We start from the raw sequence: 41,086 nt of genomic DNA on the forward strand, positions 1-41,086 counted from the left end.
GGTCCCCTCCCGACCAGTTACACCGTTATCGGAATAGTCCCCCACGAAGTCCCGACACGGCCCGATGTCTCGGGAAGGTCGGATCAGCTTCCCAGGGAAGCTGATCCAGCTCGTCCGGCGGCGCAACCTGATACGACTTCGTGACACTCGGATTCGGTTCTGATCATGCCGCGAATTCGGGAAGGGCGATGGTGTGGGCGGTGTGGCGGACCTTGGCGCTCAGGTAGCGGGTGTTGCTGTGGGTGGCGAAGACGCCGGTGGGGACCGTGCGCGCCACGTCGACGCCGAGGTCCCGGAGCTGACGGGCCTTGTCCGGGTTGTTGGTCAAGAGGTCGAAGGATCCGATGCCGAGGGCTTCGAGCATCTGGGCGGCGGCGGTGTAGTCGCGGCCGTCCTCGGGCAGGCCGAGCGCGGTGTTGGCCTCGTAGGTGTCGAGGCCGTCGTCCTGAAGGGCGTAGGCGTCGAGCTTGTTGTACAGGCCGATGCCGCGGCCTTCCTGGCGCAGGTAGAGCAGGACGCCGCCCTGGGAGGCGATGCGCTCGACGGCCTCGCGCAGTTGCGGGCCGCAGTCGCAGCGCGCCGAGCCGAAGACGTCGCCGGTGAGGCACTCGGAGTGGAGGCGCACGAGCGGGGTGCCGGTGCGGCCGGGGTCGCCGAGGACGAGCGCCAGGTGTTCCGCGCCGTCGGCGAGACCCTTGAAGGTGACGGCCTCGGCGGTGGTCTCGTAGCCGTCGACGAAGCTCAGGGGGATGGTGACGCGCGTGCGGATCGCGGCGGTCGCTGTTGCGAAGTCCATGTCGTCTCCCGTCTCATGCGGTCGGGTCGGAACCCGAGCCCGTTCAAATTTGAACGGCATGGATTAAGCTACACTTGAGTTCAAATTTGAACAAGATTGGAGGCCGGAGGCATGGGTCACACCAAATGGTTGACCGACGAGGAGATGCGGACGTGGATGGTGTTCATCCCCACGGCGACCCTGATCTCCCGCGAACTCGACCAGCAGCTGAAGGAGGACATGGGGCTCTCGCATCTCCAGTACGAGATCCTCATCCACCTCAATGCCGCCGAGCACGGCGCGATGCGCATGACCGAGCTCGCGGAGCGCCTGATCAACTCCAAGAGCGGACTGACCTACCAGATCGGGCAGATGGAGAAGTCCGGCCTGGTGAAGCGCCGCCCCTGCGAGTGGAGCAAGTCCGGCATCCTGGCCGAGATCACCGACGAGGGCCGCGCGACCCTCGAACGCGCCGCGCCCGGCCACGTCGAGAAGGTCCGCGAGATCCTCATCGACGTGCTCACCCCCGAGGAACGAGCGGTGATCACCGCGGGCCTCGGCCGCGTCCGCGACCGCCTCATCGAACGGAACCAGGGCGAAACCTGCTGGTAGAACCCGCTGGCTCGCTCAAGAACACCGGTGGGATACAGGCGGAATGGCGGCAGCAATACCCGGCCGTCCCGCCGCTGACGGTCAGAGCCGGTATCGATTACGGTCGCTCAATGCAGACCTCGCACGAGCCGGCCGATTACCGATGTCCGTTCTGTGAACGCCTGGCCGGCAAGGCAGACGAGATCTCCACCCCTGCGGACATCGTGCGCCGCACCGACGACGCGGCTGCCTTCATTTCGCCGCGGTGGTGGCCGAACAACCGCGGACATGTACTCGTCGTCCCGACCGCGCACCACGAGAACCTGTACTCCATCCCCGCCGACGCCTATCGGGCCGTGGGAGACCTGGTGCGTGAGGTCGCCATCGCGATCCGCGAAACCTACGACTGCGACGGCGTCTCCACCCGACAGCACAACGAACCCGCCAGCGACCAGGACGTCTGGCACCTGCACGTCCACGTGTTCCCCCGCTACGAAGGCGACGAGCTCTACAGGTCGCGACCTCGACCCGGCTGGGCCACTCCTGCCGAGCGCCAGGTCTACGCCAAGCGACTGCAGGCGTACTTCGCCCGGTAGCGGCGTGCCGAGGGCTTCGGGAGGCAAAGCGTTCTAGCTGTTGAAGGCTTGAGTTCAGAAACCGTGGGTGTTGGGGAGGTCGAGGATGCCGAGGGTGTCGGCCAGCGCCGCGGCCACCGCGGCAAGAGCCACGAGGATGAGAGCTGCGACGGAGATCCAGCCGGCGGGGTGGCCGAGATTGAGAGTCCATTGTGATCCCCCGGCGCGCTGATGGACGAAGAAGGCCGGGTCGTCGCGGTTGATGTAGACGAAGCCGCCGAGGTGCCAGTGGCGGTCGTCATCGCGCTGGACGAGGCCGGTGCGTTCCTCGGCTTCGGAGGGTTCGTCGGGCAGGCGGTGGCCGCCGGCGCCGATGCGGAGTTCGAAGCGGACGACGGCGGCCGCGGCGGCGAGGATCGGGGTGGCGATCGCGATCGTGCCGAGAGGCGAAGCGGGCAGGATCTCCCACAGCCGCAGGGCGATTCCGGCGAGGGTGAGGTTGGCGCAGGCTGCGGTGAGGAATCCGAGGTTGGCGAGGCCCCGCAGGTAGGTGCGGTAGCGGCGGGCGGTGGCGGCGGGCTTGGCCGCGTCGATTTCGGGGCGGGCGCGGAGGATCGCCGCGAGGACGAGGGCGGTCCCGAGGGTGACCGCCGCTTGGGCGATGACGGGATTGGCGGCGAACCAGAAGCCGGTGGGTACGCGGGGGCCGCCGTCGAGGTCGAGCCCTTCGAGTCCGGGCAGGGTGGCCGGGAGGGTGTCGGATCGGACCACGCCGACGATGATCGTGGCCGTCAGAATCGCGGCGGCCGGAATCAGTCCGCGCCAGTTCACGCGGAGGGGGTCGGTGCGGAAGCTGAGGTCAGCGGTGACGCCTTGCCGGGCGCCGCCGTACCAGTCGCCCGCCTGTTTGGCCACCCTGATCTGGCGGCCCGCGAACGAGTAGGCGGCGAAGTCGGCGAGCACCAGGCCCGTGACCCCCAGCGAGATCACCGTGCGCGGGTCGGTCCGGAGCGATAGTGGGATCGATGCCGCCGCGGCGACCAGCCCGAACACGATGACGTTGCGTGCGAAGGTTTTTCGAGTCCGGCCGATGGGGGCTTCACCGATTCGGTCGGCGGGGACCTGGACTCCGAAGGGGAATGTTGGGCGGGACAGGTACGGGAGGGACCACCAGATGGCGGTGACCATGCCGAACATCGCCGGCAGCAGGGTGAGCGAGGTGAGGTTCACGGCGTCTTCCTTTCCGTGGCGTCGGTGGTGAAGGAGTCCAGGACGCGGGCGGTCCGGGCGAGGACCTCTTCCGCATCGAGCCCGTGTGCGACGGCTTCGGCGAGGAGGATGCGGAGGCGTTCCTCCCAGGCCTCGGCGACGCCGGTGTCGGGCGGGCCGGTGGTGGGGTCGCGGCGGACCACCGCGCCGCTCTTGCGGTTGACGCGGATGAATCCTTCGCGTCGCAGCAGGTCGTAGGCCTTGTTGACGGTGTGGAAGTTGATGGCGAGGTCCGCGCCAAGCTGCCGGGTGGACGGCAGCGGGGTCTCGGCGGGAAGTGCGCCGGTGGCGATCGCCATGACGATCTGGTCCCGGATCTGCTGGTAGATCGGGACCTCGCTGTCAACGTCAAGCGTCAGTTGCATGACCAGAACTATATCTGTTATACATGAGCTATAACAGCTAGATGTGCCATCCAGATGAACTGGAGTACCCGAATGCACCCTCCCCACCGCCTCGAAATCCGCGGCCTCACCAAGCGGTTCGGCCCCGTCGCCGCCGTCACGGACGTCGGCTTCGCCGTCGAACCGGGACGCGTCACGGGCTTCCTGGGCCCCAACGGCTCCGGCAAGACCACCACCCTGCGAATGCTTCTGGGCCTGGTCGAACCCGACGCCGGGACCGCCCTCGTGAACGGCCTCCGCTACCGCGAACTGCCCGACCCGGCCCGCACCGTCGGCGCCGCCTTGGAGGCCAACAACTTCCATCCGGGCCAGACCGGCCGCGACCACCTGCGCATCTACGCGGCCATGATCGGCAGCCCGGACTCTCGCGTCGACGAAGTCCTGTCCCTGACCGGGATCTGGGACGCCGCACACCGCAAGACCGGCGGCTACTCCACCGGGATGCGCCAGCGCCTCAACCTCGCCACCGCGATGCTCGGCGAACCGCCCGTGCTCGTCCTCGACGAACCCACCAACGGACTCGACCCCGAAGGGATCGCCTGGCTGCGCCGGTTCCTGAAAGAAGCGGCCGCCGAAGGGCGGACGGTCCTGGTCGCCAGCCACGTCCTCTCCGAAGCCGCACAGCTCGTCGACGACGTGCTGGTCATGCATCGCGGCCGCCTCCTCGCCGCCGCTCCGCTCACCGAACTCGCCGCCGGCACCACCCTCGAAGACGCCTTCCTGAACCTGACCGGAGCCCTCGCATGAACCGCCTCACCAGTACTCATTTGATCCATGCCGAACTGCGCCGCCTCCTCGCGACCTCCCTGTGGAAATGGGGCCCGCTCGCCGCGGTCTTCTCCGGTGGCGCGCTGACGATCCTGTGCGTCCTGGTCGGCCCCGAGAACTTCGATCCGCCCATGCCCGGCGTCGACACCGCCGCCGGAGTCCGGCTCGTCCTCAGCATGATCGGCCTGACCGTCCTGGCCCCGGCGCTGTTCGGGGCGCTGGCCGTGACCTCTGAATACCGGCACCGCACCATCGCCTACACGTTCCTGTTCGCGCCCAAGCGACACCGGATCCTCGGGGCCAAGCTCGCGGCCTACGGGATCGCCGGCCTGGTCTACGGGCTGATCGTCGCCTTGTCGGCGGCCGCCGCGCTCTACGGCGGCGCGGCCGCGAGGGGCATCGAGATCGGGGCCTCGCCGGGAGCCGTGGCGGGCATCCTGGCGGGCCTCGCCGCCGCGATGACCGTCTACACCGTCATCGGGGTCGGCCTGGGCGCGCTGATCCAGAACCAGACCGCGACGCTGATCGCGCTCGGCGCGTATTTGTACATGGTGGAGCACACGCTCGCGATCATCCCCGGCTTCAACCTGGTCTACCCGTTCCTGCCCGGCGGAGCGACCGCCGCGCTCACCGAGTCCAGCCTCATGAGCGAGGCCGCGGTGGAGGTCACCGGGTCGGCCACTCCCCTGCTGCCGCCGCTGATCGGCGCGGCAGTGCTGCTCGCCTACGCGCTGTTCGCCTCGGCCGCAGCCGTACTCGCCCCAATGCGACGCGACGTCGCCTGAACCCGAGTGCTGAACCCCAGCACCGAAAGGAACCGTCCATGGCACAGATCCACGCCACCGACACCCACCTGACGATCCGACTCACCGGCGCGCGCCGCGCCTTCGGGCGCCGGCGCCCCCTGACCGTCCCGTGGCCGCACGTCACCGGCGCCCGGGTCGACCCGCAGTTCGCGAGGGCCTTCCCCGGGATGCGCTGGGGCGTGTCCAGCTATATTCCCGGCGTCATCAGGCTGGGTTCGTTCCGCAGCGGCGGAAATCTCGACTTCTGGGACGTCGCCGACCCGGAGCGGGCGGTCGTCGTCACGCTCGCCGGCGAGAAGTACGACCGGCTCTGCTTCGAAGTGGACGACCCGATGGCCGCCCTCGCCGAGATCCGCGGCCGCATCGACCGGTCCTGAACCGAACCACGCGAACGCGCGCCTCGATCGGGCGCACCGGGAATAACGCCGCGAGGCGAGGGGTTGAACCGGGTTGCCAACATACCCCATGGGGGTATATGGTCTCCGTGACGAGCAACGATATGGAAGGAGCCTCCAGTGAGCAGTCACCACGCCCACGGCGACGATGCGAGGCACCACGAACACCACCACGACCACGGCGATGCCCCCGCCGTTGGCCACGCTGATCACGACGAGCACGCCGGACACCGCGAACCCTCCGGGCACGGCGGACATGCCGAGCACAACGGCCATGGCGGCCATGACAAGCACGCCGGCCACGACCCGGAGATGTTCCGCCGCAAGTTCTGGCTCAGCCTGATCCTGACGATCCCGCTGGTGATCACCAGCCACATGATCATGGACTGGTTCGGGTACACACTGGACTTCCCGGGCATGGAACTCGTCGGTCCCGTCCTCGGCTCCGCGGTGTTCTTCTACGGAGGCTGGCCGTTCCTCGCCGGCGGCGTTCGCGAGATCCAGGGCCGCGCCCCGGGCATGATGCTCCTGATCGCCACCGCGATCACCGTCGCCTACGTCGCCTCCCTCGCGACCAGCTTCGACCTGCTCGACCTCGAGTTCTGGTGGGAACTCGGCGCGCTGGTATCGATCATGCTGCTCGGCCACTGGCAGGAGATGAAGGCCATCGGCCAGGCCCAGGGGGCGCTCGCCGCACTCGCGGCGCTCCTGCCCGACGAGGCCGAACGCGTCACCGGCGACGGCTCGACCGAGACCGTCCCCGCCGGCGAACTGGCCGTCGGCGACGTGGTGCTGGTCCGCTCCGGCGCCCGCGTCCCGGCCGACGGTGAGATCACCGACGGCGCAGCCGAGATGGACGAATCCATGATCACCGGCGAGTCGCGGCCCGTGCCGAGGGACGAGGGCGACCGGGTCGTGGCCGGCACCGTCGCCACCGACTCGGCGATCCGGGTGCGCGTCGACGCGATAGGCGACGACACCGCCCTGGCGGGCATCCAGCGCCTCGTCTCCCAGGCGCAGGAATCCCGAGGAAGAGGCCAGGTCCTGGCCGACCGGTTCGCGGCCCTGCTCTTCTACGTGGCCATGGCCTCCGGCGTCATCACCTTCGTGGTCTGGTCGCTCCTCGGTGACCTCACCTCGGGCGTGGTCCGCACCGTGACGGTCCTGGTCATCGCCTGCCCCCACGCGCTCGGCCTGGCCATCCCGCTGGTCATCTCGATCACCACGGCGGTCTCGGCCAAGGCGGGCATCCTGGTCAAGGACCGCCTCGCCATCGAGCGCATGCGCACCGTCGACGCCGTCCTGTTCGACAAGACCGGGACCCTGACCAAGGGCGAGCACACCGTCGCCGGCATCGCCGGAGCCGAGGGCACCGACTCGGACGAGGTGCTGCACCTGGCCGCGGCGGTCGAATCGGACTCCGAGCACCCGCTGGCCCGCGCCATCGTGACCTACCACGGCCACGAGCACGGCGAAGGCGCGCACGCCTCCGACTTCCGTTCCCGCACCGGGAAAGGCGTCGAGGCCACCGTCGACGGCCGTCGCTACGCGGTGGGCGGTCCGGCCCTGCTGCGCGAACTCGACATCGAGGCCCCGAGCGAATTGGAGAGCGATATCGACACCTGGTCGGGGCGCGGCGCGACCGTGCTCCACCTCATCGCCCTCGGCGATGAGACCAAGGTGCTCGGCGCGATCGCACTCGAGGACGAGGTGCGTCCCGAGGCGAAGCAGGCCATCGCCGACCTGCGGGCCCAAGGCGTCCAGAAGATCGCGATGATCACCGGAGACGCCCGCGCCGTCGCGGAAGCCGTCGCCGCCGACCTCGGCTTCGTCGAAGGCCGCGACGAGGTCTTCGCGGAAGTGCTGCCCGCCGACAAGGACCAGGCGGTGATCGGCCTCCAGCAGCGCGGACTGCGCGTCGCCATGGTCGGGGACGGCGTCAACGATGCGCCCGCGCTGGCGCGAGCCGATGTCGGGATTGCGATCGGTGCGGGCACCGACGTGGCGATCGAGTCCGCCGGGGTGGTCCTGGCCTCCTCCGACCCGCGCGGCGTCGGGGGCGTGCGGCGGCTGTCAAAGGCCAGCTACCGCAAGATGATCGAGAACCTCGGCTGGGCCGCGGGCTACAACATCGTCGCGATCCCGCTCGCGGCCGGCGTCCTGGCCGGGGTCGGAATCACGCTGAGTCCGGCGGTCGGCGCCGTGCTGATGTCGGCCTCCACGATCGTAGTCGCCCTCAACGCCCAGCTGTTGCGCCGGGTCAAGCTGACGCCCGAGTCCTAAATGGAAATGGGGCCGCAGACCGTGAAGGTCTGCGGCCCTTACCACGCCTGTCGGTCCGTCCTCCCGACACGTCAGTGCTACAACAGCTCCACGACAGCGGGCCCGGCGAAGCTCTACGACATGAACAACACATCGAACCTCGCCACCGCAGCGACCACCACTCGACCGAACCGCTTCGTCGAACGGCTGCTCGCCGACCGCCACTCCATCCCACTGTCCATCGCACTCCACCTCGTGCCCGGCGCGCTGATCGTCACCGTCTACGCGTTCGTCTCCGCTCCCCTGGTGCGGGCGATCGAATACCCGCCGTTCATGGCCTGGGCCATCGCCCTGGCCGTCGTCCTCTTCCCGATCCAGTTCGGCCTCCTGTGGCTGGGCAAGCAGCGCACCGGGAAATACTCGCTGCGCGGCGCGCTCCACTACATGGACAGGCCGGTGTCCCGCGGCAAGGTCACCGCGTTCATCGTCTTCTGTCTCCTGTGGATGACCATCGTCTCGCTCTCGCTGCTCCCGCTGGACGACTTCCTCTACGAGAACGCCTTCTCGTGGATCCGGTACGAGGGCACCGGCTCCAGCGCCACGACGTACCTCAACGGCTACTCGCAGCAGATGCTGCTGGTCACGTTCCTGATCTGCGGGCCGTTCACCGGCTGGGTCCTGCCGCTCATCGAGGAGTACTACTTTCGCGGTTTCCTGCTGCCGCGGCTGCCGCAGCTGGGCAAGTGGGCGCCGCTGTTCAACATGTTCCTGTTCTCGGTCTACCACTTCTGGGCGCCCTGGACGGTCCTGTCGAAGCTGGTCTTCCTCTTCCCGGGCATCTGGTTCGCCTGGAAGAAGCAGGACATCCGCATCTCGATCGGCATGCACCCCGGCTCCGCGCTCCTCATAACGGTCGTCGGCGTCACCGCGATCGCGCTCGGGTACACGTCGCTCTGACTCGCACAACGAGTAGGGGGCGTCGTCCGCAACGGACGGCGCCCTCTTTCGGTGCGCGCGGACTCAGAACGGCACCGCGGGCCGCCACGAGGCGGCGGCCCGCCGTATTTGCGCCGGGAGTCAGTCCCAGTCGTCGATGCGGAAGTCGTTCGGGGCGGGGGCGCCCTTGCCGTTCTGGACGAAGTCCTTGAGGCTGAACAGGAACGAAGCCCACTTGGTGGAGCAATGGTGCATGAACTCGCTCGGTTCGCGCCAGCCCTCGTGTTTGAAGAGCACGACCGTCCAGGGCCCCTCCTGCCGGAGGTCCCAGTGGATCTTGGTACCGATCCACTCGGCCTCGCCCCCGACGACCTCCCAGAGGACGCGTCGGCCCGGCACGGCTTCGACGACCTTCATGTCGAAGCCGCCGCGTTCGAACCGGAACTCGGTCACGCCGTCGAGGCCGGGGTCGCCAGTTGTCTGCTCGGTCCACCAGCCGGTGAGCCCGTCCAGGGTGGTGAGTGCGTCGTACACGTCCTCGGGAGTGGAGCCCTCGACGCCGATGCGGTGAAGGATGTCGACCATTTCCGTGTTCCTCTCTACTACGGGTTCTCGTCGGTCTGATTCGTCTGGTTCTTCTGTTGGGTCTCGTCCGGCCGCTCCGGCGGCCCCGTCCGTCCGCCGCCGCCGCTCGTGCCGCGCTGGATCCGCTCCGCGATGCGCTTGATGCGCTGGAGGCGGGCGTCCCAGGCGGCGCCGACCTCGGCGAACTGCGCTGCGGCGCGGGCGAGTTGGGCGGCGTCGACGCGGTAGTGCCGCTCGCGACCCGCGGTGACGGCGTGCACCAGGCCGACCCGCTCGAGGACCGCGAGGTGCTTGGAGACCGCCTGGCGGGTCACCGGCAGGTGCTCGCTGAGACCGGTCGCCGTCCCGCTGCCTTGGGCCAGCAGCAGATCGAGCATCCGGCGGCGGGTCGGGTCGCCGACCGCCGACCAGAGCTCGTCGTCCACTGCCGTGCTCATCGGGCCGATCCGACCTTCTCGGCGTAGGCGGGCAGGCGCTGCAGGAAGTGGTCCCAGCCGTTGACGTGGTCGGCGTACGTCGCGGCGATCTTCGCCTCTTCCCAGCCGCGCTCGCGGAAGCCGGTCTCGGTCATCCGCAGGCGGGTTCCGGCCCCGTCCGGCTGGAGTTCGAAGACCACCAGCATCGAGTTGCCCAGGGCCGCGGTCTCGCCTTCCGCGTGGGTCCATCGGAAGGAGAAGTGGCGCGGGGGCATGGCATCGACGACGGTGAACTGCTCCCAGGCGATCTCGTCGCCCTTCTGGCGGAAGCCAATGCGTCCGCCCTCGCCCGGCACGGGCGAGAAGTCGACCTCGTCCGGCCACCACTCGCGCAGGTGCTCGGGACTGCTCACGACGTCGAAGACCACCTCGGGCGTGGCGTCGATGTGGAGCTCCCGCTCGATCGTTCCGTATTCCATGACTACCGCCTTTCGCAACGTTTGGTTGCGTATTACCTTAGCAGGCTCCACGGCAACGCGCAACTATTGGTTGCATATTAATCGGCCGCGCGCCGGCCTGCCGACGGTGCCGCACCTGGGTGCGGAGTCCGACTACCTTGGGCGAATGAGCCAACGAAGGTCTTTCGCAATTGCGACAACGGCAGTCTTGATCGCTTTGACCGCAGGCGGCTGCGGGGACGGAAACGAAGACGGGTCCGGGTCCGCCGAGAGCGGGTCGCTCGACACCTCCGGCCCCGGCTACCTCCAGCCCGGCACCGAGTTCTGGGACGGCTGGGCGGTCCCCGCAGAAACCGTCCTCCTCGGCAGCCCCTTCCCCCAAGCGCCCATGCAGGACGAGGGCATGCCCGACAATCCCGAGCCCGTCAGCGCCGAGTTGCTGGTGACCGGCGAGCCGCATGACGTCATGCGGGATCTGTTCGCGCAGTTCGAAAGCCAAGGCCTCGACCCGGTCCTGGACGAAGGCGACGAGGCGGTCTGCGAGGCATTGGCCGAATTCTGGTGCGAACTGCACGGCCAGGGCGAGGACGGATACACCAAGGCCAGCGCCTACCTCACGGTGACAGAGGAGGGGAGCACGGGCGAGGAGCGCTATCCGCAGCTGAACCTCCATTTCGGCACGTACTCGTGGCTTGACGTCCCCCTCGAACGCTATTCCGGGAGCGACACCGAATATCAGGAGCCGGTCTGGGTCGATGCCGAAGCCCCGCAAGGCGATTCAGGCATCGAGGCCCCGGTGCCAGAGGCGGACGGGCTCGCGGCCGGGTCTGAGCTGCCGTTCTTCGGCTGGGACGAGCCGCTGGGCGTGGTGCCAGAAGGCGCACGGCTGCTCGCGCCGCCGTACAGCCCGTCGGCGACCTACGGTTTCGCCGGGATCTTCTCCGTCGAGGACGAGGCGGCGCTGGGCGAGCTCGCGGCCATGGCCGAGGAGGCCGCGACCGGGGACAAGCTCGCCGACGAGGATCTGACGGCGGGTGAGTTGCGCTCGCACCACGTCTCATACGACGGATCGGGCGGCGGCTGCGGCGTGGACTTCGACAACGTGACACCGGCCGACGGCGCCATGATCGTCCGGCTCGACGTCGTCTGCGACTGACCTCGCCGTGTCAGCCGGCCGCGGCGGTGAGCGCTTCGAGCCGACGGGCGACCCGGTCGAGGGGTTCGGCGCTGCGCTTGGCGCGGCACATTGCCACCGCCCCTTCGACCGACGCCACGATGAGGGTCGCGAGCTCGGCGGCCGCTTCCGGGTCGGCGCCGTGTTCGCGCAGGGATTCGGTGAGCAGCCGTTCCCATTCTTCGAATGCCGCCGCGGCGGCGGCGAGTTCCGGTGGGACGTCGTCGCCGGTCGGTTCCTCGACGGAGACGGCCAGTACGGAGCAGCCGGCGCGGAAGTCGCTCTTCACGACGATGTCGCGCCACAGTTCCAGGAATGCCCGCAGTCCCTCGACCGGTCCCGCCTCGAGCCGTTCCCCCAGGAGGTGGGCGACGCGCGCCCCCGCGTACTCGACTGCCTCGGTCGCCACCTGCCGTTTCCCGTCCGGGAAGTAGTGGTAGGTCGAGCCCAGCGGTGCGTTCGCGTGCTTGGCCAGCGCCCTGATGCTCGCGGCATTGAGGCCGCGCCTGCTGATCAGGTCGGCGGTGCCGGAGACGATGCGCTCCCGCGAGGGTGTGCCCTGTTTCGTCATATTCCGACCTCCCACTGGTTATAACACTCGTGATAGTGTATCGCGATGGCTGATGGCGAGCTCGAACAACGCCGGTCGGCGATCGCCGACCTGGGTGGCGAACTGCGGGCCCTGGTGGAGACCGCGGTGCGAACCGAGATGCCGACCGAGCTCCTGCAAGAGCTCGTCGGCGAGGTCAAGCGGCTCGAAGACCGGTTCACCGGGCGGCGGCGCGATCCCTCCGAGATCCCGGATGAGGACGTCTTCCCCGGCGGGCCGCGGATGTACAGCCCGGCGAGCGGGCCCGGCAATCCCTTCGCCCCGCCGCTGGAGATCGCCGCCGAAGGCGATGGCGTGGTCGGCCGCTGCACGCTCGGTGTCGCGCTCGAGGGCCCGCCCGGATTCGCGCACGGCGGGGTGAGCGCCCTGCTCATCGACGAGATGATGGGCAAGGCTTGCAGCATGGCCGGGACGCCGGCCATGACCATTTCGCTACAGCTCCGCTACCAGCGGCCCGTCCCGATCGAGACGCCGCTGCTGCTGCGTGCCCGGATCACGAAGGCCGACGGCCGCAAGCTCACCGTGGACGGCTCGATCACCGCCGAATCCGACCCGCAGTCCGAACTCGTCGCGGCCGAGGCGATCTTCGTCGTACCGGACCTCGACCGCCTGCTGACACTGTTCCCCGAGGCCGGGCGGCATCAGGGACGCAGGTTAGGACGGACCCTATTCCGAAGGGGGACTTCGGGTCAGCCCTTGACCGCCCCTCCCGGTCCCGTGCCCGCTCGGCTCGGCCGCGCGGGGGCCGCGCCGTGGAGCAGAATGTCGATGACGAGCGTGGAGAGCGCGTCGGGCAACCGTCGAGATGCGACGGAGCATAGACGCGGTGGACTACTTGGGTTCGGAGGCCACGCTCACGTCGACGCTCCACGTGGTGCCCTCGACTCCGGTGAAGGTGATCGTGGTTTCGTACTCGAGGCCGTCGGCGGGATCGGTCAGGGTGCAGTAGATCGTCCGGCCGTTCTCGGGCACCCAATTGACGTCGCCGCAGTCGATCTCGGGGCGCGATTCGTACTGGGGCTCCAGCGCGTCCTCGGCCGCCTCGGCGATGGTCGACCCCGGGATCGGCTCGTCCGCCCCGGCCTCGCCGGCGGAGTCCTCGGTGGCCTCATCCGTGGCCTCCGCGCTCTCCTCAGTGGCCTCCGAGTTCGGTTCGCTCGCGGTCTCGACCGTGATGTTCCACTTGTCGCCGTCGACGCCGCCGAAGGTGACGGTGGCGTCGATTTCGGTATCGGTCGCGGGGTCGGTCGCCACGCAGTCGACCTGCTTGTCCTCTTCGGCGATGATGTCGTCCTCGCCGCAGTCGACGTCGAAGCGAACTCCGGTCTCGTTCTCCAGGGCGTCCGCCGCCGCCTCGCCGAGCGCTTCGCCGGTGACCGTGGGCCCAGCTTCGAAGCTGCACGCCGAGAGGGCGGCGACGGAGAGCAGCAGCGGCAGGGCAGCCAGTTTGATCGGGGGCACGGTGTGTCCTTTCATCGCATGGGGATCGTCGGGCTGGGCCTCGGAGACCGGGATCATGGGCCGATTCCGACCATGACCTGCCGCCATGCGCCCACGCCTAGACAAGTCTGTCCGCGCAAGGCGCCGTTTGCAACGCGAGAGACCGGCGGGAGACCGGCGGGAGACCGGCGGGAATTCGCGGGCGGGCCTCCCGAGGTCCGTGTTAGGAATGGGCATGCCTCTTCACAAGTCCTATGACGTCGTCATCGTGGGTGGCGGCCACAATGGCTTGGTCTCGGCGGCCTATCTCGCCCGCGCCGGCAAGAGCGTACTGATCTTGGAGCGACTGGGACACACCGGCGGCGCGGCGGTCTCCGCTCCGGCGTTCCCGGGCGTGGACGCGCAGCTGTCGCGGTACTCCTATCTGGTGAGCCTGCTGCCGCGCAAGATCATCGACGACCTGGGCCTGCGGTTCCAGGTGCGGAAGCGGGACGTCTGCTCCTATACCCCGACCGAACGCGGCGGGCGGGCGACGGGACTGCTCGTGGGGAGGGACGGGCGGCGGACCCGGGAGTCCTTTGCGCGCCTCACCGGTTCGGACGCCGAGTTCGACGCGTGGCGGGAGTTCTACGCATCGGCCGAGTACCTGGCCGAGAAGGTCTTTCCCACCCTCACCGAGCCCCTGGCGTCGAAGGCCGAACTGCGGCGGCGAATCGGCGACGACCGGGTCTGGACCAGGTTCTTCGAACGGCCTCTCGGGGAGACGATCGAGAACGTCTTCACCGACGACCTCGTTCGCGGGGTCGTGCTCACCGACGGCCTCATCGGCACCTTCACCTCGGCCTGGTCCGAGGACCTGCGGCAGAACCGCTGTTTCCTCTACCACGTCATCGGCGGCGGCACCGGCGACTGGGACGTGCCGGTCGGCGGCATGGGCGCCCTGACCGACGAGCTCGCCGCAGCGGCGCGGTCGGCGGGCGCGGAAATCCTCACCGGGCATGAGGTCTCGGCCATCGCCACCGCCGGCTCCCGCGCCGAGGTGTCCTATTCGGCCGGACCGGACGCCGGGACCGTCGAGACACGTCACGTGCTGGTCAATGCGTCGCCCGAGGCTTTGGCGGCGCTCCTCGGCCAGAGCGGCCCGGCCAGGGCCGAGGGTGCGCAGCTGAAGGTCAATATGCTCCTCAAGCGGCTCCCGCGGCTGCGAGACTCGGGCGTCGATCCGCGCGACGCGTTCTCCGGGACCTTCCACGTCTCCGAGTCGTTCGAGCAGCTCGAGTCCGCCTATGCGGAGGCGGCGTCGGGGAAACTGCCGTCCAGGCCGCCGTCCGAGATCTACTGTCACACGTTGACCGACCCGTCGATTCTGGGCGATGACCTGGTACGCCGGGGTTATCAGACCTTGACCCTGTTCGGCCTGCACGCACCCGCTCGGCTGTTCGAGGGAGGCGAGGCCGCGAATCGGGAGGCGCGAGCGAGACTTCTCGACGCGACGATCGAGCAGCTTGAGGTGTATCTCGATGAGCCCCTGGCCGATTGCCTGGCCACGGACGGCAACGGCGACCCGTGCATCGAGGCGAAGACCCCCGTCGACCTCGAGAACGACCTCAGGCTCCCCGGCGGCAATATCTTCCACCGCGACCTGTCGTGGCCGTTCCGGACCGATGAGGCGTCCGGCAGGTGGGGGGTGGAGACCGGCCACGCCAATGTCTTCCTCTGCGGGGCCGGGGCCGTGCGCGGCGGCGGGGTGAGCGGCATCCCCGGCCACAATGCGGCCATGGCGGTCCTGGAGGCCCGGTCCTAGCGCTTCAGGTGCGGAGAACAATCCGGTAGGGGCGGGCCGCAGCTGCGGCCCGCCCCTACCGGGTGTTTCCTGGTTTGGCTTGCGGTGCTTAGCTCTTGTTGAACTTCTTCTTCGCGATGACGTAGCCAAGCAGGCCCAGCGCCAGCGACCAGGCGCCCGCCAGGGCCAGGTCGGTGGTGTCGACCGCGGTGCCGGTCAGGAGGCTGCGGACCACCTCGATGAACGGGGTGAAGGGCTGGTAGTCGGCGAAGTACTGCATCACGGTGGGCATCGAGTCGGTGGGCACGAAGGCCGAGCCGAGGAACGGCAGGAGCATCAGGAACATCGGCGTGTTCGACGCCTCTTCGACGCTCTTGGCGGACATGCCCAGCGCCACGGTCAGCCAGGTCAGGCCGAGGGTGATCACGGCGACCACACCGACCAGGCCGAGCCAGTCGAGCGCGTCGGCCTCGGGCCGGTAACCGAGCGCGATCGCGACGCCGAGGACCAGGGCCATGGCGAGGAAGGTCTGGATGACCGCGCCGATCACGTGTCCGGTGAGGACCGAGACCCGGGCGATGGACATGGTGCGGAAGCGGTCGATGATGCCCTGGGTCATGTCGGTCGCGACCCCGATCGCGGTCCCCTGCATGACGCCGGAGATCGTCATCAGCAGGATCCCGGGGGTCACATAGGCGAGATAGGCCTCGCGGCCGCCGGTCGTCCCGCCCAGGCCGTCGCCCAAGGTCCCGCCGAAGACGTACGTGAACAGGAGCAGGATGACCACCGGCATGCCGATGAGCATGATCGAAAGCGACGGGTAGCGGATCATGTGCTTGAGCTGGCGGCGCAGCATGGTGGACGTGTCGGACATGGTGTAGGCGAGGGTGCTCATCGGAGTTCTCCTTGTTGGCTTTGAAGCGTTTCGGGCTGTGGCGGTGCGGAGGTCGGATCAGGCGGCGGTCTTGTCCCCGCCGGTGAGGGCGAGGAAGACGTCGTCGAGGTCGGGGGTGTGGATGGACATCTCGTCCACTTCGACGCCCTCGCGGTCGAGGGTGTCGAGGACATTGCGGAGCGAGCTCACCGAGCCGTCCGACGGGACCTGGACGGTCAGTTGGTCGGCGTCGAAGCCGCTGGCACTCAAGATCTGCGCGGCGCTCTCGACCTGGTCGGCGCGGTGCAGACGCAGGCTGATGTGGCCGCCGGAGATCGTGCGCTTGAGTTCAGCGGGCGTGCCCTCCGCGACGATCTTGCCGTCGTTGAGGACGGCGATGCGGTCGGCCAGCTCGTCGGCCTCTTCGAGGTACTGGGTGGTCAGGAAGACCGTGGTGCCGCCCTTGACCAGCTCGCGGACGATCTCCCACACGGTGCGGCGGCTGCGCGGGTCGAGGCCGGTGGTCGGCTCGTCCAGGAAGATGATCCGCGGGTCCCCCATGAGGCACATCGCCAGGTCGAGGCGGCGCTTCATGCCGCCCGAATAGGTGGCGGGGGCGCGCCCCGCGGCATCCACCAGGTCGAACCGCTCCAGCAGTTCCTCGGAGCGCCGCCGGGTCTCCTTCTTGCCCAGGTGGTGCAGGTTGCCCATGAGGTGCAGGTTCTCGCGGCCGGTGAGGAGGCCGTCGACGGCGGCGAACTGGCCGGTGACGCCGATGATCTTGCGGACCTCGTCGGCGTCGTTCTTGACGTGGTTGCCGCCGACGAAGGCGTCGCCGCCATTGGAGGGGATGAGGGTCGTCAGGATATTGACCGTGGTGGTCTTGCCCGCGCCGTTCGGCCCCAGCAGGGAGAAGACGGAGCCCTCGGGGACGGCGATGTCGATGCCCTTCAGGACGTCGTTGTCGCCGTATGACTTGGTCAGGTTCCGGGCTGAGATGGCCAGTGGCTTCTGGGTGTTCATGGTTCCTCGCTCTGAGAATCGGTACTGCGGGGCAGTGGTCGTTCGGTGTGGTTCGGTCCGGTTCGGCGGGGCCGTTCCGGGCATGTCAGTACTTTGACCGGGGCCGCTGACACGGCACTGACATAGACCTGACACGGCGACAGATCGGCTGTCAGGGCGTCGGGCACCGCGCCGGAAGGCGGACAGAGCGAGGGCATCTTTCCGAGCCTGAATTGCCGCTGAACTGGAAAAATTATGTCCATTGTGGACACTGATTGAGCGAGGCGGTCCCGTCGTCTGCCGTGATTCGGCGATCTTCGAAGACGGCGTGCCCCAGGCGGATCCTGCGGAACGGAGGGTCCTACGGACTCCGGCGAGCGACTTCCTCGCGGATCGCGGCCAGGCCGCGCGCGATCGCGGGCTGCTCCGTGCTGCCGCGGCGCACCGCGGTGAACATCCGCCGCGTCGGCACCGTACGACCGTGAATCGGTACCCGCACCACGGCGTGCTCCACCGGGATCGTCATCAGGCGGGAGTACAGGCCCACGCCGAAACCGGTGCACACCAGCGCGGACACGCTCGACCAGGTGTCCCCCTGGTGGGCCCGGTCCGGCGTGAACCCCGCCGCCGCGGCGGAGCTCATGAACAGTTGCTCCTGGTCGACGCATTCCGTCATGCTGACCCATTCCTCGTCCGCGGCCTCGGCCAGCGCCACGCTCCCGCGACCGGCGAACCGATGATCCACCGGCACGAGCAGGTCCTCCACGTCGTCCATCAGGAAGTTCTGCTCGAACCGCGGGTCGCTGGGTTGGGGAGTGGCATCGGTCGGACTGATGATCGCGATGTCGGCGTCGCCTGATTCAAGCATGCCGAACGCCTCGTCCGATTCGACGGCGGCCAGGTGCAGCCGCACTCGCGGGTTGGCCTCGCGCATCCGTTTGCCGGCCTGGGCGATGAAGGCCTGGACCGTGCTGGACAGGCCGCATATCCGCAGGCTGCCCATCTCCCCGGCCTCGAGCACGTCCAGGTCCGCTTTAGCCAGCTCCCATTGGGAGTGAAGGATATCGGCGTGTTTGAGGAGGAGTTCCGCCGCCGGGGTGAGCCGGACTCGGCGCCCGGTCGGCTCCAGCAGCCGCAGCCCGGTCTCGTGGGCGAGCTGCTTGAGCTGATGCGAGACCGTGGACGGCGTGAGGTGCAGGGCGAGGGCGGCGGCGGTGACGGTGCCGTGCGTCCGCAGGACGCGAAGTGTCTGGAGCTTCGGATCGATCATTCGAAATCCTCGCAAGATGCGGTATCAAAACATTCGTTGCTCTTGGACGATTCTAGATCGAGACTTGCCATATGACCAATGCTGAGAAGAACTTCGATGACCGTTGCCCGCTCTGCGAGCTGCGCATGAGCGAGGCCGTGACCGTGGTGTCCCGCCACCGCACTTCCGCTGGGGCCGTGGTGTACGCGCGCTGCGAGTGCGGACGGCTGTCCATGTGGTTCGAGCCGTCCGCACTCGTCAAGGGATCGCCCGAGCTGCGCGTCATGGCCGGCGCGCGGGTGAGCTAGCTTCCGATGCTTTGCCCGGCCTCGTATGCCGTTGTCCGAGTGAGGCTTAGGCCTCCGTCCAGCGGCTCTCGTCGGCGGCGCTCGCCTCCACGGCAGCCAGCACCCGTTGGACGCCGAGCGCGTCGGCGAACGAGGGGGTGGGCTGCTCGCGGTTCGCGATCGCCTCGATGAGGTCGACGGCCTGGTGGGTGAAGGCGTGCTCGTAGCCGAGGCCGTGGCCCACCGGCCACCAATTGCCCGTGTACGGGTGGCTGGGTTCGGTGGCCTGGATCTTGCGGAAGCCCGCATCGGGTTCGTCGGCCGCGTCGTAGAACCACAGTGAGTTCATGTCCTCGAAGTCGAACGCGAGGGACGCCTTGGAGCCGTTGAGCTCCAGGCGCATCGCGTTCTTCCGCCCGAGGGCGAACCGGGTCGCCTCGAAGACGCCGACCGCTCCGCCCGAGAAGCGGGCGGTGAACATCGCGGCGTCGTCCACGGTCACCGGGCCGCGGGGGCCGTCGGTGCCTCCGGTGCCGCCCAGACCCACGAAGTCCCCGCCGACGGGGCGCTCGGAGACGAACGTCTCGAGCATCGCCGAGACGCCCGTGATGTTCTCCCCCGAGATCCATTGGGCCGCATCGATGATGTGGGCTCCGATGTCGCCCAGGGAGCCCGAGCCGGACTTGGACTTGTCGAGTCGCCAGGTCAGGGGCGCGTTCTCGTCGGTGAGCCAGTCCTGGAGGTACTGTGCGCGCACGTGGCGGATCTGCCCCAGCGCGCCGGATTCCACCAGGCGCTTCGCGAGAGAGAGCGCGGGGGTGCGGCGATAGCTGAAGCCGCACATGGCGAACGCGCCCCGGGCCTTTGCGGCCTCGGCGGCGGCCGTCATGAGCTCGGCCTCGGCCACCGAGTTCGCCAGCGGCTTCTCGCACAGCACGTGCTTGCCCGCTTCGAGCGCGGCGATCGCGATCTCGGAGTGCAGGTTCCCGGGGACGCAGATGTCGATCAGGTCGATGTCGTCCCGCTCGATCAGGCGGTGCCAGTCGGTCTCGCTGGATTCCCAGCCGAGCTTGGACGCCGCGGCGGCGACCCGTTCGGGATTGCGCCCGGCGAGCGCGGTCATGCGGGGTGCGAGGGGCAGATCGAAGAAGCGCGGCGCGGTCCGCCACGCGTGGGAGTGGGCCGCGCCCATGAAGGCGTAGCCGATCATGCCGACTCTCAGGGACTCACTCACTGTCGCTCCTTTGGTTCAGGGCATCGCGGACGGATGGCCACGCCTTCATGACGGCGAGGACCTCGGCGTTGCGTTCGGTCGCGAGCGCGGCATGGTAGGAGCGGTCGAGCACGTCGTCGATCACGACTCGCCGTCCCTGCGACGCGCTCTGCGTCGCGGCTTCGACCATAGCGAGGCTCATGACGTTGGCGTGCACTCGTCCCATCGGTTCGGTGCCGTGGCGGACGGCGGCGATGAATTCGCGCAGCGATCCGGCGATCCCCAGGCCGGGGTCGTCGGCGGGCGTGGTGGCCTCGTCCGGTGCGGCGGTGGGTTCGCCCTCGCCGTCCCACAGGACCGTGCCTCGCTCGGCCGAGATCCGCCAGGCGCCGTTCCAGGAGGTCTCGAAGCCGGGGCTGCACCAGCTGCCGTTGAAGGTGAACCGGGCGCCGCCCTCCATCGCGAAGACCGCGGCCGCGGCGGCGTCGCCGTCGTACCAGCTCCAGGCGGGGTTGTACTCCTCGCAGGAGACGGAGACGGGGTCGGCGTCGAGGAGGAACCGGGCCATGTCGAACTGGTGGATGGCCATGTCGAGCAGCAGTGGGCTCGCCATCTCGTCGCGGAAGCCGCCGAAGTGGGGGGACTGGAAGAAGTCGACCGAGACGATCCCGATGGTGCCGAGCGGGTCGAGCCGCCGCTTGGCCTCGTGGAGGTACCGGTGGTAGCGGCGGGACTGGCTGACCATGAACAGCTGCCCGGTGTGCTCGGCCGCGGCGGCGAGCGAGAGGCCCTCGGCCACGCTGGCGGCGACCGGCTTCTCCCCCAACACCGGCAGGCCCGCCAGGAGCGCCGCCATCGTGACCGGGTGGTGGGCTTCGGGAATGGTGGCGTTGACGATGGCGTCCGCGCCCGTGCGGCGGGCGAGTTCGACCGCGTCGGACCCCACCGCGAGGCCGGCGATGCCGGTCGCCTCCGCGGCCGATTCGGCGGCGGCGGGCGCGAGGTCGGCGATGCCGACGAGTTCGGCGTCGTCGTTCGCCCCGATGGCGCCGGTCCAGGCCCGGCCCATCCCGCCGGCGCCGACCACGACGAGGCGCAGCGGCCCGTCGGTTTCGATCCTGTGTTCTCCAACAGCGTGGAACGTCATCGTTCGAAAGCCCCCTGGTATCCGTGGCCGTTGAAGAAGTCGTCGGTCTCGTAGCGCAGCAGCACCGGTGTCTCGCGTTCCCGGTCGGGCCGGGCCCATTCGATGCCGTTGGCGATCACGTGGTTCACGTCGGGGTGATGGTAGACCGGGAAGTCCTGGTCGCCGGGGCTGAAGTAGAAGATGCGCCCGAAGCCGCGGCGGTAGGTCATGCCGCTGCGGAAGACCTCGCCGCCGGTGAAGCCCGAGATGAAGACGAGCTCGTCCGGGGTCGGCACGTCGAAGTACTCGCCGTACATCTCCTGCTCGGGGATGACGATCGGGTTGGGGATGCCGCGGGCGATCGGGTGCTGCGGGTTCACCGTCCACACCAGTTCGCGGTCGTGCTGGCTGCGCCAGCGCAGGGTGCAGGTGGTGCCCATGAGCTTGACGAAGATCTTGGACCAGTGTCCGGAGTGGAGCACGACCAGGCCCATGCCGGCAAGGACGTGGCGGTGGACGCGCTCGACGATCTCGTCGTCGACCTCGTGGTGGGCCGCGTGGCCCCACCAGACGAGCACATCCGTCTCGGCCAGCACGTCGGCGGTCAGTCCGTGCTCGGGCTCGTCGAGGGTGTGCGTGGTGATGGTCGCCTTTTCGCCGAGCCACTCACCCACGCCCTTCGCGATGGCGCCGTGCATGCCGTCCGGGTACCGCTCGGCCACGGAGGATTCGACCTGCTCGTGCCGGTTCTCGCCCCAAATGACGACGCGGATCGGTTCGTTTGTCATCTCTGCTTTCTCTTTCTGTTGTAGGCGCTTTCACGAATTGTGAGCTTAAAAACCGTCGGGTGGACTGGGTATCGGTCCCCGTCACGCGGCGGGGTCGGTGCTCGATCTCACGACGAGCGTGGGCGGCAGCACCAGATGCTCGGGACTTTTCCGCCCTTCGATGACGAGGCGGACGAGCTCGGCGGCGATCGCGGCCGAGGCCTGCCGGATTGAGGTGATCCCCACCGTGCCGAACGAGGTCAGCGGCGTGTCGTCGTAGCCGGTGACGGCCACGTCCCTTCCCGGCACCAGGCCTCGGCTCTGCAGCGCGATGATGGCCCCCGCCGCGAGGGGATCGCTCACGCAGATGATCGCGGTCGGGGGCATCGCCGTGTCCAGCAGGGCCGGGGCGACGCGGACGCCGGTCTCCAAGTCCCTGGCGCAGTGGACGATTCGCCCTGGGGCGACCGATCCGGTGAGCCCTCGGCGCAGGCAGGCCTCGCGGTAGCCGATCTCGCGCTGAACCCCGGTGACGCTGGCGGGGTTGGCGCCCACGAACGCCAACTCGCGGTGGCCGCGGTCGGCGACGTGGTCGACGGCCATCTCGATGCCGAGCGCGGCGTCGCCCTCGATCCAGCTCCACGGGGTCGCGAACGCCTCGCCGGACCGGCCGTAGGCCGCGAACGGGATGCCGCGCTTCCGCAGTTCGACGGGCCGCGGGTCCGCCGATTTCACATTGGAGATGATGAACCCCGCTACGGACTGGCCGAAGTACAGGTTCTCGCAGGCCGTCATGAGGGCCTCGGTGTCCTGTTCGGTGATGAGGGCGAGGTTGCGGTCCGCCCCCTGGCAGGCGACGGCGAGATCGTGGAGGAACACGTCCATGTACTGGTTGCCCACGGGGTCCCGGTCCGGGAGCACGTAGCCGATCTGCCTGGGCTGTGCGAGCCTGAGGCTGCGGGCGACCAAGTTGTTGCGGTAGCGCAGCTCGAGCATCGCGGCGTGGACCTTTTCGCGGGTCGCCTCGGAGACGACCTCCGGCCGGTTGATGACGTTCGAAACCGTCATCACCGAGACTCCCGCGAGGTCGGCGACATCCGTCATGCTCGCCTTCCGCTGCGCGTTCGAAGACTTGCCGCTCATTCACCGACCTCCGTCCCGCATCGAATGGGCCGCGATCCCCACCGGCCGGGGCATGGTGCCCAGGCGGATCACGCGACCCCGGAGATTTTAAGCATAAAATTTCCAGGCGGTCAAGCCCGCCGGGATGGTTCATCGGAAGTGGAGGGGGATGACGCCTCGACGGGGCTCGATCGGGAAGACGATTCCATTCCCTGCCCCTTTCATTATCTATACACCGCTTCGGAAATGAAGCCTGTACCGGGTCCTGACCTGGGGGTGAGCCGTGGTGCAGAATGGCGTATCCAGCTAGCTCGAAATCCAAACGGAATGGGAGACACGGCATGCGTGTGCTTATCACGACGTACGGATCGCGCGGCGACGTCGAACCGGTGGCCGGACTCGCACGGCAACTGCGGGAACTCGGTGTCCAGGTGCGGGTGTGCGCGCCGCCTGACGAGGAGTTCGCTCGGCTGCTGACCGCCGTCGGCGCGGAGACGGTGCCCGTCGGCCGCTCGGTGCGGGACCTGGTGGCCGGGCCGAAACGGGCGACGCCCGCCGACGCGCCCCAGCTCGCGGCCATGCTGGTCAATTCGCAGTTCGAGGCCCTGCTGCCTGCGGCCCAGGGCTGCGATGCGCTGGTGGCGACCGGATTGTTCCCGGCCGCCGCGCGAACGGTGGCTGAGCACTACGGGATCCCGTACGTGTTCGTGTCGTTCCTCCCCGGGGTCCTGCCCTCGCCGCACCATCCGCCGCTGCCCCGGCCGGGGAAGCCGTACCCGCCCGGCGCCGACAATGCCTCGCTGTGGGACATCGACGCCGAGAACCTGACCGCGCTGTACCGGACGCCCCTCAACGAGGTGCGGGCCTCCATTGACCTGCCTGCGGTGGACGACGTCCGCGGCCACACCCTCACCGACCGGCCGTGGCTGGCCTCGGACCCGGTCCTGGGCCCGTGGCCCGAGACCCCGGAGCTCGAAGTGGTGCGGACCGGGACGTGGATCCTGCCGGACGAACGCCCGCTCGCGGCCGACCTGGAGGCGTTCCTGGACGCGGGCGAGGCACCGGTGTTCGTGGGCTTCGGCAGCATGCCGATCCGCGAACCGGCGGAGGCCTCAAGGGTGGTCATTGAGTCCGTTCGCGCGCAGGGGCGCCGCGCCATCCTCGCCAAAGGCTGGGTGGACATGGCCCTCACCGACGCCCAGGACGACTGCTTCTCCGTGGGCGAGGTCAATCACCAGACGCTCTTCCCCCGGGTGGCGGCCGTGGTGCACCACGGGGGCGCGGGCACCACTGCGACGGCCTCTCGATCCGGTGTGCCGCAGGTAGTCGTCCCCCAGATGGCGGACCAGCCGTACTGGGCCGAGCGGGTAACCGACCTCGGTATCGGTGTGGCACATGACGGTCCGATCCCGACGGTCGAGTCGCTTTCGGCCGCACTCCGAACGGCGCTGGATTCCCGGACGGTTGAGCGGGCGGGCGAGGTGGCGGCTGATCTCCGCACCGACGGGGCTGCGGTGGCGGCAAGGCTGTTGGTCGAGATGGCGCGGCCGGATTAGGCCCGTCGCGCAAACTCCGTTGACCGTGGGGCCGGCCGCTTGGAGAATGGCGGGGTGGGTCATATCGAGGTATCCGGACTGGCGTTCACCCTGCCCGACGGGAGGCCGCTGTTCTCGGATGTCGGCTTCCGGGTGGGCGAGGGCGCCAAGGTCGCCCTCGTCGGCCCGAACGGCGCGGGGAAGACCACGCTGCTGAAGCTCGTGGCCGGGGACCTCGATGCCGCGGCCGGGTCGATCAGGCGCGTCGGCGCCATCGGGGTGATGCGACAGTTCATCGGCTCGATCGCCGACGACCGGACGCTGGAGGACCTGGCCCGCTCGCTGCTTCCCGATCGCCTGCGCCGCTTCGCGGATGGTCTCAAGCGGGCCGAGGAACTGGTGGCCGCCGACCCCCGCGAGGAGCACCAGCTCCGCTATGCCGAGGCGCTGGCGGTGTGGGGCGAGAACGGCGGCTACGAGGCCGAGGTGACGTGCGATATCGCGTCGACCTCCACTCTGGATATTCCGTGGGAGGTCTCGAAGAGCCGGAAGGTCGCGTCCCTGTCCGGCGGCGAGCAGAAGCGTTTCGCACTGGAGATGCTGCTCAGCGGCACCGACGATCTACTGCTGCTCGATGAGCCCGACAACTTCCTGGATGTGCCGGGCAAGCAGTGGCTCGAACAGCGCCTCGCCGCCTCCGATAAGAGCGTCCTCTACGTCTCCCACGACCGGGAACTGCTCGCCAATACCGCGGAACGGGTCGTGGCGGTGGAGGGCGGATCGGCGTGGACGCACGTCGGCGGCTTCGCCGAATGGCACCAGGCGCGGGCGGCCCGCAACGACCGGCTCGACGAGGAGCTGCGCCGCTGGACGGACGAGCGCGATCGCCTGCACCGCATGGTCATCATGTTCCGCCAGCAGGCGGCCATCAGTGCCGACATGGCCCCGCGCTACAAGGCCGCCCAGACCAGACTGGCCAGATTCGAGGCCACGGGCGCCCCTCCGGCGAGCCCCAAGGACCAGAACCTTCGAATGCGCCTGGAGGGCGGACGGACCGGCAAGCGCGCGGTCATCTGCGGAGCGGTCGAAATGGACGATCTGACCTTTCCGTTCGACCTCGAGGTCTGGTACGGCGACCGGGTAGCGATCCTGGGCGCCAACGGCACCGGCAAGTCCCACTTCCTGCGGCTGCTCGGTCGGGGCGGCACCGACCCCGAGCCGGGAATCGGCTCGCCGGCCCTCAAACCCGTGCGGCACGGCGGCGTCGCGCGGCTCGGCGCCCGCGTCGTTCCCGGCCACTTCTCCCAGACCCACGACCGGCCCGAGCTGACCGATCGCACCCTGACCGAAATCCTTTGGGACGGCGACGATTCGCGGCCCAGCCTGCCCCGTCACGACGGTATCCGGAAGCTGTCCCGCTACGATCTGGCAGCCGCGGCCGACCAGCGGTTCGGCACCCTCTCCGGCGGCCAGCAGGCGCGGTTCCTCATCCTGCTGCTGGAGCTGTCCGGCGCGACGCTGCTGCTGCTGGACGAGCCGACCGACAACCTCGACCTCGCCTCGGCCGATGCGCTCGAATCCGGACTGCGCGCCTTCGAAGGCACGGTCCTGGCGGTCACCCACGACCGCTGGTTCGCCCGGGGCTTCGACCGGTTGCTGCTGTTCCGCGGGGACGGCGAGGTCGTCGAGGTCCCCGAACCCGTTTGGGGCACCGAGGACTGAGCCCGCTGCCGCCACCGCAGAGAATCGAACGACGGAGACCATGTACCAGATCGACTTTCCCAAGGTTCTGGCCGAATTCGGCCTCCGGCCCGCCGGCGACCCGAAACCGCTCGAAGGCGGCGAGGACAACGGCAACTTCCGCGTCGCCACCGACCGGGGCGAGGTGGTGGTGCGCGAGTACCGCGTGTCCGGCATCGACAAGGTCCGCGCCGAGCTGCGACTGGTCTCGTTCCTCACCGAACGCGGATATCCGACGCCCGCGCCGTACCGGACCGGCACCGGCGAACTGGTGGTCGAGGCCGAACGCCCCATCGCCGTCTTCCCTTGGGTGCCAGGCGATGTCCCGACTCAAATGACGGAACCGCTTTCCGAGCAGGTCGGCGAGCTCCTGGCGCGGATGCACCTGGCCACCGCCGACTGGAACGACGAGGGCCTTCCGGTGATCGACCGCCTCGGCCTCCTCCGCCAGGGATTGGACTCCCGGCCCGAACTCGAAGGCGTCGACGAGTGGCACGCGCGGATGCGGACGTTCCTCGACGCCTCCGGTGAGGATCTGAAGCGATTGGGGACGCTGCCGTCGGGTCCGCTCCACCACGACCTGCACCGCCAGAACCTCCTGGTGGCCAACGGGAAGATTACCGCTGTGCTCGACTTCGACGAGCTCAACCGCGGCCCGCTCATCATCGACCTGGCGCGCGTCTTCCACTACCTGGCCGTCGACCGCGATGACCGACGCCTGTCGCGCGGCCTCGCCGAGGCCGTCGTCGCCGGATACGAGCGGACCAGGCCCCTGTCCGAGGCCGAACGCGAACTGCTGCCGGTCGCCTTCGACCTGGTCGGCCTGGTCGACGCGGCCGCCTTCATCATGTGGGCCGCCCCCGCCATCGGACTGAGCCATGTGGACGAATGCAATAGCTGGATCGCCTACCTGCGCAATGTGGACGCGCTCGCCTGAACCGCGAGGTGGGACAGGGGATCCGGCCGCGACGACGCATTCGAGCATTCGCTAGTCGAGCTTCTCCCGGATCCGGTCCGCGCCGCCGTCCTGGTTCGGAGATCAATCGTCGATGGTCTGGCGCAGGGCCGCGGCGAAGGCCTCGGGCTTACCGGTCTGGCCGTATTCGCCTCCCAGGAAGCCGCCGTGGCCATCGGGGAACTCGACCGGCTCGGTTCCGAGTCGAGCGGCCACGGCTCGAGCCGCGCGGGCGGCCATTTCCTCGCCCGAGTCGGCGCCGACCGCGATGACAATGCTGGTCTGGGCGGCGCGCAGTGCCTCGAAATTGTGCCGGTAGGGCCCGCAGGTCACCAAGTTCTGGCCGAGCAGGGGGTCGTCGCGGGAGCCGTCGTCTTCGGTGGGCAGCCCGAAATCGGCCGGGCTCGGGCCGGGCCCGTTCAGGTATTCGGCGGTGACCGGGCCTTGGAGGGAGACGAGCGCGATGAACTTCACCATCGCCGGTTCGAAACCGGAGCTCAGGTAGGTCGCACGGATGTCCTCGCAAACCGCCAGCAACTCCTTGGCGTCCGGCAGTTCCGCCGAGGCGGGCGGCTCGTGTGCGACGAGGGTCCGCACCTGTTCGGGGTGCTGGGCCACCAGCGCGAGGGCGTTGACCGCGCCTCCGCTGGAGGCGAAGAGGTCGACCGGACCGGTGCCGAGCGCGGCGATCAGGCGGTGCAGGTCGTCGGCGTGCTCGTCGGGTGTGGTCTCGGCGGCGCCGTCGGTCCGTACACTGCGTTCGGAGCCGCGCGGGTCGTAGGTGACCACCGTGCGGTCGGTGAAGTGCCCCGCCAGCGTGGTGAATCCGGGTGCCGCCATGGGCGATCCGATCAGCAGCAGGACCGGCCCGTCGCCGGTGCCGCCCTCGCGGACGTCGTAGTGCAGGACGGCGCCCGGTGCTTCCAGCATGTGGGTGCGCGGCTCGGTCATGATGGCTCCTTCGTCGGTGTTTCGATGCTATGTGTGCCGACGCCTCGAGGCGGGCGAATTCATCGCCGCGTACAGGTCTCGTCGCTGATGCCGGTGCCGCCGGCGGCGACCCGGGTGCCCTCCTCGGTGATGCGACCGCCCGAGCCGAATCCCATCGGTGATTGAGGTCACAGCCGATCTCCGGGGTTCTGCGGTCACAATCGAGCGGCGCGATTCGTCCTCTAGGGGACACCGATATTGAGGGGGCACCGCGATGAACCACCATGAATGGCTGGCCGAGAGCTTTGAAGCGAACCGGCCGCGTCTTGAGGCGGTGGCCTACCGGATGCTCGGTTCGGCCGCCGAGGCCCAAGACGCAGTCCAGGAGTCGTGGCTGCGCCTGGCCGCCTCCAATTCCGAGGGCATCGACAATCTGGCCGGCTGGTTGACCACCGTGGTCGGCCGGGTCTGCCTGGACCACTTGCGGTCGCGCAAGTCCCGTCGCGAGCAGCCCATCGCCGATGCCGGACCGCAGACCGCCGAGTTGCCCAGCCCCGCGGGCAATCCCGAGTCCGAGGCGATGCTCGCCGACTCGGTCGGCCAGGCACTGCTGGTGGTACTGGAAACCCTCGACCCGGCGGAGCGTCTGGCGTTCGTCCTGCACGACATGTTCGCCGTCCCCTTCGACGACATCGCCCGCATCGTCGACCGCTCCCCGGCGGCGGCCCGCAAACTCGCCAGCCGCGCCCGCCACCGGGTGCAGGGCACCAGCGAGCCGCTGACGGTCGACCAGTCCCGCCAGCGCCAGATCGTGGAGGCGTTCCTGGAGGCGGCCCGGGGCGGCGACTTCGATGCCCTGGTCGCGGTCCTGGATCCCGATGTCGTCGCGCGCAGCAATGGCGGCTCGGTCGGGCCGATCGTGCGTGGTGTCATGCAGGTCGCCGGCGGTGCGATGGCGTTCGCCCCCCTCGCCACCGGGTCCCAGCTGGTACTGGCCGACGGCAAGGTCGCCGCTCTCGCCGGCAGCGCCAAGCTGCCGACGAGGGTCATGACCTTCACCATCGGCGACGACGGCAGGATCTCGATACTCGACGCCATCACCGACCCGGACCTGCTGGCGACGATGGACCTGGTGGTGATCGGCGACTGATGAGGAACTGTTCAAGCACTCCGGCGGTATTGGATCCGGCCCTATCGGATTCTGAGACGCATCCTAGGTGCGTCAGGCTGGGACCAGGCAGCTCAGCGGCGGGTCGATCAGTGAGCAGATCGATTGCGGGACGACGGGTTCGTAGTCCTCCGGGACGCCGCCCGATTCGATGAGGTCGGTATAGGTCGGCACTGCGTCGGTCGGGTGGCGGACCAGGTCGGGGTCGTTCACCGCGTCGACGGTGTAAAGGCCGAACCGGGGCGTGTAGCTGCCCCATTCGTAGTTGTCGGTGATCGACCAGTAGTTGTATCCGATGACGTTCATGCCGTCGGCGACAGCGCGCTGGAGCCAGTAGACATGGTCGGACAGGTGCTCCGAGCGGGTCAGTCCGTCCTCGCGCGGGGCGCCGTCTTCGGTCGGCATGCCGTTCTCGACTATGTAGAGCGGCTTGTCGGGGAACTTATTGTGGTAGTAGCGAAGCGCGTAGTAGATGCCGTCGGGTTGGGCCGAGGCCTGGCCGCCGGTGACCTCGCGGATCGCGGTGAGGTTGTCGAGGCTGAGCCCGTAGTAGTAGTCGACGCCGACGAAGTCGAGTTTCGAGGCGATCTTGTCGAGGAAGACCGCGTCGAACAGCCAGGGGGTGGCCGGGATGAAGGCGACATTGCTGGTGACCATCGCGCCGGGGTCGAGCTCGTGGATCAGGTCGTAGGCGTTGCCGTGGGCCGCCGCGAGGCGGTCGAACAGCGCCAGGGCGTCGAACCAGGTCGCGGATCCATTGTCGATCTCGTGAAATACGTAGAGGGTCGGCTCGTTGAAGGTCACCCACATGACGCCGAGTCCGCTGTAGCGGTCCACGATTCGCTCGGAGTAGGCGGTGAAGTCGGTGAGGGTGTCGGCGCTCTTCCAACCGCCCTGGTCGGCGACCCAGCCGGGGTGGACCCAGTGGTTGAGGGTGATCATCGGGGTCATTCCGGCGTCGAGGATGTGCTGGACCACGTCGTCGTAGTAGGCGAGCTCGGCCTCGTCCCACTGCCCGGGTGCGGGTTCGACGCGGGCCCATTCGATGCCGAAGCGGTAAACCTCGACGCCCATGTCGGCGGCGAGGGCGATGTCCTCGGCATAGCGGTGGCGGAAGTCGACGCCGTTGCCGTAGGGCTCGTGCTTGTCGCCGTTCTCGGTGTAGCGCAGCCAGTTGCTGTCGGGGGCGTCGCCTTCGGATTGGAATCCGGAGGAGGCGACGCCCCAGAGGAAGTCGTCGGGGAGCGGCTCCACGGTTTCATCGGCGCCGGCCGGGGAGGCGGAGACGATGAGAAGGGAGGCGAACAGGGCGAGACAGGCGGTCAGTTTTCCGAACGCGCGCATGGGAAAGCACTCCTTACTTCCCCGTAACTTGTGATCGATGATAATCGATTCAAGGGCCGCATGGTCGGAACAAACCACCCTAATTTGTCCTAGATCGGTGATCGCCGAAGGAGGAGGCCAGCAGTCCCCGCACAATCGGCGATCACCCACCAAAGCGTCAGCCTCCCATCGGCATGACTCGGGCGATACGGATCGACGCGCCGCCGCTCTCGACCCTCGCCGACGACCGGCTCCGCTCAGTACGCGTCGAACCGCTCTCGGGCGGCGGACGGCGCGGCGGCGTGCGCGTCGAGGTCCGCCCACGGGTCGGACTTCTGCGCCAAGCGCCTGGCGATCGACTCGATACCGTGCCCGTTCGGGGTCGCATTGCCGAGTTCGGACCAGTCCAGCGGCGTCGCGACCGCCGCACCGGGCCGCGCGCGCAGGGAGTACGGCGCGATGATCGTCTGCCCGTAGGCATTGCGGTTGACGTCGAGGAAGATCCGGCCCCCGCGCCGGGCCTTGCGCTGGGCGGTGGTCAGCAGGTCGGGTTCGTCCTCGGCGAGGCGGTCGGCGAGGTCGGTCGCCAGGCCCCGGACGAAATCGAAGTCGGACGAGCCGTCCAGCGGCGCCACCACGTGGAAGCCGCGCCCGCCGGTGGCCTGCACGAACGGGGTCAACCCGATCCGGTCGTACCTGTCGCGCACCCGGCGCGCGACCGCGCGCAGCGTGTCGACCGTGACGCCATCCGGCGGATCGATGTCGATCACCAGTCGGTCGGGGCAGTCCAAGTTCTCCATGGTGGACAACCAGATGTGGAACTCGATGGTGGCCTGGTTGGCGAGGTACACCAGCGCGGCGGCGTCCTCGCACACCACGTGGTCGACCGTGCCGCTGCCGCCGCGCTGCGGCACGCGCTCGACGCGGATCCAGTCGGGGAAGTAATCCGACGCGTTCTGCTGGAAGAAGCCCTCCGAGCCGACCCCGTCGGGGTAGCGGCGCATCACCAGCGGACGACCGGCCAGGTGCGGCACCATCACCTCCGCCACCGACCGGTAGTGGTCGATCATGTCGCCCTTGCTGACGTGGTCGTCCGGAAAGAGCTCCTTGTCGAGTCTGGACACGTCGATGTCGTGTTCGGCGATGTGGAGCGTTTGCGCGGCCATCTCAGTTCGTCTCCTTCATGACGTCCCTCGCGGGCTTGCCGGCTCACACCCCGCGCCATCGCGGGAAAGTACCCGGGGCGTGGCGGCGCCAAACCGACGCGTGTTTCGGAGGTGGCGATTGGGTCGGCCGTGACCAGGGATTCCGCCGAGGCCTCACGACGGCGCTTCGGACGCGCGTCACAGCGACGTCGAATTCGCTTGTCGAACGGCTAGTTGCCGCGCATCCTGGTGTGCGGGCCCGAACGGTACGGCCCACTCCTCAGTTCGATTGGACCACCGTGACCGACTCCGCCCTGCGCGCTCCAGCTCTCGGCCGCACCGACCCCGGGTTGGCGCGCTGGCGCAATGCCGTGCTCATCGTCTTCGCGATGTCGGGCTTCATCTTCGCCAACTGGGCGGCCCGCGTCCCCAACGTGCGCGACATCCTCGGGGCGACCACTCGCGAGATGGGGCTGCTCATCCTCGGCATCGCCATCGGCGCGATCGTCGGGCTCATAGCCTCCAGCCATGTCATCGCCCACCTCGGCCCGACCACCTCGATCCGTTGGTTCATGACGACGGCCGCGATCGGACTGGCGCTGTCCGGGCTCATTGTCGGGCTGGTCCCTAACTTCTGGCTGCTGGTGGTGGCCCTGTTCGTGATCGGGGCGGGCAACTCGATCCTCGACGTGTCCATGAACCTGTCGGGCGCCGACGCCGAGCGCCGCATCGGCAAGACCCTGATGCCGCTGTTCCACGCCTTCTTCAGCTTCGGCACCATGCTCGGCGCCGGGGTCGGCGCGCTGACCGAACAGCTCGGCATCCCGGTCGAGGTCCACTTGACCGCCGTCGGGGCCGTCGTCCTGGTCATCGGCCTGCACGCCGTCCGGTCCCTGCCGCCGTCGGAGAAGCCGCGGGCGCCCGAGCCGGGCGAGGCCGCCGGATGGCGCACCCGCCTGGCCGCCTGGACCGACACGCGGGTGCTGCTGATCGGCCTCATCGTGCTCGGCATGGCCTTCACCGAGGGCACCGCGAACGACTGGCTGAGTCTGTCCATGGTCGACGGCTACGGCCTGACCAACCCCGCCGGTGCGGCGGTGTTCGCCCTGTTCGTGACCGCCATGACGATCGGCCGGGTGTGCGGCGGGGCGCTGCTGGACCGGTTCGGGCGCGTCCCGGTCCTGGTCGGATCGGCGATGCTGGCCTTCGCTGGCCTGCTGCTGGTGATCATCGGCCCGACCGCCCCGATCGCCATCGCCGGTACCGTCCTGTGGGGACTCGGCGCCGCACTGGGCTTCCCGGTCGGCATGTCGGCCGCCGCCGACGATCCCGAGAAGGCCACCGCCAATGTCGCGGCCGTGGCGACCATCGGCTACGTCGCCTTCCTCGTCGGCCCGCCCCTGATCGGGCTGCTCGGCGACGAGGTGGGGCTGCGCAAGACGTTCCTGGTGGTCCTGGTGCTGGTCGCGGTGGCGCTGCTGTGCTCGCCGGCCGCCCGCAAACCCAAGGCGGGCTAGCTTCGCTCCACGTCCGCCCGGGGATCGCCGACCATGGACGCCGGATCGACGTAGCGATCGAAGTCGGCCGCGCTGACTCCCGACTCCAGCGACGCCTCGCGCAGCGTCGTGCCCTCCGCGTCGGCCTTGTGGGCGATCTCGGCGGCCCGGTCGTAGCCGATGTGCGGGCTCAGCGCGGTCACCAGCATCAGCGAGCGGTCGACATGGGAGGCGATCCGCTCGGTGTCCAGCTCGGTGCCCTCGACGCTGAAGATCCGGAGCTTCTCGGCGGCGTCGGCGAGGATCCGCGCCGAGTGCAGGACATTGTCGATGATGATCGGCCGCATCGTATTGAGCTCGAAATTGCCCTGCGCTCCCGCCGCCGCGACGATCGAGTCCTCGCCGATGACCTGGAGGCACACCATGATCATCGCCTCCTGCTGGGTCGGATTGACCTTGCCCGGCATGATCGAGGAGCCCGGTTCGTTGGCCGGCAGTTTGAGCTCCCCCAGTCCGGCGCGCGGGCCCGAGGCGAGCCAGCGCATGTCGCCCGCGACCTTCATCGCCGCCACCGCGACCCCGCGCAGCCCGGCGCTGACGGCGACGATGCCGTCGAGCGAGGCCTGGGCGGCGAACTTATTGGGCGCGGTGCGCAGCGGCAGGCCGGTGAGTTCGGCGAGTTTCGCCGCGATCGCCTCGCCGAAGCCGGCCGGGGCATTGATGCCGGTGCCGACGGCGGTCCCCCCGGCGGCGAGCTCGCCGATCGCCTCCAGCGAGCGTTCCAGTCTGGAGCTCGCCGCGCGCAGCTGCGCGGCCCAGCCCGACCATTCCTGGCCGACCGTGAGCGGGGTGGCGTCCTGGAGGTGGGTGCGGCCGATCTTGACGACGTCCGCCCACCGCACGGCCTTGTCGTGGATGGCGGCGGCGAGGGAGTCGAGCTGCGGGAGCGTATGGTCGCGGATCGCCAGCAGGGTGGCGATGTGCATTGCGGTGGGGAAGCTGTCGTTCGAGGACTGCCCCAGGTTGACATGGTCGTTCGGGTGGACGAGGCGCTTGGCGCCGATCTCCCCGCCGAGGAGTTGGCTGGCGCGGTTGGCGAGCACCTCGTTGATGTTCATGTTCGACTGGGTGCCGGACCCGGACTGCCATACGTAGAGCGGGAACTCGGCGTCGAGGTGCCCGGCGACGGCCTCGTCCGCGGCTTCCGCGATCGCCTGCGCCAGCGCCGGATCGAGGCGCCCGTCGGCCTCGTTCACGAGTGCTGCGGCCTTTTTGACCTGGGCGTAGGCGTGGTAGAGCTCGGTCGGCATGCGGTCGTCGCCGATGGAGAAGTGAATGAGGGAGCGCTGTGTCTGTGCGCCCCAATAGTGTTCGGCGGGCACTTCGATCGTGCCCATGGAGTCGCTCTCGACGCGCGTGCCGGTCTGGCCGGTGCCGACCGGCACGCGCGGCTCGGATGCTTGAGACGTCATCTGGTCACCTCGCACGGTGGTTGGGCCGGCTGCAAGCGTAGTTCAGGATGCGCCGGTCCGGTGCCGCGTTGGGGGACAGTCGCGTTAGCCGCGGTTGACCTTCTCCCACCAGGTGAAGGTGCCGCGGTAGTCGGCCGGGGTGTTGTCGGCGGCGTGGTTGGCGAGGCCGTTCTTGCCGAAGAAGTAGTCGTGGACCTGGGCTTGGGCCGACCCGGACATGTCGGGGTCGGCCACCGCATTGGCGTGGATGTGGTAGTCGAAGCCCTGTTCGGGAGTGCGCAGCCAGGCTGCGAATCCGACGGCGCGCAGCGCCTTGACGGTCTGCCAGCGTTCGTTGGTCGACATGGAGCCGACGGCGATGTCCACGACGCCGCCGCCGTCGTGCGTGCCGGCGGAGTCGGGGTTGCCGGTGTTGTATGAGCCCTGGGTGAGGGTCAGATTCCAGGACAACTTGGCGTCGGCGGCGGCCAGCATGTTCTTGGTGCGGGTGTTGACCCGTTTGCCGCCGTACGAGTCCGAGGAGTCGCCGACGCTGACGGCGCGGTCGACGGTGAATCCCTGGTCCTCGCCGAGCTTGGTGAGGGAGGTGGGGCCGGGCAGTCCGTTGGCGTCGAGTCCGGTGTAGCCGAGCGAGCGCTGCCAGGCGCCGTAGGCGGTGATGGTGGTGCTGCCGTAGTGGCCGTCGACGAGGTCGGCGTCGAGGTGTCCCTTGGCGTCGAGCGCGGCCTCGACGACCTTGACGTGGGGTCCGGCGTTGAGGGTGGTGTCGCTGCCGGATTTGCGCGGGTCGACCATCGCGGCGACCAGGACCAGTTCCATGTTGACGGAGGTCGCGGCGTCGGCCTGCCGCATGGCGAACACGGCGGGGACCATGGCCGCTCCCGCGACGGTGCCCGCGGCCAGGAGGGCGCGGGAGAGGACCCATCGTCTGGAGCGGGTGAGGGGGATGGCCGAGGTTTCGGAGGATTCGTCGGTCGTCATGCGCATTTGCCCCTTCTGAGGGTCTTGTAAGCGACTGCCCGAGATATTCACAGCACCATATCGAGGAAATTCTTCGATGAAAAGACCCTGAATGAAGCGAAGCTCCACGAAAGACGGCGGCGGGACGGCCCGGCGACCAAGGGTGAAGACGTTGCGGCGCAGCGGTGCCGCCGAACGCGTTTAGGTCGCGCTCGGCGGCACCGTGGCTTGACTAAGCGCCGGTGTAGGCCGCCAGGTGCTCGCCGGTGAGGGTGGTGCGGGCGGCGACGAGGTCGGTGGGGGTGCCCTCGAAGACGATCTTGCCGCCGTCGTGGCCGGCGCCCGGGCCGAGGTCGATGATCCAGTCGGCGTGCGCCATGACCGCCTGGTGGTGCTCGATGACGATGACCGACTTGCCGGCCTCGACCAAGCGGTCGAGGAGTCCGAGCAGCTGCTCGACGTCGGCGAGGTGGAGGCCGGTGGTCGGCTCGTCCAGGACGTAGACGCCGCCCTTCTCGCCCATGTGGGTGGCGAGCTTGAGGCGCTGCCGCTCGCCGCCGGACAGCGTGGTGAGCGGCTGCCCGAGCGTGAGGTAGCCGAGCCCGACGTCGGCGAGCCGGTCCAGGATCTTGTGCGCCGCCGGGACGCGTCCCTCGCCCTCACCGAAGAACGCCTCGGCCTCGGCCACCGACATCGCCAGGACCTCGGCGATGTCGCGCCCGCCGAAGCGGTACTCCAGCACCGCGGCCTGGAATCGCTTCCCCTCGCAGTCCTCGCAGGGCGTGGCGACGCCGGCCATGACGGCCAGGTCGGTGTAGATGACGCCGGCGCCCTTGCAGGTCGGGCAGGCGCCCTCGGAGTTGGCGCTGAACAGGGCGGGCTTCACGCCGTTGGCCTTGGCGAAGGCCTTGCGGATCGGATCGAGCAGCCCGGTGTAGGTGGCGGGATTGCTGCGCCTGGAGCCCTTGATGGCGCCCTGGTCGATCGCGACCACGCCGTCCTGGATCGAGACCGAGCCGGTGATGAGCGAGCTCTTGCCCGACCCGGCCACGCCGGTCACGACCGTCAGCACCCCCAGCGGGATGTCGACGTCGACGTCCTGGAGATTGTGGGAGGTGGCGCCGCGGACCTCCATGACGCTCTTGGGGGTCCGCACCGTCTCCTTGAGCGAGGCCCGGTCGTCCAGGTGGCGGCCGGTGATCGTGCCCGACTTCCGCAGGCCCTCGACGCTGCCCTCGAAGCAGACCATGCCGCCGCCGGTTCCGGCGGCGGGGCCGAGGTCGACGATGTGGTCGGCGATGGCGATCGCCTCGGGCTTGTGCTCCACGACCAGGACGGTGTTGCCCTTGTCGCGCAGGCGCAGCAGCAGGTCGTTCATCCGCTGGATGTCGTGCGGGTGGAGGCCGATGGTGGGCTCGTCGAAGACGTAGGTGACGTCGGTGAGCGCCGAACCGAGGTGGCGGATCATCTTGGTGCGCTGTGCTTCACCGCCCGAGAGCGTCCCGGCGGGCCGGTCCAGCGAGAGGTAGCCCAGCCCGATCTCCACGAAGGAGTCGAGCGTCTCCCCCAGCGCGGTCAGCAGCGGCGCCACCGACGGCTCGTCCAGGCCCCGCACCCAGGCGGCCAGGTCGTTGATCTGCATCGCGCAGGCGTCGGCGATATTGACGCCCTTGATCCTCGAGGAGCGGGCGCCCTCGTTGAGCCGGGTGCCGTCGCATTCGGGGCAGTCTGAGAAGGCGATCACGCGGTCGACGAACGCCCGGATGTGCGGCTGCATCGCCTCGCGGTCCTTGGACAGCATCGACTTCTGGATCTTGGGGATGACGCCCTCGTAGGTGAGGTTGATGCCCTCGACCTTGATCTTGGTCGGCTCCTTGTAGAGCAGGTCGTGCAGCTCGCCCTCGGAGTACTCGCGGATCGGCTTGTCCGGGTCGATCGTCTTCAGGCCGCGGTAGATGCGGCCCTGCCAACCGTCCATGCTGTAGCCCGGAACCGTGAGCGCACCCTCATTGAGGGACTTGGTGTCGTCGTAGAGCTGCGTGAGGTCGAAGTCGGTCACGTGGCCCGTGCCCTCGCACCTGGGGCACATCCCGCCGGTGATGCTGAAGTCGCGACGCTCCTTGACCTGCTTCCCGTCCTTCTCGAAGACGACGGCGCCGGCGCCGCTGATCGAAGCGACGTTGAACGAGAAGGCCTTCGGCGAGCCGATGTGCGGGTCCCCCAGTCGGCTGAAGAGGATCCGCAGCATCGCGTTGGCGTCGGTGGCGGTGCCGACCGTGGAGCGGGGGTTGGCGCCCATCCGCTCCTGGTCGACCAGGATCGCCGTGGTCAGCCCGTCGAGCAGGTCGACCTCTGGCCGCGCCTGCGTGGGCATGAAGCCCTGCACGAAGGCCGAGTAGGTCTCGTTGATGAGCCGCTGCGACTCCGCCGCGATCGTGCCGAACACCAGCGAACTCTTGCCGGAGCCTGAGACGCCGGTGAACACCGTCAGGCGGCGCTTGGGGAGCTCGACCGAGACGTCCTTGAGATTGTTGACGCGCGCGCCGGACACGCGGATCAGGTCGTGGCTGTCGGCGAGGTGGGGTTGCCGCTGGTGGTTCGCTGCCATGGTTATTTCTCGGTCTCCTGAATACGGACCATATTGCCCGCGGGGTCGCGGAAGGCGCAGTCGCGGACGCCGTACGGCTGGTCGGTGGGTTCTTGAACGACTTCGGCGCCTGCGGCCTGGACCTGTTCGAACGTCGCGTTGACGTCAGCGGTGGCCAGCAGGATCGCCCCGAAGGTGCCCTTGGCCATCATCTCGGTGATGGTGTGGCGCTCTTCGTCGGTGACGCCGGGGTCGGCGCCGGGAGGGGCCAGGACGATGGACGTGCCGGGCTGATCGACCGGGCCGACCGTGAGCCAGCGCATGCCGTCGTAGCCGACGTCCTTGCGCAGTTCGAATCCGAGCGCGTCGCGGTAGAAGCCGAGGGCCGCCTCGGCGTCGTCGTGGAAGAGGAAGCTGGAGAAGATCGTGATGTCCATGAACGCAACTCTAGGTTCGGCGTCGGGCGGGCGCTTCTTGATTCCTGACTGGTCTGGTCACGTATTTCGAGACCAAAGTGGGCATCCCCTCCATTTCATCGGCGTGCTTGAGTTTGTACTCGCTGGGGGACATCCCCACCAGTTCGGAGAAGCGGGTCGAGAAGGTGCCGAGCGAGGAGCAGCCGACGGTGAAGCAGACTTCGGTGACGCTGAGATCGCCTCGGCGCAGCAGCGACATCGCTCGTTCGATGCGCCGGGTCATGAGGTAGCTGTACGGCGCCTCGCCGAATGCGCGGCGGAATTCGCGGCTGAGGTGCCCGGCGGACATGTGGGCGTCGCGGGCCAGCGCCTCGACGTTGAGCGGCCGTTCGTACTCGCGGTCGATCCGGTCGCGGACCGCACGCAGGCGCTTCAGGTCCCGTAGACGTTGCTCCTCAGTGGGCTTACTGGTCACGCGGCTATCGTGCCACAGGCCACCGACAATCGCGGGCGCTGCGGAAGATCCGGTATCCACTTGGGCCTGGAATGCATTGCGCGCCTTGGGATTAGCTGGGTGATCACACCGGAGCAGTAGGGTCGGTGACCGATCCTGATCCGCCACGGGCGCGGTCGCCGCCTCGTGGCCGTGGTTCCTGATCCCGGCGGGCGCGGCCACCGGGATGCGCCGCTTCCTGACGAAGGAGCGGCGAGTCTGGTTCGATCGGGCCTCGGGCGCGATCCTCCTGGTCTTCGCGGGCTGGCTCGCCTGGGAGTTCTTCGTCGAAATGCGGTGAGACCGCCACTTGACAAGCGGAACTGTATCGGTAAAGTAAGCCCCGCCGTATCGACCCACCAAGAGAGGCGCACCCATGTCGCGCGAGGCAATCCCGGCCGTAGTCAATGTCGACGTCGAAGGACCCCAGATCAACCGCCATGTGTACGGCCACTTCGCCGAGCACCTGGGCCGCTGCATCTACGGCGGGTTCTACGTCGGCGAGGACTCCGACATCCCCAACGAGGGCGGCATCCGCCTCGACGTCGTCGAGGCCCTGCGGGCCCTCAACATCCCCAACCTGCGCTGGCCCGGCGGCTGCTTCGCCGACGAGTACCACTGGATGGACGGCATCGGCCCCAAGGAGGACCGCGCCGTCATGATCAACACCCACTGGGGCGGGGTCGAGGAGAACAACCACTTCGGCACCCACGAGTTCATGGCGCTGTGCGAACTGCTCGGCACCGAGCCCTACATCTCCGGCAACGTCGGCTCCGGCACCGTCCGCGAGATGAGCGAGTGGATCGAGTACCTCACCCGCGACGGCGACTCGCCCATGGTGCGCCTGCGCAAGCAGAACGGCCGCGAGGAGCCCTGGAAGGTCAAGTACTGGGGCCTGGGCAACGAGACCTGGGGCTGCGGCGGCAATATGAGCGCCGAGCAGTACGCCATGGACGCCCGCAAGTACGCCACCTACTGCCGCAACTACGGCGACAACAAGCTCTACCGCATCGCCGCCGGGGCCGCCGACTTCAGCTACGACTGGACCGAGACCCTCATGAAGCAGCTGGGCCACCTCGGCTGCCAGCGCGTCGAGCGCCCGCTCTACCAGGCGGTCTCGGTGCACTACTACACGATCGCCGGGAACTGGGAGAACAAGGGCGACGCCAAGGAGTTCACCACCGACGAGTACTACACGACGATGGTCAAGGCCGCCCGCACCGACGAGCTGCTGACCGGCCACTCCAACGTAATGGACCTGTACGACCCGACGAAGGAGATCGGGATCGTCATGGACGAGTGGGGCACCTGGTGGAACGTCGAGCCGGGCACCAACCCCGGATTCCTGTACCAGCAGAACACCCTCCGCGACGCACTCGTCGCCTCCGTCCACTTCGACATCTTCCACAAGCACGCCGACCGGCTCCACATGGCCAATATCGCGCAGACGGTGAACGTGCTCCAGGCGATGATCCTCACCGACCCCGACTCGGGCGCCCTGGTGCTCACCCCGACCTACCACGTGTTCGAGATGAACAAGGGCCACCAGGACGCGGCCAGCCTGCGCGTCGACACTCCGGCCGGGCTGCCCAGCCGCAAGGTGGACGAGGCCGAGCTGGACACCGTGTCGATCTCGGCCTCCCGCAAGGACGGCAAGGTGCTGTTCTCGCTGTCCAACCTGGATGCCGACGAGGCCGTCGACGTCGACCTCGACCTGCGCGGCGGGACGCTCCGCGAGGTCGCCTCCCGGATCCTCACCGCCGACGCGCTCCAGAGCCACAACGAGCCGACCGCGCTCGAGGCCGTCGCGCCGCGGGCCCACGAGGTCACCGCCACCGAGAAGGGCCTGCGGGTGCACCTGCCGGCCCACTCCTTCGTGACCGTCGAAGGCAGTGTCGCGTAGACATCCACGGCCCCGGCCGCCGCACCGCATGGCGAGTGCGGCGGCCCGGGGCGTCGACCTGGTCCGCGATAGGCTC

At 68.7% G+C, this 41,086-nt stretch carries 39 protein-coding genes and 2 pseudogenes; 17 read left to right on the forward strand and 24 right to left on the reverse strand.

The genetic code is table 11. The features are described from left to right. Positions 1-163: 163 nt before the first annotated feature. Positions 164-796: a GTP cyclohydrolase II gene (locus FAB82_RS09705; RefSeq protein WP_136534346.1), complete on the reverse strand. Its 633-nt coding sequence runs from the start codon at positions 794-796 to the stop codon at positions 164-166. 111 nt (positions 797-907) lie between these two features. Between FAB82_RS09705 and FAB82_RS09710 the strand changes: the two genes are divergently transcribed. Both FAB82_RS09710 and FAB82_RS09715 read left to right on the forward strand, forming a co-directional pair. Then, positions 908-1,387, forward strand: coding sequence for a MarR family winged helix-turn-helix transcriptional regulator (locus FAB82_RS09710; protein ID WP_136534347.1), 480 nt, complete (start codon positions 908-910; stop codon positions 1,385-1,387). Positions 1,388-1,497: 110 nt separating this feature from the next. Further along, entirely contained in the window at positions 1,498-1,962 is a 465-nt protein-coding gene (locus tag FAB82_RS09715; RefSeq protein WP_136534348.1) for an HIT family protein, read from the forward strand. Between the two features lie 54 nt (positions 1,963-2,016). Here FAB82_RS09715 and FAB82_RS09720 read toward each other — a convergent pair whose 3' ends face one another. Both FAB82_RS09720 and FAB82_RS09725 read right to left on the reverse strand, forming a co-directional pair. Continuing rightward, on the reverse strand, positions 2,017-3,171 hold the full coding sequence (locus tag FAB82_RS09720) for a DUF1648 domain-containing protein (protein WP_136534349.1): 1,155 nt from the start codon (positions 3,169-3,171) through the stop codon (positions 2,017-2,019). Further along, positions 3,168-3,575: a GntR family transcriptional regulator gene (locus FAB82_RS09725; protein WP_136534350.1), complete on the reverse strand. Its 408-nt coding sequence runs from the start codon at positions 3,573-3,575 to the stop codon at positions 3,168-3,170. Before FAB82_RS09725 ends, FAB82_RS09720 begins: the two co-directional genes overlap by 4 nt. A 72-nt stretch (positions 3,576-3,647) precedes the next feature. Here FAB82_RS09725 and FAB82_RS09730 point away from each other — a divergent pair. From FAB82_RS09730 to FAB82_RS09750, 5 genes and pseudogenes are all read left to right on the forward strand, one after another. After that, positions 3,648-4,307 (forward strand): annotated as a pseudogene (locus FAB82_RS09730) (ABC transporter ATP-binding protein); the annotation flags it as partial. Positions 4,308-4,357: 50 nt separating this feature from the next. Further along, the gene (locus FAB82_RS09735; protein WP_136534352.1) at positions 4,358-5,167 is read left to right on the forward strand and encodes an ABC transporter permease; all 810 of its coding nucleotides are present in this window, start codon (positions 4,358-4,360) and stop codon (positions 5,165-5,167) included. 38 nt (positions 5,168-5,205) lie between these two features. Next, entirely contained in the window at positions 5,206-5,565 is a 360-nt protein-coding gene (locus FAB82_RS09740) for a hypothetical protein (protein WP_136534353.1), read from the forward strand. A 138-nt stretch (positions 5,566-5,703) separates the two neighbouring features. Further along, on the forward strand, positions 5,704-7,866 hold the full coding sequence (locus FAB82_RS09745) for a heavy metal translocating P-type ATPase (protein WP_136534354.1): 2,163 nt from the start codon (positions 5,704-5,706) through the stop codon (positions 7,864-7,866). A gap of 120 nt (positions 7,867-7,986) precedes the next feature. Continuing rightward, a complete protein-coding gene (locus tag FAB82_RS09750; protein ID WP_136534355.1) occupies positions 7,987-8,802 on the forward strand; it encodes a CPBP family intramembrane glutamic endopeptidase in 816 nt (271 codons plus the stop codon). 120 nt (positions 8,803-8,922) lie between these two features. On the opposite strand, the gene FAB82_RS09755 is transcribed toward FAB82_RS09750, so the two are convergent. From FAB82_RS09755 to FAB82_RS09765, 3 genes are read right to left on the reverse strand one after another with little or no spacing between them, the layout of a single operon-like run. Beyond that, positions 8,923-9,366, reverse strand: a complete 444-nt coding sequence (locus FAB82_RS09755; RefSeq protein ID WP_136534356.1) for an SRPBCC family protein — start codon at positions 9,364-9,366, stop codon at positions 8,923-8,925. Positions 9,367-9,383: 17 nt separating this feature from the next. Further along, on the reverse strand, positions 9,384-9,803 hold the full coding sequence (locus tag FAB82_RS09760; protein WP_136534357.1) for an ArsR/SmtB family transcription factor: 420 nt from the start codon (positions 9,801-9,803) through the stop codon (positions 9,384-9,386). Next, positions 9,800-10,261, reverse strand: coding sequence for an SRPBCC domain-containing protein (locus FAB82_RS09765; RefSeq protein ID WP_136534358.1), 462 nt, complete (start codon positions 10,259-10,261; stop codon positions 9,800-9,802). Before FAB82_RS09765 ends, FAB82_RS09760 begins: the two co-directional genes overlap by 4 nt. Positions 10,262-10,448: 187 nt before the next feature. On the opposite strand from FAB82_RS09765, the gene FAB82_RS09770 reads away from it, so the two are divergent. Further along, a complete protein-coding gene (locus FAB82_RS09770) occupies positions 10,449-11,396 on the forward strand; it encodes a hypothetical protein (protein WP_136534359.1) in 948 nt (315 codons plus the stop codon). Positions 11,397-11,406: 10 nt separating this feature from the next. Here the strand turns inward: FAB82_RS09770 and FAB82_RS09775 are convergent, their stop codons facing one another. Both FAB82_RS09775 and FAB82_RS27950 read right to left on the reverse strand, forming a co-directional pair. Continuing rightward, positions 11,407-11,985: a TetR/AcrR family transcriptional regulator gene (locus FAB82_RS09775; RefSeq protein WP_136534360.1), complete on the reverse strand. Its 579-nt coding sequence runs from the start codon at positions 11,983-11,985 to the stop codon at positions 11,407-11,409. Positions 11,986-12,003: 18 nt separating this feature from the next. Further along, positions 12,004-12,375, reverse strand: a complete 372-nt coding sequence (locus FAB82_RS27950) for a hypothetical protein (protein ID WP_246039550.1) — start codon at positions 12,373-12,375, stop codon at positions 12,004-12,006. Positions 12,376-12,408: 33 nt separating this feature from the next. On the opposite strand from FAB82_RS27950, the pseudogene FAB82_RS28575 reads away from it, so the two are divergent. Continuing rightward, a pseudogene (locus FAB82_RS28575) lies at positions 12,409-12,519 on the forward strand (PaaI family thioesterase); the annotation flags it as partial. A gap of 336 nt (positions 12,520-12,855) precedes the next feature. On the opposite strand, the gene FAB82_RS27960 reads toward FAB82_RS28575, so the two are convergent. Continuing rightward, on the reverse strand, positions 12,856-13,542 hold the full coding sequence (locus tag FAB82_RS27960; RefSeq protein WP_168801517.1) for a hypothetical protein: 687 nt from the start codon (positions 13,540-13,542) through the stop codon (positions 12,856-12,858). A 157-nt stretch (positions 13,543-13,699) separates the two neighbouring features. On the opposite strand from FAB82_RS27960, the gene FAB82_RS09785 reads away from it, so the two are divergent. Next, positions 13,700-15,268 carry a phytoene desaturase family protein gene (locus FAB82_RS09785; protein ID WP_136534361.1) on the forward strand — a complete coding sequence of 523 codons (1,569 nt, stop codon included), beginning with the start codon at positions 13,700-13,702 and terminating at the stop codon, positions 15,266-15,268. 88 nt (positions 15,269-15,356) lie between these two features. On the opposite strand, the gene FAB82_RS09790 is transcribed toward FAB82_RS09785, so the two are convergent. From FAB82_RS09790 to FAB82_RS09800, 3 genes are all read right to left on the reverse strand, one after another. Further along, a complete protein-coding gene (locus tag FAB82_RS09790) occupies positions 15,357-16,142 on the reverse strand; it encodes an ABC transporter permease (protein WP_136534362.1) in 786 nt (261 codons plus the stop codon). 57 nt (positions 16,143-16,199) lie between these two features. Beyond that, complete coding sequence (locus FAB82_RS09795; protein WP_136534363.1) at positions 16,200-17,144, reverse strand: ATP-binding cassette domain-containing protein; 945 nt, start codon at positions 17,142-17,144, stop codon at positions 16,200-16,202. A 340-nt stretch (positions 17,145-17,484) separates the two neighbouring features. Further along, positions 17,485-18,393 carry a LysR family transcriptional regulator gene (locus tag FAB82_RS09800; protein ID WP_136534364.1) on the reverse strand — a complete coding sequence of 303 codons (909 nt, stop codon included), beginning with the start codon at positions 18,391-18,393 and terminating at the stop codon, positions 17,485-17,487. Positions 18,394-18,464: 71 nt separating this feature from the next. Between FAB82_RS09800 and FAB82_RS09805 the strand changes: the two genes are divergently transcribed. Continuing rightward, positions 18,465-18,680, forward strand: coding sequence for a hypothetical protein (locus tag FAB82_RS09805; protein WP_136534365.1), 216 nt, complete (start codon positions 18,465-18,467; stop codon positions 18,678-18,680). A gap of 46 nt (positions 18,681-18,726) precedes the next feature. Here the strand turns inward: FAB82_RS09805 and FAB82_RS09810 are convergent, their stop codons facing one another. The 4 genes from FAB82_RS09810 to FAB82_RS09825 form a co-directional block, all read right to left on the reverse strand. Further along, entirely contained in the window at positions 18,727-19,869 is a 1,143-nt protein-coding gene (locus tag FAB82_RS09810; protein WP_136534469.1) for a Gfo/Idh/MocA family protein, read from the reverse strand. A gap of 16 nt (positions 19,870-19,885) precedes the next feature. Then, complete coding sequence (locus tag FAB82_RS09815; RefSeq protein WP_136534366.1) at positions 19,886-21,019, reverse strand: Gfo/Idh/MocA family protein; 1,134 nt, start codon at positions 21,017-21,019, stop codon at positions 19,886-19,888. Beyond that, complete coding sequence (locus tag FAB82_RS09820) at positions 21,016-21,786, reverse strand: ThuA domain-containing protein (RefSeq protein ID WP_136534367.1); 771 nt, start codon at positions 21,784-21,786, stop codon at positions 21,016-21,018. Before FAB82_RS09820 ends, FAB82_RS09815 begins: the two co-directional genes overlap by 4 nt. Positions 21,787-21,867: 81 nt before the next feature. Next, on the reverse strand, positions 21,868-22,908 hold the full coding sequence (locus tag FAB82_RS09825; RefSeq protein ID WP_136534368.1) for a LacI family DNA-binding transcriptional regulator: 1,041 nt from the start codon (positions 22,906-22,908) through the stop codon (positions 21,868-21,870). A 320-nt stretch (positions 22,909-23,228) separates the two neighbouring features. Here FAB82_RS09825 and FAB82_RS09830 point away from each other — a divergent pair, with 320 nt between their 5' ends. Genes FAB82_RS09830 through FAB82_RS09840 form a run of 3 tightly spaced genes read left to right on the forward strand, consistent with a single transcriptional unit; the run spans position 23,229 to position 27,099 of the window. Continuing rightward, a complete protein-coding gene (locus FAB82_RS09830) occupies positions 23,229-24,443 on the forward strand; it encodes a glycosyltransferase (RefSeq protein ID WP_136534369.1) in 1,215 nt (404 codons plus the stop codon). Positions 24,444-24,497: 54 nt separating this feature from the next. Continuing rightward, positions 24,498-26,144 (forward strand): ATP-binding cassette domain-containing protein, encoded by a 1,647-nt coding sequence (locus FAB82_RS09835; protein WP_136534370.1) that lies wholly within the window; start codon positions 24,498-24,500, stop codon positions 26,142-26,144. Positions 26,145-26,184: 40 nt separating this feature from the next. Next, positions 26,185-27,099, forward strand: coding sequence for a homoserine kinase (locus FAB82_RS09840; RefSeq protein ID WP_136534371.1), 915 nt, complete (start codon positions 26,185-26,187; stop codon positions 27,097-27,099). A gap of 102 nt (positions 27,100-27,201) precedes the next feature. On the opposite strand, the gene FAB82_RS09845 is transcribed toward FAB82_RS09840, so the two are convergent. Next, complete coding sequence (locus tag FAB82_RS09845) at positions 27,202-28,068, reverse strand: alpha/beta fold hydrolase (protein ID WP_136534372.1); 867 nt, start codon at positions 28,066-28,068, stop codon at positions 27,202-27,204. 253 nt (positions 28,069-28,321) lie between these two features. Between FAB82_RS09845 and FAB82_RS09850 the strand changes: the two genes are divergently transcribed. Then, positions 28,322-29,197: a sigma-70 family RNA polymerase sigma factor gene (locus FAB82_RS09850; RefSeq protein WP_136534373.1), complete on the forward strand. Its 876-nt coding sequence runs from the start codon at positions 28,322-28,324 to the stop codon at positions 29,195-29,197. Positions 29,198-29,269: 72 nt separating this feature from the next. Here the strand turns inward: FAB82_RS09850 and FAB82_RS09855 are convergent, their stop codons facing one another. Together FAB82_RS09855 and ligD are read right to left on the reverse strand one after the other, a co-directional pair. After that, the gene (locus FAB82_RS09855; RefSeq protein ID WP_136534374.1) at positions 29,270-30,559 is read right to left on the reverse strand and encodes a glycoside hydrolase family 1 protein; all 1,290 of its coding nucleotides are present in this window, start codon (positions 30,557-30,559) and stop codon (positions 29,270-29,272) included. A gap of 236 nt (positions 30,560-30,795) precedes the next feature. Further along, on the reverse strand, positions 30,796-31,704 hold the full coding sequence (ligD, locus tag FAB82_RS09860; protein ID WP_136534375.1) for a non-homologous end-joining DNA ligase: 909 nt from the start codon (positions 31,702-31,704) through the stop codon (positions 30,796-30,798). Between the two features lie 278 nt (positions 31,705-31,982). Between ligD and FAB82_RS09865 the strand changes: the two genes are divergently transcribed. Next, positions 31,983-33,200: an MFS transporter gene (locus tag FAB82_RS09865; protein ID WP_211116493.1), complete on the forward strand. Its 1,218-nt coding sequence runs from the start codon at positions 31,983-31,985 to the stop codon at positions 33,198-33,200. Here FAB82_RS09865 and FAB82_RS09870 read toward each other — a convergent pair. The 5 genes from FAB82_RS09870 to FAB82_RS27020 all read right to left on the reverse strand — a co-directional run bounded on the left by FAB82_RS09870 (position 33,197) and on the right by FAB82_RS27020 (position 39,089). Continuing rightward, positions 33,197-34,651: a class II fumarate hydratase gene (locus tag FAB82_RS09870; protein WP_136534376.1), complete on the reverse strand. Its 1,455-nt coding sequence runs from the start codon at positions 34,649-34,651 to the stop codon at positions 33,197-33,199. The two genes, FAB82_RS09865 and FAB82_RS09870, sit on opposite strands and share 4 nt — an antisense overlap. 84 nt (positions 34,652-34,735) lie before the next feature. Next, entirely contained in the window at positions 34,736-35,632 is an 897-nt protein-coding gene (locus FAB82_RS09875; RefSeq protein WP_136534377.1) for a peptidoglycan-binding protein, read from the reverse strand. Positions 35,633-35,843: 211 nt separating this feature from the next. Continuing rightward, complete coding sequence (locus tag FAB82_RS09880; RefSeq protein ID WP_136534378.1) at positions 35,844-38,219, reverse strand: ATP-binding cassette domain-containing protein; 2,376 nt, start codon at positions 38,217-38,219, stop codon at positions 35,844-35,846. Between the two features lie 2 nt (positions 38,220-38,221). After that, positions 38,222-38,635, reverse strand: coding sequence for a VOC family protein (locus tag FAB82_RS09885; RefSeq protein ID WP_136534379.1), 414 nt, complete (start codon positions 38,633-38,635; stop codon positions 38,222-38,224). 10 nt (positions 38,636-38,645) lie between these two features. Next, on the reverse strand, positions 38,646-39,089 hold the full coding sequence (locus tag FAB82_RS27020; RefSeq protein WP_168801518.1) for a helix-turn-helix transcriptional regulator: 444 nt from the start codon (positions 39,087-39,089) through the stop codon (positions 38,646-38,648). A gap of 394 nt (positions 39,090-39,483) precedes the next feature. Here FAB82_RS27020 and FAB82_RS09895 point away from each other — a divergent pair, with 394 nt between their 5' ends. Continuing rightward, complete coding sequence (locus FAB82_RS09895) at positions 39,484-41,010, forward strand: alpha-N-arabinofuranosidase (RefSeq protein WP_136534381.1); 1,527 nt, start codon at positions 39,484-39,486, stop codon at positions 41,008-41,010. The last annotated feature ends 76 nt before the right edge of the window (positions 41,011-41,086 follow it).

This window comes from Glycomyces buryatensis (assembly GCF_004912275.1).
Taxonomy (GTDB): domain Bacteria; phylum Actinomycetota; class Actinomycetes; order Mycobacteriales; family Micromonosporaceae; genus Glycomyces; species Glycomyces buryatensis.

Bases quoted from the DNA above. Each gene is read 5' to 3' on its own strand.
- FAB82_RS09705 (WP_136534346.1), bottom strand. From the start codon at position 796: ATGGACTTCGCAACAGCGACCGCCGCGATCCGCACGCGCGTCACCATC.
- FAB82_RS09710 (WP_136534347.1), top strand. From the start codon at position 908: ATGGGTCACACCAAATGGTTGACCGACGAGGAGATGCGGACGTGGATG.
- FAB82_RS09715 (WP_136534348.1), top strand. From the start codon at position 1,498: ATGCAGACCTCGCACGAGCCGGCCGATTACCGATGTCCGTTCTGTGAA.
- FAB82_RS09725 (WP_136534350.1), bottom strand. From the start codon at position 3,575: ATGCAACTGACGCTTGACGTTGACAGCGAGGTCCCGATCTACCAGCAG.
- FAB82_RS09735 (WP_136534352.1), top strand. From the start codon at position 4,358: ATGAACCGCCTCACCAGTACTCATTTGATCCATGCCGAACTGCGCCGC.
- FAB82_RS09740 (WP_136534353.1), top strand. From the start codon at position 5,206: ATGGCACAGATCCACGCCACCGACACCCACCTGACGATCCGACTCACC.
- FAB82_RS09750 (WP_136534355.1), top strand. From the start codon at position 7,987: ATGAACAACACATCGAACCTCGCCACCGCAGCGACCACCACTCGACCG.
- FAB82_RS09755 (WP_136534356.1), bottom strand. From the start codon at position 9,366: ATGGTCGACATCCTTCACCGCATCGGCGTCGAGGGCTCCACTCCCGAG.
- FAB82_RS09760 (WP_136534357.1), bottom strand. From the start codon at position 9,803: ATGAGCACGGCAGTGGACGACGAGCTCTGGTCGGCGGTCGGCGACCCG.
- FAB82_RS09765 (WP_136534358.1), bottom strand. From the start codon at position 10,261: ATGGAATACGGAACGATCGAGCGGGAGCTCCACATCGACGCCACGCCC.
- FAB82_RS09775 (WP_136534360.1), bottom strand. From the start codon at position 11,985: ATGACGAAACAGGGCACACCCTCGCGGGAGCGCATCGTCTCCGGCACC.
- FAB82_RS27960 (WP_168801517.1), bottom strand. From the start codon at position 13,542: ATGATCCCGGTCTCCGAGGCCCAGCCCGACGATCCCCATGCGATGAAA.
- FAB82_RS09785 (WP_136534361.1), top strand. From the start codon at position 13,700: ATGCCTCTTCACAAGTCCTATGACGTCGTCATCGTGGGTGGCGGCCAC.
- FAB82_RS09790 (WP_136534362.1), bottom strand. From the start codon at position 16,142: ATGAGCACCCTCGCCTACACCATGTCCGACACGTCCACCATGCTGCGC.
- FAB82_RS09795 (WP_136534363.1), bottom strand. From the start codon at position 17,144: ATGAACACCCAGAAGCCACTGGCCATCTCAGCCCGGAACCTGACCAAG.
- FAB82_RS09800 (WP_136534364.1), bottom strand. From the start codon at position 18,393: ATGATCGATCCGAAGCTCCAGACACTTCGCGTCCTGCGGACGCACGGC.
- FAB82_RS09805 (WP_136534365.1), top strand. From the start codon at position 18,465: ATGACCAATGCTGAGAAGAACTTCGATGACCGTTGCCCGCTCTGCGAG.
- FAB82_RS09810 (WP_136534469.1), bottom strand. From the start codon at position 19,869: ATGATCGGCTACGCCTTCATGGGCGCGGCCCACTCCCACGCGTGGCGG.
- FAB82_RS09815 (WP_136534366.1), bottom strand. From the start codon at position 21,019: ATGACGTTCCACGCTGTTGGAGAACACAGGATCGAAACCGACGGGCCG.
- FAB82_RS09820 (WP_136534367.1), bottom strand. From the start codon at position 21,786: ATGACAAACGAACCGATCCGCGTCGTCATTTGGGGCGAGAACCGGCAC.
- FAB82_RS09825 (WP_136534368.1), bottom strand. From the start codon at position 22,908: ATGAGCGGCAAGTCTTCGAACGCGCAGCGGAAGGCGAGCATGACGGAT.
- FAB82_RS09830 (WP_136534369.1), top strand. From the start codon at position 23,229: ATGCGTGTGCTTATCACGACGTACGGATCGCGCGGCGACGTCGAACCG.
- FAB82_RS09840 (WP_136534371.1), top strand. From the start codon at position 26,185: ATGTACCAGATCGACTTTCCCAAGGTTCTGGCCGAATTCGGCCTCCGG.
- FAB82_RS09845 (WP_136534372.1), bottom strand. From the start codon at position 28,068: ATGACCGAGCCGCGCACCCACATGCTGGAAGCACCGGGCGCCGTCCTG.
- FAB82_RS09850 (WP_136534373.1), top strand. From the start codon at position 28,322: ATGAACCACCATGAATGGCTGGCCGAGAGCTTTGAAGCGAACCGGCCG.
- FAB82_RS09855 (WP_136534374.1), bottom strand. From the start codon at position 30,559: ATGCGCGCGTTCGGAAAACTGACCGCCTGTCTCGCCCTGTTCGCCTCC.
- ligD (WP_136534375.1), bottom strand. From the start codon at position 31,704: ATGGCCGCGCAAACGCTCCACATCGCCGAACACGACATCGACGTGTCC.
- FAB82_RS09870 (WP_136534376.1), bottom strand. From the start codon at position 34,651: ATGACGTCTCAAGCATCCGAGCCGCGCGTGCCGGTCGGCACCGGCCAG.
- FAB82_RS09875 (WP_136534377.1), bottom strand. From the start codon at position 35,632: ATGACGACCGACGAATCCTCCGAAACCTCGGCCATCCCCCTCACCCGC.
- FAB82_RS09880 (WP_136534378.1), bottom strand. From the start codon at position 38,219: ATGGCAGCGAACCACCAGCGGCAACCCCACCTCGCCGACAGCCACGAC.
- FAB82_RS09885 (WP_136534379.1), bottom strand. From the start codon at position 38,635: ATGGACATCACGATCTTCTCCAGCTTCCTCTTCCACGACGACGCCGAG.
- FAB82_RS09895 (WP_136534381.1), top strand. From the start codon at position 39,484: ATGTCGCGCGAGGCAATCCCGGCCGTAGTCAATGTCGACGTCGAAGGA.